The sequence below is a fragment of the Povalibacter uvarum genome (assembly GCF_014202975.1).
GTDB classification, from domain to species: Bacteria; Pseudomonadota; Gammaproteobacteria; order Steroidobacterales; family Steroidobacteraceae; genus Steroidobacter; species Steroidobacter uvarum.
On the sequence record NZ_JACHHZ010000007.1, the window covers coordinates 129,256 to 185,296 of the forward strand.

General features: G+C 62.5%; 54 protein-coding genes (2 of these 54 running past the window's edge). 28 read left to right on the forward strand and 26 right to left on the reverse strand.

Features of this window, described 5'->3' with window-relative positions; all coding sequences use genetic code 11:
• The 3 genes from HNQ60_RS25715 to HNQ60_RS25725 all read left to right on the forward strand — a co-directional run.
• Window positions 1–667: the 3' end of an ATP-binding cassette domain-containing protein gene (locus HNQ60_RS25715; RefSeq protein WP_184335667.1), read on the forward strand. Its footprint begins 833 nt before the window's first position; only the last 667 of its 1,500 coding nucleotides appear in the window; the start codon falls outside the window, past its left edge; its stop codon occupies window positions 665–667.
• A gap of 135 nt (window positions 668–802) precedes the next feature.
• A complete protein-coding gene (locus HNQ60_RS25720; protein ID WP_184335668.1) occupies window positions 803–1,402 on the forward strand; it encodes a hypothetical protein in 600 nt (199 codons plus the stop codon).
• A gap of 243 nt (window positions 1,403–1,645) precedes the next feature.
• Window positions 1,646–2,215: a hypothetical protein gene (locus HNQ60_RS25725; RefSeq protein ID WP_184335669.1), complete on the forward strand. Its 570-nt coding sequence runs from the start codon at window positions 1,646–1,648 to the stop codon at window positions 2,213–2,215.
• Window positions 2,216–2,267: 52 nt separating this feature from the next.
• Here the strand turns inward: HNQ60_RS25725 and HNQ60_RS25730 are convergent, their stop codons facing one another.
• A complete protein-coding gene (locus HNQ60_RS25730; protein ID WP_184335670.1) occupies window positions 2,268–3,494 on the reverse strand; it encodes a hypothetical protein in 1,227 nt (408 codons plus the stop codon).
• Window positions 3,495–3,705: 211 nt separating this feature from the next.
• Between HNQ60_RS25730 and HNQ60_RS25735 the strand changes: the two genes are divergently transcribed.
• Entirely contained in the window at window positions 3,706–4,278 is a 573-nt protein-coding gene (locus tag HNQ60_RS25735) for a porin family protein (protein WP_184335671.1), read from the forward strand.
• 24 nt (window positions 4,279–4,302) lie between these two features.
• On the opposite strand, the gene HNQ60_RS25740 is transcribed toward HNQ60_RS25735, so the two are convergent.
• Window positions 4,303–4,695: a GFA family protein gene (locus HNQ60_RS25740; protein WP_184335672.1), complete on the reverse strand. Its 393-nt coding sequence runs from the start codon at window positions 4,693–4,695 to the stop codon at window positions 4,303–4,305.
• A 225-nt stretch (window positions 4,696–4,920) separates the two neighbouring features.
• Here HNQ60_RS25740 and HNQ60_RS25745 point away from each other — a divergent pair, with 225 nt between their 5' ends.
• The 7 genes from HNQ60_RS25745 to HNQ60_RS25775 all read left to right on the forward strand — a co-directional run bounded on the left by HNQ60_RS25745 (window position 4,921) and on the right by HNQ60_RS25775 (window position 12,868).
• Window positions 4,921–6,285, forward strand: coding sequence for a di-heme oxidoredictase family protein (locus HNQ60_RS25745; protein ID WP_184335673.1), 1,365 nt, complete (start codon window positions 4,921–4,923; stop codon window positions 6,283–6,285).
• A gap of 158 nt (window positions 6,286–6,443) precedes the next feature.
• Window positions 6,444–7,592, forward strand: coding sequence for a hypothetical protein (locus HNQ60_RS25750; RefSeq protein WP_184335674.1), 1,149 nt, complete (start codon window positions 6,444–6,446; stop codon window positions 7,590–7,592).
• A gap of 199 nt (window positions 7,593–7,791) precedes the next feature.
• The gene (locus HNQ60_RS25755) at window positions 7,792–8,037 is read left to right on the forward strand and encodes a hypothetical protein (protein WP_184335675.1); all 246 of its coding nucleotides are present in this window, start codon (window positions 7,792–7,794) and stop codon (window positions 8,035–8,037) included.
• A 95-nt stretch (window positions 8,038–8,132) separates the two neighbouring features.
• Window positions 8,133–8,639 (forward strand): Csu type fimbrial protein, encoded by a 507-nt coding sequence (locus HNQ60_RS25760; protein WP_184335676.1) that lies wholly within the window; start codon window positions 8,133–8,135, stop codon window positions 8,637–8,639.
• A gap of 23 nt (window positions 8,640–8,662) precedes the next feature.
• Window positions 8,663–9,370, forward strand: coding sequence for a fimbrial biogenesis chaperone (locus HNQ60_RS25765; protein ID WP_184335677.1), 708 nt, complete (start codon window positions 8,663–8,665; stop codon window positions 9,368–9,370).
• 157 nt (window positions 9,371–9,527) lie between these two features.
• Complete coding sequence (locus HNQ60_RS25770) at window positions 9,528–11,915, forward strand: fimbria/pilus outer membrane usher protein (protein WP_184335678.1); 2,388 nt, start codon at window positions 9,528–9,530, stop codon at window positions 11,913–11,915.
• Window positions 11,912–12,868 (forward strand): Csu type fimbrial protein, encoded by a 957-nt coding sequence (locus tag HNQ60_RS25775; protein WP_184335679.1) that lies wholly within the window; start codon window positions 11,912–11,914, stop codon window positions 12,866–12,868. Before HNQ60_RS25770 ends, HNQ60_RS25775 begins: the two co-directional genes overlap by 4 nt.
• 24 nt (window positions 12,869–12,892) lie before the next feature.
• Here the strand turns inward: HNQ60_RS25775 and HNQ60_RS25780 are convergent, their stop codons facing one another.
• The 3 genes from HNQ60_RS25780 to HNQ60_RS25790 all read right to left on the reverse strand — a co-directional run bounded on the left by HNQ60_RS25780 (window position 12,893) and on the right by HNQ60_RS25790 (window position 16,366).
• Complete coding sequence (locus HNQ60_RS25780) at window positions 12,893–14,056, reverse strand: serine hydrolase domain-containing protein (protein WP_221304465.1); 1,164 nt, start codon at window positions 14,054–14,056, stop codon at window positions 12,893–12,895.
• 90 nt (window positions 14,057–14,146) lie between these two features.
• Window positions 14,147–15,415 carry a M20 family metallopeptidase gene (locus HNQ60_RS25785; protein WP_221304466.1) on the reverse strand — a complete coding sequence of 423 codons (1,269 nt, stop codon included), beginning with the start codon at window positions 15,413–15,415 and terminating at the stop codon, window positions 14,147–14,149.
• Between the two features lie 6 nt (window positions 15,416–15,421).
• Window positions 15,422–16,366 (reverse strand): S1C family serine protease, encoded by a 945-nt coding sequence (locus tag HNQ60_RS25790; protein WP_184335681.1) that lies wholly within the window; start codon window positions 16,364–16,366, stop codon window positions 15,422–15,424.
• 351 nt (window positions 16,367–16,717) lie between these two features.
• Here HNQ60_RS25790 and HNQ60_RS25795 point away from each other — a divergent pair, with 351 nt between their 5' ends.
• The 3 genes from HNQ60_RS25795 to HNQ60_RS25805 all read left to right on the forward strand — a co-directional run bounded on the left by HNQ60_RS25795 (window position 16,718) and on the right by HNQ60_RS25805 (window position 19,551).
• Window positions 16,718–18,022, forward strand: a complete 1,305-nt coding sequence (locus tag HNQ60_RS25795; protein WP_184335682.1) for an FG-GAP repeat protein — start codon at window positions 16,718–16,720, stop codon at window positions 18,020–18,022.
• A 90-nt stretch (window positions 18,023–18,112) separates the two neighbouring features.
• A complete protein-coding gene (locus tag HNQ60_RS25800; RefSeq protein ID WP_184335683.1) occupies window positions 18,113–18,568 on the forward strand; it encodes an RDD family protein in 456 nt (151 codons plus the stop codon).
• A 170-nt stretch (window positions 18,569–18,738) separates the two neighbouring features.
• A complete protein-coding gene (locus tag HNQ60_RS25805) occupies window positions 18,739–19,551 on the forward strand; it encodes a PEP-CTERM sorting domain-containing protein (RefSeq protein ID WP_184335684.1) in 813 nt (270 codons plus the stop codon).
• On the opposite strand, the gene HNQ60_RS25810 is transcribed toward HNQ60_RS25805, so the two are convergent.
• A complete protein-coding gene (locus HNQ60_RS25810; RefSeq protein WP_184335685.1) occupies window positions 19,538–20,770 on the reverse strand; it encodes an FG-GAP repeat protein in 1,233 nt (410 codons plus the stop codon). The two genes, HNQ60_RS25805 and HNQ60_RS25810, sit on opposite strands and share 14 nt — an antisense overlap.
• 238 nt (window positions 20,771–21,008) lie before the next feature.
• On the reverse strand, window positions 21,009–24,080 hold the full coding sequence (locus HNQ60_RS25815; protein ID WP_184335686.1) for a thrombospondin type 3 repeat-containing protein: 3,072 nt from the start codon (window positions 24,078–24,080) through the stop codon (window positions 21,009–21,011).
• A 252-nt stretch (window positions 24,081–24,332) separates the two neighbouring features.
• Here HNQ60_RS25815 and HNQ60_RS25820 point away from each other — a divergent pair, with 252 nt between their 5' ends.
• Window positions 24,333–24,788, forward strand: a complete 456-nt coding sequence (locus tag HNQ60_RS25820) for a thioesterase family protein (protein WP_184335687.1) — start codon at window positions 24,333–24,335, stop codon at window positions 24,786–24,788.
• Window positions 24,789–24,817: 29 nt separating this feature from the next.
• Here HNQ60_RS25820 and HNQ60_RS25825 read toward each other — a convergent pair whose 3' ends face one another.
• The 4 genes from HNQ60_RS25825 to HNQ60_RS25840 form a co-directional block, all read right to left on the reverse strand.
• Window positions 24,818–25,048 (reverse strand): hypothetical protein, encoded by a 231-nt coding sequence (locus HNQ60_RS25825; protein WP_184335688.1) that lies wholly within the window; start codon window positions 25,046–25,048, stop codon window positions 24,818–24,820.
• Entirely contained in the window at window positions 25,045–25,320 is a 276-nt protein-coding gene (locus HNQ60_RS25830) for a hypothetical protein (protein WP_184335689.1), read from the reverse strand. Before HNQ60_RS25830 ends, HNQ60_RS25825 begins: the two co-directional genes overlap by 4 nt.
• An 83-nt stretch (window positions 25,321–25,403) precedes the next feature.
• Entirely contained in the window at window positions 25,404–25,691 is a 288-nt protein-coding gene (locus HNQ60_RS25835; RefSeq protein WP_184335690.1) for an RNA recognition motif domain-containing protein, read from the reverse strand.
• Between the two features lie 256 nt (window positions 25,692–25,947).
• Window positions 25,948–27,843, reverse strand: a complete 1,896-nt coding sequence (locus HNQ60_RS25840; protein ID WP_184335691.1) for a winged helix-turn-helix domain-containing protein — start codon at window positions 27,841–27,843, stop codon at window positions 25,948–25,950.
• Between the two features lie 139 nt (window positions 27,844–27,982).
• Between HNQ60_RS25840 and HNQ60_RS25845 the strand changes: the two genes are divergently transcribed.
• The 4 genes from HNQ60_RS25845 (at window position 27,983) to HNQ60_RS25860 (ending at window position 31,672) form a co-directional block, all read left to right on the forward strand.
• Window positions 27,983–28,777 (forward strand): sterol desaturase family protein, encoded by a 795-nt coding sequence (locus tag HNQ60_RS25845; protein WP_184335692.1) that lies wholly within the window; start codon window positions 27,983–27,985, stop codon window positions 28,775–28,777.
• Entirely contained in the window at window positions 28,770–30,806 is a 2,037-nt protein-coding gene (locus HNQ60_RS25850) for an NAD(P)/FAD-dependent oxidoreductase (RefSeq protein WP_184335693.1), read from the forward strand. The genes HNQ60_RS25845 and HNQ60_RS25850 overlap by 8 nt, the downstream gene beginning before the upstream one ends.
• A gap of 66 nt (window positions 30,807–30,872) precedes the next feature.
• Window positions 30,873–31,277, forward strand: coding sequence for a VOC family protein (locus HNQ60_RS25855; protein ID WP_184335694.1), 405 nt, complete (start codon window positions 30,873–30,875; stop codon window positions 31,275–31,277).
• The gene (locus HNQ60_RS25860) at window positions 31,274–31,672 is read left to right on the forward strand and encodes a GFA family protein (protein WP_184335695.1); all 399 of its coding nucleotides are present in this window, start codon (window positions 31,274–31,276) and stop codon (window positions 31,670–31,672) included. Before HNQ60_RS25855 ends, HNQ60_RS25860 begins: the two co-directional genes overlap by 4 nt.
• A gap of 48 nt (window positions 31,673–31,720) precedes the next feature.
• Here HNQ60_RS25860 and lepB read toward each other — a convergent pair whose 3' ends face one another.
• The gene (gene lepB, locus HNQ60_RS25865) at window positions 31,721–32,374 is read right to left on the reverse strand and encodes a signal peptidase I (RefSeq protein ID WP_184335696.1); all 654 of its coding nucleotides are present in this window, start codon (window positions 32,372–32,374) and stop codon (window positions 31,721–31,723) included.
• A 113-nt stretch (window positions 32,375–32,487) separates the two neighbouring features.
• Here lepB and HNQ60_RS25870 point away from each other — a divergent pair, with 113 nt between their 5' ends.
• A complete protein-coding gene (locus HNQ60_RS25870; protein WP_184335697.1) occupies window positions 32,488–32,865 on the forward strand; it encodes a hypothetical protein in 378 nt (125 codons plus the stop codon).
• A 134-nt stretch (window positions 32,866–32,999) separates the two neighbouring features.
• Here HNQ60_RS25870 and HNQ60_RS25875 read toward each other — a convergent pair whose 3' ends face one another.
• Window positions 33,000–33,692 (reverse strand): energy transducer TonB family protein, encoded by a 693-nt coding sequence (locus HNQ60_RS25875; protein ID WP_184335698.1) that lies wholly within the window; start codon window positions 33,690–33,692, stop codon window positions 33,000–33,002.
• Window positions 33,693–33,798: 106 nt separating this feature from the next.
• Between HNQ60_RS25875 and HNQ60_RS25880 the strand changes: the two genes are divergently transcribed.
• Entirely contained in the window at window positions 33,799–33,963 is a 165-nt protein-coding gene (locus HNQ60_RS25880) for a hypothetical protein (RefSeq protein ID WP_184335699.1), read from the forward strand.
• Window positions 33,964–33,976: 13 nt separating this feature from the next.
• On the opposite strand, the gene HNQ60_RS25885 is transcribed toward HNQ60_RS25880, so the two are convergent.
• Together HNQ60_RS25885 and HNQ60_RS25890 are read right to left on the reverse strand one after the other, a co-directional pair.
• Window positions 33,977–34,273 carry a GlsB/YeaQ/YmgE family stress response membrane protein gene (locus tag HNQ60_RS25885; protein WP_184335700.1) on the reverse strand — a complete coding sequence of 99 codons (297 nt, stop codon included), beginning with the start codon at window positions 34,271–34,273 and terminating at the stop codon, window positions 33,977–33,979.
• Window positions 34,274–34,826: 553 nt separating this feature from the next.
• A complete protein-coding gene (locus tag HNQ60_RS25890) occupies window positions 34,827–36,458 on the reverse strand; it encodes a TPR end-of-group domain-containing protein (protein WP_184335701.1) in 1,632 nt (543 codons plus the stop codon).
• 230 nt (window positions 36,459–36,688) lie between these two features.
• Between HNQ60_RS25890 and mddA the strand changes: the two genes are divergently transcribed.
• Complete coding sequence (gene mddA, locus HNQ60_RS25895; protein WP_184335702.1) at window positions 36,689–37,453, forward strand: methanethiol S-methyltransferase; 765 nt, start codon at window positions 36,689–36,691, stop codon at window positions 37,451–37,453.
• Window positions 37,454–37,455: 2 nt separating this feature from the next.
• Window positions 37,456–38,259: a class I SAM-dependent methyltransferase gene (locus HNQ60_RS25900; RefSeq protein WP_184335703.1), complete on the forward strand. Its 804-nt coding sequence runs from the start codon at window positions 37,456–37,458 to the stop codon at window positions 38,257–38,259.
• Here the strand turns inward: HNQ60_RS25900 and HNQ60_RS25905 are convergent, their stop codons facing one another.
• The gene (locus tag HNQ60_RS25905) at window positions 38,260–38,958 is read right to left on the reverse strand and encodes a PEP-CTERM sorting domain-containing protein (protein ID WP_184335704.1); all 699 of its coding nucleotides are present in this window, start codon (window positions 38,956–38,958) and stop codon (window positions 38,260–38,262) included.
• A 309-nt stretch (window positions 38,959–39,267) separates the two neighbouring features.
• Here HNQ60_RS25905 and HNQ60_RS25910 point away from each other — a divergent pair, with 309 nt between their 5' ends.
• From HNQ60_RS25910 to HNQ60_RS25920, 3 genes are all read left to right on the forward strand, one after another.
• Window positions 39,268–40,116 carry a TauD/TfdA dioxygenase family protein gene (locus HNQ60_RS25910; protein ID WP_184335705.1) on the forward strand — a complete coding sequence of 283 codons (849 nt, stop codon included), beginning with the start codon at window positions 39,268–39,270 and terminating at the stop codon, window positions 40,114–40,116.
• 25 nt (window positions 40,117–40,141) lie between these two features.
• On the forward strand, window positions 40,142–41,245 hold the full coding sequence (locus tag HNQ60_RS25915) for a BKACE family enzyme (RefSeq protein WP_184335706.1): 1,104 nt from the start codon (window positions 40,142–40,144) through the stop codon (window positions 41,243–41,245).
• A 120-nt stretch (window positions 41,246–41,365) separates the two neighbouring features.
• Window positions 41,366–41,941 carry an RBBP9/YdeN family alpha/beta hydrolase gene (locus tag HNQ60_RS25920; RefSeq protein ID WP_184335707.1) on the forward strand — a complete coding sequence of 192 codons (576 nt, stop codon included), beginning with the start codon at window positions 41,366–41,368 and terminating at the stop codon, window positions 41,939–41,941.
• A 15-nt stretch (window positions 41,942–41,956) separates the two neighbouring features.
• Here the strand turns inward: HNQ60_RS25920 and HNQ60_RS25925 are convergent, their stop codons facing one another.
• The 5 genes from HNQ60_RS25925 to HNQ60_RS25945 all read right to left on the reverse strand — a co-directional run bounded on the left by HNQ60_RS25925 (window position 41,957) and on the right by HNQ60_RS25945 (window position 48,633).
• Complete coding sequence (locus tag HNQ60_RS25925; protein ID WP_184335708.1) at window positions 41,957–42,364, reverse strand: GFA family protein; 408 nt, start codon at window positions 42,362–42,364, stop codon at window positions 41,957–41,959.
• A 245-nt stretch (window positions 42,365–42,609) separates the two neighbouring features.
• On the reverse strand, window positions 42,610–43,638 hold the full coding sequence (locus HNQ60_RS25930; RefSeq protein ID WP_221304467.1) for a YeiH family protein: 1,029 nt from the start codon (window positions 43,636–43,638) through the stop codon (window positions 42,610–42,612).
• Between the two features lie 4 nt (window positions 43,639–43,642).
• On the reverse strand, window positions 43,643–44,926 hold the full coding sequence (locus tag HNQ60_RS25935; protein ID WP_184335709.1) for an MFS transporter: 1,284 nt from the start codon (window positions 44,924–44,926) through the stop codon (window positions 43,643–43,645).
• 24 nt (window positions 44,927–44,950) lie between these two features.
• On the reverse strand, window positions 44,951–45,931 hold the full coding sequence (locus tag HNQ60_RS25940; protein WP_184335710.1) for a quinone oxidoreductase family protein: 981 nt from the start codon (window positions 45,929–45,931) through the stop codon (window positions 44,951–44,953).
• A gap of 317 nt (window positions 45,932–46,248) precedes the next feature.
• A complete protein-coding gene (locus HNQ60_RS25945) occupies window positions 46,249–48,633 on the reverse strand; it encodes a TonB-dependent receptor (RefSeq protein WP_184335711.1) in 2,385 nt (794 codons plus the stop codon).
• 290 nt (window positions 48,634–48,923) lie between these two features.
• Between HNQ60_RS25945 and HNQ60_RS25950 the strand changes: the two genes are divergently transcribed.
• Window positions 48,924–49,916, forward strand: a complete 993-nt coding sequence (locus HNQ60_RS25950) for an AraC family transcriptional regulator (protein ID WP_221304468.1) — start codon at window positions 48,924–48,926, stop codon at window positions 49,914–49,916.
• A gap of 73 nt (window positions 49,917–49,989) precedes the next feature.
• Window positions 49,990–51,387, forward strand: coding sequence for an asparagine--tRNA ligase (asnS, locus tag HNQ60_RS25955; protein ID WP_184335712.1), 1,398 nt, complete (start codon window positions 49,990–49,992; stop codon window positions 51,385–51,387).
• Between the two features lie 2 nt (window positions 51,388–51,389).
• On the opposite strand, the gene HNQ60_RS25960 is transcribed toward asnS, so the two are convergent.
• The 5 genes from HNQ60_RS25960 to HNQ60_RS25980 form a co-directional block, all read right to left on the reverse strand.
• On the reverse strand, window positions 51,390–51,962 hold the full coding sequence (locus HNQ60_RS25960) for an LppP/LprE family lipoprotein (protein ID WP_184335713.1): 573 nt from the start codon (window positions 51,960–51,962) through the stop codon (window positions 51,390–51,392).
• Between the two features lie 86 nt (window positions 51,963–52,048).
• A complete protein-coding gene (locus tag HNQ60_RS25965) occupies window positions 52,049–52,687 on the reverse strand; it encodes an alpha-ketoglutarate-dependent dioxygenase AlkB (RefSeq protein WP_184335714.1) in 639 nt (212 codons plus the stop codon).
• Window positions 52,688–52,692: 5 nt separating this feature from the next.
• Window positions 52,693–53,523: a DUF4198 domain-containing protein gene (locus HNQ60_RS25970; protein ID WP_184335715.1), complete on the reverse strand. Its 831-nt coding sequence runs from the start codon at window positions 53,521–53,523 to the stop codon at window positions 52,693–52,695.
• Between the two features lie 18 nt (window positions 53,524–53,541).
• Window positions 53,542–54,750 (reverse strand): DUF4331 family protein, encoded by a 1,209-nt coding sequence (locus HNQ60_RS25975; protein ID WP_184335716.1) that lies wholly within the window; start codon window positions 54,748–54,750, stop codon window positions 53,542–53,544.
• Window positions 54,751–54,874: 124 nt separating this feature from the next.
• A protein-coding gene (locus HNQ60_RS25980) for an acyl-CoA dehydrogenase family protein (protein WP_184335717.1) crosses the window boundary here: on the reverse strand, window positions 54,875–56,041 show its 3' portion. 105 nt of this gene lie beyond the right edge of the window; 1,167 of the gene's 1,272 nt are visible here — the last part of the coding sequence; its start codon lies off the right edge, out of view; it ends in the stop codon at window positions 54,875–54,877.

A 56,041-nucleotide genomic window follows, 5' to 3' on the forward strand; every position in this document is an offset into this window, starting at 1 on the left:
CCACGCAGCCCTGCGGGAACGCAAGATTGATCCCGTGATGTACGCGGACGTCGAGGCCTGCAGCATTCCTGCACAGAAGCTCGTCGCGGAAGCTCGTGGATTCAACATCCGTCTGAGCGACTGGCTGTTCGGTACGAATCTCGATTTCACCTGGCGCGGCAATGTCCGCGTGGCACTTCGCGGACCCAACGGGTCGGGGAAAACCACGCTTCTGCGAGCATTGATGGGCGAAGCCTTAGAGACACGGGGTGAGTGGCGTCGCGGCGATCTGTCGGCGCTGTACATCGATCAGCGATGCGGTCTTCTCGATGATGGCCTGAGCGTTTTCGACAACGTGCGTGCCGTGTCATCCGTCGGCGATACCGAAATCCGCACCGGACTGGCTAGATTCCTGTTCGCTGGTGACGCGGCGTTCCAACCAGTCGGGCAGTTGAGCGGCGGGGAGCGATTGCGTGCTGCACTGGCGCGCGGATTCATGGGAGCCCGAAAGCCCGAGCTGATGGTGCTGGATGAACCCACCAACAATCTCGATCTCGTCAACATCGAGTTTCTCGAAGGACTCGTGCGTCGATTCCACGGCGCGCTGGTGGTCGTGTCTCACGACGAGCGCTTTCTCGAGGGGTGTGCGTTGACCGCGGAGCTGCTGTTGGGCCGCGATCCTCACTGAAGTCATATGCCGATCGACAGGTGTGGTCCGTCCTCCTGCCCAAATCCCGGCGCAATCCCGGAGTTCGCACGGGACCCGCCGGGATGAGGGTCATAGTCTGTCCGTCGTTCTTCCATCAACGCAGGGAACTGATTCATGAACGGCAAATCGACGATGCATCTCGCATGTTCCGCTCTCGGCATACTCGCCTTCGTGGCGATACCCAGCTCGCAGGCGGCGGATACGGTGGGCGCTGAAGCTGCGATCTCGCAGCATCACTCCGGCAGCAATGACCGCAAGAAGACCAACGAACTCGTGAAGATCGTGCGGCAGGTGACCGCGAAATATCGCGACGTGGAAGTCGCCGAAAGCGACAACTATCACTCGATGTTCGGCTGCGTCAGCGGCGACTCGTCCGGCGCGATGGGTCTGCACTACGTCAATCTCGGTCTCTACGCGGACGGGAAGATCGACGCGTACCAGCCGGAAATCGTGATCTACGAACCGACGCCGAGTGGTCGCCCGCGGCTCATCGGTGCCGACTACATCGTGGACGCCGCGACGTGGGATGCGACGCACAGCCAGGCGCCGGAGCTGAATGGCCAGATCTTCCACTACTACTCAGCACCCAATCGCTACGGATTGCCGGCGTTCTACACGCTCCACGTGTGGGCCTGGAAGGACAATCCGACCGGCGCGTTCGTCAACTGGCACCAGAACGTGTCATGCGAGGCGCACGACGGACCGTCGAAGTAAGGGCCCGGAGCGGGCGAAATCCGTCACTCCCGCGAAAGCGGGAGTCCATGCCTTGGGTTCAGATGGACTCCCGCCCGCGCGGGAGTGACGAAGTGCCTCGGCCGGCATCGCGTCCTTCCTGAAACCGCCGTCACAGTTTCCACGTGTGCAGCCGCATGCGTGCCGGACTGTGCGGCAGGTCCGTTCTGCTTTGAAAGGCAGGTCGGTAGTCTCGACACCTGTTCAATCTGAAAGGTGTTCGAGATGAAGTCTGTGTTCCTGGGTCTCGCGGTTGCCGCCCTTTCGTTTGCTTCGGTCGTCGAAGCCGGAACGAATGGAACCTATGTCATGGAAGGCGGTGCCTACACGATCGATGTGGAGTTCGTCGCGGGCGGCCTGCAGATCGTCGAGCCGAACAAGACCTCGCTCTACACCTCGGCGGGACAGAACGAGTTTCAGTTCACCAACCCCACCAACGGCATCACCTACGGACTGCGCGTCATCGACGACAACACGATCGAAGCTTTCAAGCCCGGCAGCGGTCAGCCCGCGACGACGCTGAAGCGCGCGGCCGCCAGCTTCGGTGGCGGAGAGTCGAATGCAGATGCCGCGAAGTACGAGGCACTTGGTTCGAAGTATGCTGAGCTCACCGCAAGCGACCCCGACAACGTGCATGTCTGGTCCGCGTGCGGCGCGGCTGCGCTCGGCTGGGCCAACATGCCTGCCGATCAGGCGAAAGACATGGCGAGGCAGAGCGCCACGCTGCTGAAGTCCATCATGGTGGACATGTCCAGCTCACCGTGCCCCGAGGTGATTCCGAACGACGTCTGGTAGCACGCATCCTCCGTCACTCCCGCGCAAGCGGGAGTCCATTCCTCTCTGCTGCTCACTTCTCCGGGAACTTGAAGCCCAGATAAGTGCCGGCGCTGATTCCCATCAGCGTCAGCAGCGTGGGGCTGAACGTCGGCATGCTCAACTCGATGAGCACTGACGAAGCGAAGATGATGCCGAGGACGACGGTCCACACGACGACCTGAAAGCGATGCAGCCCCATGTTGCCCGCTGAGTCGCTCAGGATGTCTCGCAACAAGCCACGTGTCTGAGGTGCTGCAACGACGCCGTTCAGCAGATTGTTGGCCTCGGCGAGTTTGGCGTTGACGACCCCCAGTTCCGATTGCGCGTCCGTGAGTTGCTTCTGCGCGGCCGCGTCCGTGGGTGCGGCGGTAACCGCGGCCGAAGCGCTGGCGACCTTGGCTGACGCGTTCTGTTGGGCAGCCTGCAGAGCCAGGCGATCGCTGGCGGCTTGCGTGAGTGCCGCAGTGCCACTCGTATTCGCATTGATCAGGACGGCGCTCAAGCCCGTGCCGGCGCTGATGCCCATCAACACCAGCAGGGATTCGGTGATGGCATCGCGATCACCGCTGATCAGCCAGATGAAGACGTAGCCGAAGAGGATGAGCAGGAACCACCACGCCATCTGGCAGCGGCCGAGACTGTATGGCGCGGGACGCGGAGCGTCGCGCAGCAGATCTCGCTTGATGACGAGCCACCCGAAGGTGAATACCACGGCGATCATGACGCCGGCCCAGAGCCATGCGTACCATTCCCACTTGATCACCGACAGCGTGAAGGTTGATCCCTTCGCTGGCTCCGCAACGCCTCCGGCCACGCCAACGCTCGCGATGACCTCGCGATAGTGATTCGAGAAGGGATCTCTCAGGAGTGCCGACCAGACCCGCTTGTTCTCCGCGTGATTCGAGTTGCGTTCCAGTCGAAACCGCAGTGTCCCTCCTTCCCGGTCCTTCGCTTCCGCGGCGATGCCGGTGTCGACGCCATCGAGAAACAGTGTGACCTGCTTCGGTTGCCTCTGCGCATGGTCCAGATAAGCCCCCAGGTCTCCCGAGACGCTGATCACGACCTCGTCGCCCAGGCTCGCGCAGCGCGCTGCCGGGCATTTCTTCTGTGTCGTCACCGTCTTGATTCCGGACACGCTGATCTTCGGCGCGGCCGTGCTGAGTGCTTGCGTCGGTGCGGCCGGCGGATCGTCTGCTGCGATCACGCAGTGAGCAGTGGCGAGACCAAGGAGCATGAGACTCGCTACGAACGCACGCATCAAAGATCCCCTGTGCAGGTCGGCGCCAAGTGGCCGTCCTTGCCATCTGTAGCCACCGCGGTTTCCTTCGCACCTGAAGCATCGATCGTCGCGGATCAAATCGTGACCGCCTCTCTTGACGTCGAATCGGCGGTCGGGGATCGTCGCGCCCGGACCGGAGCCGAATGTCCGGTCAACGAAACAACAACGGCATCTCAGCGGAAGACACAATATGAAGAAAACCTGCCTGGCGGGATTGCTGCTTGCCATGAGTTCGATGGCGGCTGCCGGCGAAGTCGAGCACGGCTTCTATATCGGCGGCGCGATCGGCCAATCGTCACTCGAGCTCGAAGACGCCGATTCGACGGTTGATTTCAACGGCGACGATACGGCGTACAAGCTGATCGCCGGCTATCGCATCATCGACTGGGTTGCCGTCGAAGCGAGCTACTCGAACTTCGGCAAACCAAACGACGAGATCTTTGGTATCGAGACCGAAGGCGACTTCAGCGCCCTTGCGATAGAGGCTGTCGGTTTGCTGCCGCTCGGTTCCTTCGACCTGTTTGCGAAAGGAGGAATCGCGGCCTGGGAAGGGACGTTGCGCGCCGAAGACATCGATGTCTCGGTGAGCGAGGACAACGTCGACATCAAGTTCGGCTTCGGGGCTCAGTATCGCATCGGCGGTCTCGCCCTGCGCGCCGAGTACGAAGCAGTGCTGCTGGGATTCGACGATGATGGCGACGACGAAGCCGACGGCGATGATTGGGTCGACATGGTGTCGCTGGGGCTGACTTACACGTTCTGACGACTCGCGGCACGGATGCCGCTTTCACTCCTCGGTGCGATTCGTGCTTTCGCGGTCGCGCTCGTAGTGCTTGCGCAGCGGAAACGGCGGCAACCAGGATTCACGACGAACGGTCCATAGCTCGTAAGTGGGTTGCAGCTGATCAGGTGCATCCAGCGAGCCCAGGTGCACTTCAACTTCATCCGCGCTGCGTGAAAAGACGGGCGAGCCGCAGCGCGGGCAGAAGAATCGCCCGGCGTAGTCGCGAGTTTCACCTTCGATCGTCACGGCGTCCTGAGGAAATACAGCGGACGCATGGAACAGGGCGCCGTGGTGTTTGCGACAGTCGAGGCAATGACAGATGCCGACGCGGAAGGGACGCCCCCTCGCGACGACGCGGACGTTGCCGCACACGCAGCCGCCAGTGAATGAGTCCATGCTACATCTCCTCTGATATCGACCGTCGTGTAACAAGTTCAATCGACGCTTGATTCTTCCTGTCTCGCGGCCGCGTCAGATTGCAAGTTTTCCGTGCCGGCGCATTCTGCGCGCGAACGCGTCATTCGCAGCGGACATTAGAACACGCGTTCCGGGAGTCCATTCTTACCATCAGCGTCGTAGCGGTCACAGGGCCGTTGCCGCGAGCGGCCGGAGGATATTCGTATGAAATCCCTGGTTCCGGATCCTCGTGGAATTTTTCTGTCGGGAGGCTCAGGGCGCAAGCGGTTGCTGGCCCTGACGCTCATTGCCTTGATCGGACTCGATGGCGGTCTTGCGCAGGCGGATCATCAGCGAGATCGGTTTCAGCGCGCCGGCTCCATGCAGCGCGAACTGGACGCGACAGCCGATCGCGACCAGTACAGCGAAGCACCGAGAGGTTTCGACAATCGCACCAACGGCTTCAACGTGCAGGGGCCGGCGTTCGATACGCTCAACGAAGACAACGTCGTGCCCTTGCGATCGTTCAACGACAATCGCTTCATCTTCGAGGAAGTGGAGAAAGCTGCGGATGGTCTGGGCCCGACCTACAACGCGCAGAGCTGTAGCGAGTGCCATCAGAACGTAGTAACCGGCGGCGCCAGCCAGATCGCGGAACATCGCACCGGCCGCTTGAACGGCGATGTGTTCTTCGAGTCGCTCGGCGGATCGTTGATTCACTCGCGCGGCACGCATCCCGACATCGTCGAGCGCGTCGCCTTCGAAGACGACGTCCGCACGTTCCGCATCTCCACCAATACCCTGGGCGCGGGGTTCGTCGAATGCGTAGCGAACGAGACGCTGCTCGCCATTCGCGATGCCCAGCCGGCGGCGATGCGGGGCACGGCGTTGACGGTTCCGGTCCTCGAAGCGCCGGGCACGACTCGCATCGGTCGCTTCGGCTGGAAGAGCCAGCACGCCAGTCTCGAATCGTTCTCGGCCGACGCCTATCTCAACGAGATGGGGATCACGAGCCCTCTGTTCCCTGAAGAGAACACGTCCAGCGGTCGATTCGTCGGCGTCGGTTCGGGTTTCGACGCTGTGGCGGACCCGGAGGATGACGGTGTCGATATCGTGGCCTTCGCGAACTTCATGCGCTCGACCAAGGCGCCGTCGCGCGGTGCGATCACAGCGAACGTGGTCAGCGGCGAACGATTGTTCAACCAGGTAGGGTGCAACACGTGCCACGTCGCAACGCTTCGCACGTCGAGGCCCGGTACGCGCATCAACGGCGGAAAGTTCACGGTGCCGACGGCGCTTGGCAACAAGCTGATCCATCCGTACAGCGACTTCCTGCTGCACGACATCGGCACGGGGGACGGGATTCCGTTCCTGCCGACGCCGGAGTTTGCAGGGACGGCTCCGCAGATTCGCACCGCACCGCTCTGGGCACTGCGAACGCGCAATCGACTGATGCACGACGGGCTGTCGTTCACGAAGCAGGAAGCGATTCGGCGCCATGCTGGACAGGCATCCGCCGTGACGGAACGCTACAACGCGCTGTCATCGGCGGAGCAGGCGCTCGTACTGACGTTCCTCGATTCTCTGTAGGCGCTCGAGGGCAGGAGCGGGGCAGATCCATTCCCGATGAAGAGGTGGATCTGTCCCGGGCGGTGCAGCAGACCTTAGTGAAATTCCCGGCGCGGCATTCCACGATCCCAGGATTGGCGGTACCAGCGCAATGTCGCGCGGCCAACACGGAGAGTCGCATGAACATCCGAAGCTGCACGTACGCGTCGCTGCTCGCCATTGCGCTCGCCGGTATCGCTCACTCGCAGGAGGCGCCTCGCTACTTCCTCGTCGAACTGCCGACGCTGGACGAGTTCTCATTCACCTATCCGCTCGATATCAATGACAACGCCCGCATCGTAGGGACGGTGGAAACGTACAGCGAGAACGCACTGCAACCGAAGCTCAGCGCTGTGCAATGGGATCCATGGTTCGGCCTGCGCAAGCTGCGCGGCCTGCCTGATGCGCAGTTCAGCCAGAGCGTGGCCGTCAATCGCTGGGGCCAGATCACCGGCTACGTCTCGTTCGATCCCGGCCTGCATCCGTTCTTCTACGATCAGCATCGCGGATTCGTCGACATGAACGTGGATGACGTGACGCAGGTCATCCGCCCCAACGCGATCAACGATCGTGGTGCCATTGCTGGCCAGCTCGTGGTCGACGGAATCCAGGCGGGATTCACCTGGGATCGCCGCAACGGGCTGCGCAACCTGCGGGATGTCTTTGGTTTGACCGGCCACTTCGACGTGGTTGCCATGAACAATGCAGGCCAGCTCACGGGTGAGATCTATCAGCCCGCGACAGCAACCTGGGAAGCTTACTTCTACGATCCGTTGACCGGCTTCGAGCAAACAGGCGATCTGCCAGATGCAGCGGGTGGCGGTAATTATCCTGCAGACATCGATTCACGGGGCGTGGTTGTCGGAAACAGTCTGGATCGCAATTTTCGCTCGCGCATGTTCCTGTGGACGCATGCGGGCGGCATTCGTCCGATCGGGAATCCGGATCAGAGCCTGACGGCCTGGGCTATGAATGATCGCGGTACGGTCGTTGGTTTCCGCGATGAGTTCTCCGACTTTCACGGCATCGCATGGAATGAGCGTGACGGTGTGATCGATCTCGAAACCGCCATCGTCAATCCGCCGGTCTATCCTGCGCCCATACCCCAGTTCACGTTCTTTCCCGAAGGCATCAACAACGCCGGTTGCATCGTAGGCTCACCGGCTTCGCTGCTGATCCCGGTTCGCAACCTGCGGCGTCTCGTACCGCGCAATCGACCGATCGATGCCACGCTGGAGCTCGCGCCTTGGCAGATGCAGCTTGCATGCACGGCGCTGATTGTCCGTTGAGCGACGGTTGAGGGGAATAGACGAATGCCGGATCAGCGTTCCCGGTGGTGACTGGGACGGACCTGCCCCGGCTTCAAGAATGCAAGCGGCTGCCGCTATAGACCTCAGACGTACCCATGGGAATCCGTGGCCTGTGAAACGCTGCAGTTTGCTCCTGGCAGTCCTCGGCGCTGCCCTCCCTTCAGCCGCCCATCCGGCTGTGCGCTCCACGACGTTCGTCGTCGGCGTGACGGTCACCAGCGAATGCACGTCTACGGCCGGTTCACGCACGCTCACGATGCGTTGTTCTGCCGGTACTCCCTATAAGGTCATCCTCACCTCCGGTCACACGCTGGCGGAAAGCAGCGTTGAATTTTCCGGTCGCGGCGATGGCATCCCCCAAACACTAACTATCGGCATCGACGATCCCGCCGTCGCGACGATCAGCGCCCTCATCTATTACTGAGGCGACCGAAGCCATCGGGCGATTCCCTTCATACGGATGTCGGAGCCCCGGTTCGCCTGCCAGACTCAGGGCACTGCGTGCGCCAGGAGACCGCCATGCTTCCTTTGCGTCTGCTTCACTGCTCTTTCGGAGTCGCGCTGCTCGTTGCATCGTCCGCGGCCCAGCCCGCCACGCAAACGGCAAATTTCAACGTCACTGTTTCAATCCAGAGCCAATGTCTGATCTCAGCGACCAATCTCAGCTTCGGCAGCCAGGCAGTCACGCTCGGCGGTGAGGTCACGCAAACCGACAACAACTCGACGATCACCGTGACGTGCACGCTCGGTGCCTCCTATGCTGTCGCTCTCGATGCGGGCACCGGTACAGGCTCCACGATAACCGACCGCAAGATGTCCAGTGGCACCAACACGCTGAGTTACCAGCTGTACGCCAATGCTGCACGAACGTCGATCTGGGCCGACGGCAGCGGCGGGTCACAGACCGTTGGTGGAACGGGCACCGGCGTGCCCGTCGCATTGACTGTCTATGGGCGGCTGGCGGGGCAATCGGCCACCGCACCCGGGGACTACGCAAGCGTGGTCACGGCCACGATCACCTATTGATCGAGGGAACCGAGATGTTGCGGATGAATATTCTGCGGTCGGTGCTCATTGTAATGGCGCTCGCGGTCGAGTCCGCTTCGGCGGCTTCCCTGTTCGTGCGTCCAACGACGGTCATTCTCGCCCAGGGAAATTCTGCAGCCATCGTGACGCTGACCAACAGCGGGACGGCGCCCGTGACGGCGCAGTTACGTACCTTCGCATGGGATCAGTCGGGCAACGAGGACCAGCTCACGGCGACTACGGCTATCGTGGCCAGCCCGCCGATGATGACGATCGCCGCAGGCCAGAGTCAGACGGTGCGGCTGGTGCGCGTAGCGAAGTCGCGGGCTTCGCGGGAGGAAAGCTACCGGTTACTGGTCGATGAGATTCCCGACCGGGCGGCGGGCGATGCGGGGTCAAACGTGCAGATCCAGCTGCGATATTCGGTGCCGGTGTTCGTCATTCCCAACCCGAAGAGCCTGGCGAAGCTCTCGGTCACTGCCGAAGTAAGCGACACCGTTCTCGTGTTCGACGCGGTCAACAGCGGCAAATCGCATGCGCAGATCAGCAACGTGGTCCTGGGATACGCTGATGGTTCATCGCATGTCGTAGGGCAGGGGCTGGTCGGTTACGTACTGCCCGACAAGAATCGCCAATGGAAACTGGCACTGCCTGAAGATCTCGCGGCGAGGGGCAAACCGCAGCAGGTGCGAGCCACCGTGAACGGCAAGGAGATGGCTGTGACGCTGTAGAGCGTCGTCGAGCAGAACGTTGGTGCCCGTAACGCGAGGATGGCATCGACTCCGGGCCCCGGAGGCTCGTCTCGGATGCAGAGTGCATGTCGTGCACGCGCGATACCCCGAGGCTCGTTCGATTGGGCGTTGCTGCTTCTGGGCAGGGCTAGTTGCGATGGCCATCGCATCGGTACCGGCAAGCACACTCGCGCAATCCGGTGCAGCCGCGCTGGCCACCGAAACACTCTACTTGCAGGTCTTCGTCAACGGTTTCGACAAGCAACTCATCGTGCGCGTCGATCGCGAGGGAGACACGCTCTACATCAGCGGCGACGATCTCGACGCCATTGGCATTCCACCGGACGCCCTGTCTGCTGGAGTCGGCGGGATCGCATTGCGCAATGTGCCCGGCCTGACGTATCGATATCGCGCTCTGGAGCAAAGGCTGGACCTCACCATCGACCCGGGCAAGTTGCGGGCGCAGCTGTTGGGATCGAGCGCGCATGAGACCGTCGAGCCGAGTTCCGACTACGGACTGGCGCTCGACTATGCGATCCAGGTCCAGGACGAGACGATCACCTTGACCGAACGGCTTCAGCGTCAGCGCGCACCCCTGGTCGAGAGTCGATATGGACGCCTGCCCGTGCAGTCGCAGAGCGACGTGGCGGAGGCCTACGAGGTGAACAACGAGAATGCGACGCTCGGAGTCGAGCTCCGCTTCTTCGGTCCGTTCGGTTTGATCTCCACCGACGGTCACGCGGTGATGGACTCGGACGAGTACAGGCACATACGGGACGAGAGTTTCTGGACCTATTCGGAAGTCGGTTCGCTGCGCACCTACACCGTCGGCGACTACATCAGCTCATCGCTGGACTGGTCACGCGCCATCAGGCTCGGCGGTGCCCGCGTCTCGCGCAACTTTGAGCTTCGTCCCGATCTGGTGACCTTTCCGCTGCCGGCACTCGGCGGCACGGCAGTAGTGCCCACGACGGTGGACATGTACGTCAACGGGATTCGCCAGTTCAGCGGCCAAAGCAATCCAGGTCCCTTCCAGTTCTCCGATCCGCCGTCGCTGACCGGAGCGGGCCTGGTTTCTATCGTCTATCAGGATGCGTTCGGGCGCGAGCTCACGTTCACGCGGCCGTTGTACGTCGATAGCCGGATGCTCGAGACTGGCCTGAGCGACTATGCGGCGGAGGTCGGGTATCCGCGGAGGAATTTCGGTTCAAGTTCATCCGACTACGCGCAAGATCCGGTGGGCGTCGGTTCGCTGCGATACGGTGTCAACGACGGCCTGACACTGGAGGGTCATACGGAGCTGGCGCGCGGCCTGAGCAACGGCGGCGCAGGACTGTTGGTAGCCCTCGGCCAGTACGGTGTGCTGAGCGCGGCGGCAGCATTCAGCGACGGTGGCGGGACGCTCACGAGCCTCGGCTATCAATTCATCGCGCCGCAATGGAGCTTCGACATATATGACAGGCGCGCACGCGAAGGTTACCGCGATCTGGGCACCCTGGAGGGTGTGCCAGTGCCCGATCGCCTTACGCGCGCGGGCCTCACACTTTCCTTTGCGCAGACGCAGTCGCTTACATTCACCTATGCGCGACAGCAGGCTTCGGCAACGGGCGGCTCACGCATCGCATCCGTGGGCTACAGTGCGAGCTGGTTCAGTTCCCGCTTGAGCCTCTTCGTCAACGCTTTCGAGGATCTCGACCTCGATGATTCCGGCGGTGTCTATCTCGGCGCGAACTACAGCTTCGACAACCGCGTCAGCATCGACACCAGTTTCAGCCGCTATGGCGATGAGCGTACCGCGACCGTCGGCGCAAGCCGGCCGGTGGACTACGACCTGGGCGGCTTTGGCTGGAAGGTGGCCGCTGAAGCTGGCAACGAGAGCTACCGGCGTGGCGCAGGCCGGCTCGACTATCGCGGCCGGTACGGCGACTGGACGGCATTTGCGCAGCGGGTGCAAAGCGAGGGTTCGGAGTACACGCAGAGCGGGCTGTTCGGCACCGGCTCGTTCGTGTACATGGGCGGCGAGTTGTTCGCATCGCGTGCCATCTACGATGGCTTTGCCCTGGTGTCGACCGACGGACAACCCGATGTGCCGGTGTTGCGCGAGAACCGGTTGCTCGGGCGGACGAATCGGCGCGGCTATCTGCTCGTCAACGATTTGCCGGCGTATCGCACCAGTCGCCTGGCCATTGATCCGCTGACGCTGCCTGTCGACATGAGTGTTGCGAAGGAAAGTATCTATGCCAATCCGGAATCGCGCGCTGGCGTGCTCGTGGAGTTCACGCTCGACCGCTACCGGGGTGCCACAGCGATCATCGTCGACGAAGATGGCAGTCCCTTGCCCGCAGGCACGCGTGCGACGCTCGACACCGGAGAGTCCGCGCTGATCGGCTTCGATGGCCAGGTGTTCTTTCCTGTCCTGCAGCCGATGAATCGCCTGCGCGTGGATACGGACGATGGCAACTGCATCGCCGAAGTCCCTTTCGACGAGCGGCAGGCGATGCAAACGATCGGCCCGTTCGTTTGCACTCCAGTGTCTGCGCCATGAGGCACCTGTGCTTCAAAGCCCTTGCGGTCCTTGCGCTATGCGCAAGCAGTTCCGGAGTTGTTGCGGAGCCCTACTGCTCTCTCGGGACGTCGAATATCGACTTCGGCTCCGTGGGGGCTAACGGCAGCAGCGTCATTGGCGTCATGAACATCACGTGCAGCAACGTGGTGCTGCCGAGTATCCGGGTATGCGTCTCGCTCGGCTCGTCCCTGTACTTCAGCGGACAGCAGCGCTACATGATCGGACCGTCCGGAACCGCCGGCCCCGTGCTCAACTACAACGTCTACGCGGACAGCAATCACACGCAGATATGGGGAGAGGCGCAGTATCAGGTTGCAATCGACGTGCCGCTGCTGTGGCCCGGCGGCGGGCAGGTCCAACGCTCCTATTACTCGAAGGTGCCGCCAGGACAGTCGGTGCCACCGGGCTACTACTGGAGCAAGTTTCCATACGATGCCAGCGGCGGATCGTATCGCGCTATCGAGCACAACGGCGCGGCTCCCGACTGCATGACTGTGACTACGGCGCCCAACTATTTCGAGTTCGGCGTTACTGCGACCGCGACTGCGCAGTGCGTGGTCTCCGCCACCTCACTCAGCTTTGGTACGACCGGCAATCTGGCATCCGCACTGAACGCCAGCAGCGGCATCTCAATCACTTGTCCCCAGAGCGTGCCGTACAACGTTTCTCTCAATGCCGGGCAGGGTAGCGGTGCCAGTGTCGCTGAGCGCAGGCTCACTCGTGTGAGCGGCACCGAAACGCTCGCTTACCGGCTCTACAGCGACAGTTCTCGCAGCACGCTATGGGGAGATGGCAGCGCCGGCACGAGCAAGGTGAACGGCACTGGGACGAACGGCGTTCAGACACACACTGTCTACGGAACACTTCTCGCGCAGCCGGTTGCTGCCGCAGGCGACTATCGCGACATGGTGACGGTTACCGTGACGTACTGATTCATCGGCGAAGTGGAAGCGGGACTAAGGCTTGATCGCCGCCACCACGCGCTTCACGAACTCCGCCTCGTTGCCTGAGTGCCAGCGCCACACTACCACCAGGTCCTGCTCGGGCAGGATCGTGATTGTGTTGCTGCCCGCGCCGCGCGCGCCGTATGCCGTCGTCGGCAGATCCGGATAGTTCTTGCCCTGCGTGTTCAGCCACCAGAGATAGCCGTAGTCAGGCCCGTGGTCGCTCGGGGTGAGGGCGGCTTTCACGAATGCCGAAGGCACGATCTGTTTCTCGTCCCATTTGCCGCCGCGAAGCCAGAGATAGCCGAAGCGGGCCATGTCCTGGGCGTTGATCCACACACCTCCGCCCCAGCGCGTGCCGCCGGAGACTGATGCGAGCTGGCGGCCGTCGATCTCGACGAAACTGTTGTGATATGGAATCCAGCGCCAGGTGTTCGATGCGCCGATAGGGTCCATCACTTCGCGACGGAACACAGTCGGGACGCTTTGTTTGAACGTGCGCAGGAGCGACAGGCCGAAGCGGTTGATGCGCACGTCGTTGTATTCGTAGAACGTGCCCGGTGGCCGGATCTCGCGCGGCTTGCGCTCACCTTCGCCAAACGCCGCCTTGCCGATGAAGTCGTCCTTCTTGCCGAACATCGTTCCCTGCCATTCGCTTTCCTGCTGCAGGTGCATCTTCCACGTCACGAGTGCGTTGTGCGCGGAATCGTAGCCGCCATCCTTCACGGTCTTGCCGACCGGTTCATCGAGGCTGGAAATCCTGCCGTCGCGGACGCCGATCGCAGCCACTGTCGACATCATGCTCTTGGCGGCGGAGTAGGTCGGGTCGACCCATGTCGTGTCGCCGAACTCCGCGACTACGTAACCCTTGTAGATGACGATGCCGTTGGTCCTGGCGCGGATGTCCGGCACTGAACCGAGCATCGAGCCGAAGATGCGTTCCTGGTCGCTGAAATCCATTTCCCGTGTCGACTCGCGCGTCTTCGCGAACGCCACCGCGGAATCGAGTGCGGCCTGATCCATGCCGAGCTCGCTGGCCGATTTCTTTGCCCAACTCCCTGCCGGGGGGTAATAGACGGCCGACGCCGGTTGCGCGGCACGCGCGTCGTCATGGAAGGTGGTGAGCAAAGCGCTGAGCATCAGCGCGCAAGCTGCCAGCGGCAGGCTGAATTTCATGAGATGTTCTCCCGCCGCGGTGATCAGCGGCGTGCGGCACTTTACACCGACGGTCTGTCCACGGCGCAATGGCCGTGCGCCGGCTCAGGGTCAGTGCGTCGTCAGCGCGACCGCTAGTACGATCAGCTGCCGGACACCCGGGACGATGCTGTTCGCTTCGGCGTTCTCTTCCATCTGGTGCGGATTGCTGAACAGCACACCGCCGGCGGCGATCGCGGGAATGCCGAGGCTGATGGCGATGTTGGCGTCGGTCGAGCCGAGATCCATCGGAATGACAGGCGGCGATCCCGGTTTACGGAAATGGTTGAATGTCCCGATGGCTGTCTGCACGAGGGGATGATTCAGTCGTTGTTCTTTGGTCAGCGCTTTCGAGTAGTCCTCCGCGGCCACCGTCTGTTCGATCCGGAACCCCACGCGCTGTTCGTCGGCAACGCGACGTCCAGCTTCGACGATCGCCGCGCGCAGGCGTTCCTGCGTCGACGAATCCGCAGAGCGCAGATCGACGGTGAACCACGCTTCGGCGGGAATCGCGTTGAGCACGGTTCCTCCGCCGAGCATGCCGACATTGATTGTCGGCAACCGGATGCCGCCGATTCCTTCGATGCGTTCGGGAAGCGCAATGTCGTAGACCGCTTCGATCGCCTTGGCCATCGCTTTGGCCGCGGTCGGTTCATCGCGGCTGAAGAGAGTGTGAACCGAAGGCGAGGTGAATATCAGCTTCACCATCTCGATCCGCAGCGCGCCGTACCAGATCTCGTTCGAAGGGGCATCGAGCGCGACGAACATGTCGGGCTTGTACCCGCTGTGATGCAGCCAGTGCTTGGCGCCTTTGAGTCCGATCTCTTCCTGGGTGGAGGCGACGAGGATCAGATCACCCTTCGTCTTGATGCCGCCCCGATTCAGCGCCCGGAACAGTTCGAGCATTGCGACGACGTTGCCCGTGTCGTCACCGACTCCGGGTGCCCGCAACAGGTTGCCGTCGCGCTTCACCTTCAGGTCTGTCGTCGCGGGGAAAACCGTATCCGTGTGGGCGACGAACGCGACCGACGCCCCGCCGCCGGTCCCCTTGCGCACTCCGCTGACGTTCAGCATCTCATCGACACGAACGTCCGTGAGGCCGAGCTTCTCGACTTCGGCGCGTACGTATTCAGCGCGCGCGCGTTCCTGGCCGGAGGGCGCAGGCATTTCCGTGAGCCGGACCCATTCGTCGACGATCGTTCTCTCATCCAGCGAAGACAGCGCCTTGCGTACGTCCGGACGATTCAGCAGCGCTTCGGTGAACCAGTTGGATTCTGCTTGCAGAGGGGACGCAGCCAGCAGCAGGAGCGAGGTGATCAGAGTGCGCATGTGGGTCAGCATAGCATCTCACTCCCCGGTCTCACCGAGCGTCACCGTCGCTGACTTCCGCGAGCCGCTGCGTTCATAGGCGAGGTCGAGCGAGCTGCCGGGCGCCAGGCGCCTGATCAATCGGACCAGGTCTGATGAAGAGTGAATGGGTTCGCCTGCTGCCTGCACGATGACATCCTCCGCCCGGAGTCCCGCGCGATCCGCCGCTGATCCTTTCGTCACAGCAGCAATCATGACTCCGCGCAGCCCGGGCTCTGCTTCAGATTCCTCTTGCAGCATGACGCCAAGGCTCGCACGCTTCACGCGGCCGAACGCTGCCAGATCGCTGACCACTTGCTGCGCTTCGGATTGGGTGACCGCGATACTGATCGCCGAGTTGGACGGATTCGCATAGATGGACATCGCCACCGCGATGACTCGACCCTTGCTGTCGAGCAGCGGCCCTCCCGCGAATCCGAAAGGAAATGCCACATCGGTCATTAGCATGTCGCGTGAGTCGAACTGCTCGACGCCTCGCGCGAACCCGGAAATGATCCCTGAGGTCACGACCCTGCCGAGATCGCCGACCTGGCCCAGACCGAACGCGACGTCGCCGACCTTCAGCGCATTCGAGTCCCCCCACTGAAGGGCCTTCAGTCCCCGAACGTCCTTGACCCGCAGCAGGGCGATGTCGGTGACCTCGTCGCGACCCGCGATCTCTGCTTCGGTCTGGCGGCCGTCATCGAATCGGACAGTCACGCTGACTGCATCGTTGAGCAGGAAGCTGGCGGTGACGATCAGGCCCCGCTCGGCATCGATGATGAAACCCGCGCCGGCTTGCCGGGACTCTCTGGCGGACGGTGACCTCGATCCAAAGAGTTTCCTGAACTCATCCGGGACTTCCGGCTCCGTGCGAGAGCTCTTCACAGACACGCCGACTATCGAAGCCAGGGCGGGCTCGACGTATCCGGCATAACTCAGCACGCCCCGGCTCGTATCCTGCGGGGCACTGCCGGCTACTGATTGAGCAGCGGCGGAATGGATGAATACGATCAGGAGCGCGCACGCGCCACCAACGAAGCGTAACGGAGTGTGCTTGCGCAAGAGGATTCTCCCGGCCGAGGTTTCTTGTCGTTCTGATTGCCATCTAAGGTGACATGCCGCCCGGCCCGACGCCAGCGCCGCGGCTGGCGCCGATAGAAATCACCGACGGTACAGCTACGCATTGAGGCATTCGCGGCCCGAGGCGAAGAATCCGCGCGAAGCGACCGGCATTCCGAGCCGGCGATTCCTGGCCAATCTCTTCCAAGGCGTTCACTGCAAGGAGCACGTGTCATGCGCCACTCCCATCGTTCTGCGTCGCTGCAGCATGGAGGCGCACGCAAGCGCCAATGGCTGTTGCTGGTCTGCGCGCTGCTGCTGGCACCGTTGCAGTTGCCGGCGCAGGACAATCCGCTTCCCATCGTCCCTGAGGGCACCATTACCAACAGGTTGCCCACGTGCTGGGGATGGTATTGCGGCAGCACCATGGTGGCGATGCACGGAAGTGCTGCGGTCTACGACGGAGGTATGGGCATCCTCGAGTTGTTCACGCGTGTTGCGCCGGATACCTGGAGCGTAACCAAAGCCCTCGTGAATCCGGATTACCCGGCTCCGCCGGAGCTGCGGCCCGGCGCGCCGGTTCAGGACTTCGGTGCGCCAGTGGCATTGGATCAACGGGTCATGCTGATCAGCGGCGGTAGTCCATCGCACCCCAATGCAATCTATGTGTTCACACGACCGGGGCGCACCTGGACGCATACACAAACCATCGATCTGCCCAAGCCCGATGGCTACTACCGCGTCACGGTGGTCGACATTGCGCTTCATGAGAACACCGCGATTGTTCTCGTGCGCTATCACAACTCCGTGAGGGCTTTCAAAGAGGTTCATTGGTACACGCGCACAACGGGTCAGCCCTTCGTCTACCAGGGAATGATCACGCCAGCGCTTGGCAATCGGCTGGCGCTGCAGAAGAGCACTGCGTTGATGGTCGATCCGCGTGCGGACGGCGATCGCGGCGCGGCGTATGTTTTCCAGCGCACCGGTTCGCAGTGGACGCAAACGCAGAAGCTCACGGGATCCGGGACCGCGCCGTTCGATGGTTTCGGCCTTGCCGCGGCTTTCGATCAGGACACGATCGTCATCTCGGCGCCGGATCAGCCGAATGCTTCCGACGAGCGGCTGCCGGGCGCCGTGTACACCTTCGTTCGCAACAGTGGGGTGTGGGTCGAGGACAGCGTGCTGCGTCATGAGCCGGTGAGCGATCCCGAGTTCTCGAAGTTCGTTCGCTACGGGCAGGACGTAGCGTTGTCCGGCGCCCGGTTGCTGGTGGACTCCGGCAGGTCGGCAGGTTTCCCGAGCGACATGCAGGCCGTCGTACTCTACGAGCGCAGCAACCTCCAATGGCAGGCGCGGGCGCAGCTCGGATGCCAGAACATCATTGACGTCATGATTGCCGGCGACGCTGCTTTCATCACCCACTACGACCCGATCCGGCCGACGCCGAACGTTACGGCGTATCTGCTGCCTCCGCTGGGCACTGCGCCGCCGCCGGCGATATCGACTTGCCAATCGATTGCGGGGTTCGCGCCGCCTTAGTCCGTCCATGGCGCAAGGCTCTCGCCGGCTCTGTACGATGAGCCGGCGAGAAGCGCACAATCGACGCCGGGCACAGGCAGGAGAACAAGAATGAACGATGCCAATCCCTATCAGCCGCCGCAGAGTGAAGTCCGGGACACCGAGGAGCTGCGTGAGCTCGTCGAGGCCAGTCGTGGACGAAGATTCGGAACCTTCATCGTCGACTACATCGGTGCATTGATCGTGGTCTTCGTCGTGAGTTTCGGGATGGTCCTGGTCATGGGGGACCGCTGGATCGTAATGATCAACAGCACCCTGGTGAGCTACCTGCTCGGCATGGGCGTGATGATCCTCTACTACGTCGGCTTCGAGGCCATGTGGGGGCGGACACCGGGAAAATTCGTGTTCGGCACGGTCGTAGTGAATGAGGAGGGCGGCCCTCCATCGTTTGGGCAAGTCATCGGCAGGACGCTGTGTCGTTTCATTCCGTTCGAGGGCTTCTCGATGCTCGCCGGTCGCGGCTGGCACGACAGCATCCCCAGGACCTACGTCATCATGGCTCGCTGATCGTTCTGCGATCGACACATATGTATGTGGCGTCGCTGATCGCGGCAGCCGTTCTTGTTACATAAGCAGTGCTCCGCCGACAATCAACGCTCGACGCGCCTACGCTGGTTGCCTAAGCTACGCGCACGCACTGAAGAGGCCGATCGAGCCTCACCGAAGGAAGAATTCCAATGAAGAAGGCCATCCAGAGTCTGGCGTTCCTGTTGCTCGCCGGTATGGCAGTGAGCGCGAATGCCGTGCAGATCAGGATCGATTTCACCGGAACGGTGTATTCGTCCTACAGATTCGGCGATGACGGAGTCGCAGTTCTCGAGCCGCTCTACATGGGCCAGTCTGTCGTTGGCTGGATGCTGATTGAGACAGAGGGATTGGATCGGACCGAGTGGGGTAGTGCAACAGCCGACTACCTGGGGTTTTCTGATGGCCCGGACGCTCCCGATCTGATCACGAGCTCGCTGATGATCGGTGGAACGAATGTGGATATTGGTGCCTACAGCGAGAATGGGGGTGGCATTCAGTACACGGACTCCAAAGGCCCCATCTCCCTGGAGGGTGGGGGCACACTCATGACGCACGATCAGTTCAGCTTCGACGATGCGTCGGGCGAAGAGATTGTCGATTCCGCGACGGGCGCGAGTACCTATTATGGGCGTTCCCTGTACCTTGGTTCGGCTGCGATTCCGGAGGACCCGTTCGATCTGTCCGATAGTCAGGCGTACATCGATCTCTCTCAGAACCTCGATGCCCTCAGTTCTGTCTACCTGCCGTTGCAAACCGAGAGCTATCGGGGCCTGTACGGCGGGTACGCCGACGCCTGCTACGGCAGTGGCTGCGCGACTGGAGATCTGTCGCTTGCCTTCGAGATCAGCTCGATGGTTCGCCAGGTCATCGGCGTTCCCGAACCCAGCACACTTCCGTTGATGGGTATTGCCGCCTTCGCGCTCCTGGCAGTGCGTCGTCGCCGCAGTCTCACGGATCGCTGACTCGCGGCGGCAGCGTCCAGAGCTCTGGCAGTTCATGATCGAAGCTGACCATGACGTTCATGGTCTGAATCGCGATGGGCCCGGACAGCAGCACATCGACGGACACCAGGCCCTCATAGGTGAACAACTGCGCCACGGGCGCCCAGACGCCTCGACGCTCATACAGATAAGCACGCGACAAACTGCTGTCGCTCAGATTCCAGCTCGCGACCAGCCGATCCTCCGACACCGCGATGCTTTCGCCGAAACTGGATTCGCTCTCGTCCGGTGCGGGTTCATCCATCTCTTCCGGCTTCACCAGGAGTTGCACCTGCGCCCAGGTAGAGGCGGTGCGTCTCAGCACGTAAGCCGCGCCGGGATGCAACGGTCGATCGAAGTTCGGTCGCTGCGGTGCGCCTGCCACGATCGTGTTTCCAGAGATGTCGATGGATGTCCCGAAACGCGCGCCCGGACTGCTGTCGGCCGCAGTCAATTGACGGCGTAGTGTCCAACCGCTCGAGCCGCGCTCGTACAGCAGCACGCGCCCACTCTCCTGGTTTGCGAGTGGGTCCGCCACCAGCAGCGTGCTTCCTTCGAGAGCGAGAGTGCAGCGGTTCCTCGCTTGCGGAGCAACGGGCGGAATGATCTGAGCTTGCCGCTGGAAGCGGCCGCTGGCCTGGAGCGCATAGAGATCGATCTGTGTTTGTATACGAGCGGTTGCCGTGTCGCGCTGGATGCTGCAGATCGCCGCAGTCCGCTGGTGCACTTGAACGCTCGCGATGATGGTCTCGTTGAATCCGGCAGCGCGGGGCAGCGCGAGAACCTGCGTATGTGTCCACGTCGTGCCGGAGCGCTGCCACACGTAGATCACCGGCACGAAGTTGTAGACGCGGCTGGTTCCGGTCAGCAGCAGGACATCGCCGGAGACCGCGGCAGGCACATTCATGCGCGTCGGATACTGAGTGGGAGGCGAGTCAGGATTCCGCAGTTCCTGTTGCAGGTCCCAGCCGCCCGCGGCATTTCGCACCAGCACGCCCGCACCATCGCCGGTCATGATGGCGGTGTTCCCGTCGAGCGCGGTGACGGTCGCGGAACAGAACCGGGAGAAGCAGCCGATCCCTCGATCGAACTCGGTATCGGCAGGGATTTCAGTGACACGCTGCGCTTGCGTCGAACCGGCAGCCAGCAGCGCAAAGGCCGCGACGAATCGCAGCCCGCATAGGCGAGGGGGACGGCGCATGACAACACTCCTTGCAGTGAGACGCCGCGATGGATGGCCAGGTGTCGACGTGAGACGTTCCGCCGGACGTCGCGATCCTTCGCCCCGACCCGTGGCTTGGCAATGCGTAGCACTACTCAAGGGAAAAATCCGACGCGGGAGAATCCGCGTCGGTTCGTGCGGATCATCGAAGCGATGAGTCTGCCCTCGTACCCGATCTGGCCGCGGATCGCGCGAAGCGAATCCGCGGCCGCAGGCCTCAGTACGTTCTCACAAACCGCAACGTGCTGGCGGAGTTGCTATCGGGCGCAACGAGAAGAACCGCGCTCGCGCCATCGGCTGAAACGTCGAGCTGCGTTTCCCGCAGCACAGTGTTCAGCGGCACGCTGAGCCGCATCGAGTTGTCGGCGTTGTAGATCCACAGCGTGTCGGTATCGGTCGGAGTGGCGTTGGTGCGCACGACAGCGTAGAGATCGCCATTCGTTCCCGCTTCGACGGCGCGACCGGCGCCAGGTGTGCCGCCCGTGTTCATCGCCTGAATCATCTCAGCGGTCTGGCGACCGTCAAACAGCATCAACGGCATCTGCAGGTTCGAGGGGCCGAAGTACGGAGAGTTGGCGATCAGGATGCGCTCGCCATCGTTTCGCATCGCGAGGTCTCGCGAGAAGCTGGCGGTACCAGATGGGGTATTGTGGCCACTCGCCGCGACGCTGGCCACCCATCGGATGTCTCCGTCGCCATAGGTGCTCAGAGACCACGTCGCGCAATCGCCCGTGAACGGTGTGAAGTCGCCGTTGATGACACAGAGCTGATCGGGTCGACGGGTCGGCGACAGCGTGTGCTTATCGGCGAACTGCGCCATCGGCGTGGTTGTGATCTGGCTGCCATCGTCCGTGTCGATCACGTGCCCGTTATTGAGAGCGATGACGCCGTGACCGTTCGGCCTCATGTATCCGAGTCTCGTCGCGCTCGACGACAACGACCAGGTGACAATCGGTGCCGCACCGTCAACGAGGCTGACGCGCCGTACGGCGCCGCCATCGAGAACGTACAACCATTCGCCGTCGCTGCTTGCCGCCATCGCGCCGAGCGCAGTGCCGACGGTGCGCGATGTTACGAGACTGCGATCGTGAACGTTGTAGACATCGATGCTTGTACCGCCGTTGTGCGCATAGACGTACGGCCGGACTGGATCCGCGAGAATCTCGACATACGTTGCGGCCGTAGCGGACGACGCGGTGGGCGTCGTTGAACTGACCCAGATAGCTACGCGCAGGGCACCTGTGCGCTCGACGCCGGCATTCGTGGAATCGAGTGACACCGTCGCTTCGTGCAACCCATCCGGCAAGCCTGTGACGTTTGCTGTGACAGTAAGTGGGTCACCGCTCGAGCCGCTCGATGTCACCGATAGCCACGGAGCGTCGTCGCTTGCCGTCCACTCCGCACCTGGCACGTTGTAGCTGTCGAGGATCTCGACCGTGTGTGTCAGCGCCTGCCGACCCGGAAGGCTCAGCAGGGCGACACCGTCCTCGGAGGGGTAGAGGACATGCTCGGATGCGCGTACTGCGATCGGCACTGTGCGCGTGATCGTCTCACCTCGCACCGTAGCCGTGAGGCGCACTGTGCCGGTGTGTTCGCCTCCGCCCAACTGCTCTGGCGCTATAGCCAGCGTGAGTTGCGCCGCGGTTTGTCCCAGCGTGCCGCCGCTGATCGACGCGATGGCGGTATCCGAAGGCGTGAAGTCGACTTCAGCAGTCACTGGATAGCGCAGAGTGCCGGTGTTGAGCGTGACGTTGGTCGTCGTGGTCGGTTGCGACCAACCGAGCGAGCCGTCGATCGTCAGCGACGTTGCGACAATGCTGATCGTCGGCAGCGCGATCTCCAGTTGCACTGTGACAACGACTTCGCGTTCGACTTCCGGATCGGCGAACACCAGCGATGCTGCATGAGTGCCGGCGCCGAGCTGCGACGTGTCGGCCGTGATCGTGATGTTGGCGGGACCAACGCCGCTGGTGCGGCTGACTTGGGCCCAGCTTGCGCTGCTGCTCACCTGCCATGGCGCGTCGAAACCGTTCACGGAAACGACGCCGGTGGGCATCACGGAGCTGCCAAGGACACCGTTGAGAGCCACGGAGTCCTGACCGACCGTCAGCAGTTGCCAGCGCTGCGCATCGCGCGGATAGGCATCGTTCGCATCCGGAACGGAATCGTTGTCATCGTCCTGGTCGCTGTTGTCGCCAACGCCGTCGCTGTCGAAGTCCGTCGTTTCGTAACGGTCCAGCGGAAAACGATCGTCCGCGTCAGCGACGCCGTCGTTGTCGTCATCTGGGTCGTAGAAGTCCGCGACGCCGTCGCGATCGGTGTCGGTGTTGTGAACGTCGAACGGGAACGGATCGCTGTTGTCGGGCAGCCCGTCGTTGTCGTCGTCGTTGTCGGCGTTGTCGCCCATGCCGTCGTTGTCGAAGTCCTTCGTCTCGGTCGGATCGAGAGGGAACCGGTCGTTGGCGTCGGCAACGCCGTCATTGTCATCGTCCGTGTCGGCGTTGTTGCCTTGTCCGTCGCGATCCGTGTCGGCGGACTCGTTCGGGTTGTTGGGGAACGCATCGAGACCGTTGAACACGCCGTCGCCATCGCTGTCCTGTCCCGTGGCGTTGGTGAGCCGCAGCGTCTGTCCCGCTTCCAGTCGTTGCACGATGCCAAGATCCCGCACGAACCAGAACGTGACGTTGAAAGGCAGTGAAATGCTCTGCCCCTGGACGGTGGTCGAGAAGTTCAGATTGACCGCCACACGGCGCGCATCGAACTGACCAAGTGCGGTCGTTATCTTTTCCGTGCCCGCATAGTTCACCGTGCCCGAGACATTCAGGTTCTGGGTGCCATACGTCGGCGTGATCGTCACCTTGCCGCTGCCGCTGACGGATTCGGTGCGCGGTCCTGTTTCGTCTGTTCGAAGGAACGTCACCGGCGCATCGAGCACAGCGTCGACAGTGAACTGCCCAGCTCCGCTGACGAAGACCTGCGGGGAATAGAAACCAAGGAAGCCGACCGACGTCGGCGTGCTCACGAAATATTCCTTGCCGCCTGTCGGATAGCGCAACGGTGCAACGAACACGGAGTTGCGTTGTGCAGTCGCTTCGAACGCCGTGGCCGACGGATTGCTGTTGTAGTAGAGCTGGACACTGGAGCCCGTGGGCAGCCAGGGATTGGGATCGGGCGCAACCGGATCAGGTCGGCCGCCGTCGTCGTTGTCGCCACCACTACCGCCGCCGCACGCAGCCAGCGCAAGACACGCCAGCACCAGCCAGCTGTGCCGGATAATCGACGTCTTCATCTGAACTCCCCGCGTGTCCCTCGAGGACAACGCGCCCATGTCCACTCTTCAGAATTCTGGTGTATTTACGCGTCGAAGCGCGTTTCGCCGCCGTTGATAGCAAACGCGATCGTGCAATTCAACCGCTTAACAAAGTCGGACATAACATCAGGCCGCCGGCGCCCGCTCACTGACGCTCGCCAGGAGCCCTGGGACCTGATCCGGAAGGCGGGTGGGATCTGGAATCGCGAACATCGACCCGAGGTATTGCCGATGAGTGAGATCTTCAGCTGCGCGCTTCAGGTGGGATGGGAGCACCTCGATTCGAACGCCCACATGGCCAACACGGCGTATCTCGATCTTGCCGTCAACGTCCGCATGCGGTTCTTTCAGGCAAGCGACTTCTCTCTGCAGGAATTCGAACGCCTGCGGATCGGCCCGGTCGTACGTCGGGACGAGATCGACTACTACCGTGAGTTCCGTCTTCTGGATGCCATCAACGCGACGCTCGCGCTCGACGGGCTCAGCGATGACGCGTCACACTTTCGTTTGCGCAACGAGTTCTTTCGGGCGGATGGACGGCTGGCGGCACGCGTCACCATCAGCGGGGGATGGCTCGATCTCAATCTGCGCAAGCTGACGACACCGCCCGAAGGAATCGTTCGGGCATACGCGTCACTCGCCCGCACCGAGGGTTTCGAGGTGCTGAAGTCGAGCCTCAAACAATGAGGTAAGTCGGCAGGGTCGCGATGCCGGATCTACTTGGGCTTCTTGCCCATGCGTCGCAGGTTCAGGCGTTCGACCATCTCTTCGAGTTGCAATGCCACTTCGGCGTGCGCGCCCGGGCGCAAACCTGTGATCTTGTTCACCCCTTGCGAAATCACGTACTGCTGCCAGGCAGCGCTGCTGCCGTCGGGCGCGGCCGCTTCGCAGATCAACTCGACCCGAAAAGGCAGTTCGACGAAAGCCTGAGCGCCGAACCGGCTCATAGCTGCTCCATTGCGCCGCGTGCCCGGCGTTGTTGTTCATCCCTGATCTGGTCGAGCGTCAACGAGGTCTGTTGCGCAATCAAAGCCAGCAACGGGTGGGATGCGCTGCGCGGCAACACAAGCATGTGCAATCTCTCCCAGAGCGCGATCCGGTCTTCCGGGGGGCTGCTGGGCGAGGACTGGCGCTGGAGTAGTTGTGCACGCTCTTCGGCGCGCCTTTCCGCTGCGCGTATTGCCTGCGCGCGGGGATCTCCGTTCAAGGTATCGGTCATAGGTGAGGACCGTTCTGGTAGTGTCGACATGTCAGGACGTTGCGACTGCGCACGCGGAATGCGGTGCGCAGTCGCTCTCGGCCTTACCAGCGACGCGGGCCGCCGCCGCCACCACCGCCGCCGCCACGTGGCTTGTCCTGCGCTTCGTTGATCTTCAGCGGACGACCATCCATGTCTTGCCCGTTGAGGCTCTGAATGGCGCGTGCAGCATCCGCGCGTGGCATTTCGACAAAGCCGAAGCCGCGTGGCCGACCGGTTTCACGATCGTTGATCAGTGCGACCGAATCGACGGTGCCATGTTGTGCGAACAGCGCGCGAACGCTGTCTTCCGTTGCGCTGAACGGGAGATTCCCTACGTAGATCTTGCTCATTGGATACTCACAAAGTAGAAGCGCGATCCTTCAAGCCAAAGGAACACGCACGGACATGACAGCGGACAACCCGCGGTCTCCAGGTTCGAGAACGATTCGGTTTAGGTTGAGTGGCCGGAGAGACGCCGGATTGGCGCGGGCCAGGCGAGATAAAGAGAAAGGTTACGAGCCGGGAGGCACTATACATGCCGGGAGCCGGCCCTGCCCGCCTTTTATCCCCCGGCCGCGAATGAGCCGATTCCGGCTGCGCGGTCCGCTATCGCTTGTACCCCGCCAGAGCAGCATCATCGAGTCCGACGCGCGTGAGCAGAACGTCATAGCGGGGATCCTGCCGGATCGCTTCCAGGCGAGGATCGTTGCGCAGGAAAATGAGACAGTTCGATCGTTTCTCGACAGCTTCGCCCAACAGGGAAAGTGCGCGATTCCGGTCGTCGATGCTGAGATATGCCGCGGCGGATTCATAAGGGCAGGTGTACGTGCCCGCGTTCGCGGCCTTTTCGAGCAGCGGCAGTACTTTCTCTTTCTGCCCGGCATATCCGTACGCTTGCGCCAGCATGATCAGCCCAACAGGCGACCCGTCGAGCTCGGCGCCCCGTTCTGCGAGCTTCACTGCGCGCTCATAGTCGCCGGCGATGTAGGCGCCCACGCCCGCGCCCGAATACATCACGCCGACATCCGGATGCTGCCTGATCTTTTCATCGATCCAGGCCCGGGCGGCCTCGCTTTCTCCGACAGTGAACAGGGCCCAGTTGCCCCAGTCCGCCAGTTCAGTGCTGAGCGGATCGAGCCGGTTGGCGGCGGCCAACGCCTGCTTCACTTTCTCTGCTTCGCCCAGCCCGGAGTAGTAGAGCGCGAAACCCAGTTCTGTCTGTGCCAGCGTCGGGTCGGCGCGCTTCGCCTTGTTCAAAGCGATCCACGCATCCTTCCAGCGCCACGCCATCACATAGGTCAGGCCGAGAGAAGACCACGCTTCGGCCGAGTCGGGACGCAGTTGCTGCGCTTCCGCGAGCGACTTGACCACTGCTGGCAGCATGCTCACCGGCGGCTCGAAATATGCGAACAGTTGCCGGTAGGCATCACTCCGCGCGATGTATGCGTCGAAGAACGACGGATCGAGCGCGATTGCCTGATTGAAAAGCTCTATTGCACGCGGCAACGATTCGCGACTCAGCAGCTCGAGCTCGTGTCGCCCTGAGACGTACAGTTCATAGGCATTGAGATTCGCGGTGGGAAATTCGTCGAGTGCCCGGCGCTCCTCTTCGCGGATTGCGACTTGCAGCGAGTGCGACACCGCCGCGGCGATTTCGGACTGCATCGCGAAGAGGTTCGTGTCGTCGGTGCGGCCTTCGTAGTCCTTGTCCCAGACCAGCCGGCCTTCCTTGAGATCTTCGAGCTCCGCGGTGATACGCAACGTGTTGCTGCCGGAAATGCTCACCACGCCGTCCAGCACGTATCGCACATCGGGCAGCTGGCTGCGGATGTGCTCGTGCGTCTTGTTGTCCTTGAAGGCGAAGGCTGAAGTCGTCGGGACCACTTTGAGCCCGGAGATCTTGCGCAGATTGCGGATCACTTCGCGCGTCACCTGGTCGGCGAAAGGGCGCCATGCTTCGGGCGCGTCCGCGGATACATCGAAGGGCACGACGACCAGATAAGGAACTCCGGCATCAGGCGGCGGCGCGTGTGAAGGAGCGATGCGAGTCCAACCGAACACGGCGACAGCGAGGAGCAGCAGGGCACCCATTGCCACGGGCAGACGCCAGGCTTGCACGGGCTTGCTCGTTTGAGTCGTCGGAGGCGATGGCACCGGCACCGCGACCGGATCGGGGCTCGCCGCGGCGTCCGGGATCTCCTGGACGGGTGCCACGAACTGATAGCCGCGACCGCGGACCGTCAGGATGGTCTTCTGCAGCTCGCCGCTGTCGCCCAGAAGTTTGCGGGCGCTCATGACGTGATTGCTCAGGGTCGCATCCGAGACCTCGCGGCCATCCCAGACCTCCTTGAACAGCTCCTCCCGGGAAAGTACCCGGTCCCGGTGCCGGATCAGGTAGACGAGGAGGTCGAAGACCTTGGGCTCCACGGGAACGGCGGCGCTCCCCGTACTGATCCGATACCGGGCGGTATCGATCACGTAGTCAGCCACCTGGTACTTCATTTCTTGTTGTCACCCCTGCGTCCGCGGCCCTCCCGACGAATCATTATCGAGAGATTGCGGAAAGATTATCCACCGACTATGCAAGGACCGAGCAGTCCCCGGCAACGTCGCTCCCACGAACCACAAGAGGGAGAGTCCCATGCCGACGCCGCTGCAGATCCTGATGGATCCCATTTCGCTGACCCTGCTGGCTCTTTATGGTGCATTGATCCTGCTGGAAGCCTTGTTTCCGGCGCGTCCCTTGCCCAGGGTCAGGGGCTGGATACCTCGTGCCCTGGCAGTCTTCTTCTTCTACTTCCTTCTCTCGTCTTACCTGCCGCTGCTTTGGGGCGACTCGCTTGCCCCGTATCAGCTCTTCAACCTGGAAGCCCTGCATCCCCTCGTCGGGGCGGCGATCGGCGTGCTGATCTACGAGCTGCTGGTTTATGTCTGGCACCGGGCCATGCATCGGAATCACTGGCTCTGGCGTGCCTTCCACCAGATGCATCACAGCGCGGAACGGGTGGACAGCTTCGGTGCCTTCTACTTCAGCCCGCTGGACACCGTCGGCTTCACTTTCATGAGCAGCATCAGCCTGACCATCGTGGGATTGAGCCCGCAGGCGGTGACCTATTTCCTCTATGCCGGGATGTTCCTGGCCGCATTCCAGCACACCAATATCCGCACACCGCAATGGCTGGGCTACATCGTGCAGCGGCCCGAGAGTCACAGCGTTCATCACGCTCGCGGCATTCATCATTACAACTATTCAGACCTGCCGCTGTTCGACATCCTGTTCGGTACCTTCCGCAACCCGAAGGATTTCTCCGCGGAGAGCGGATTCTACGAAGGAGCCTCGGCCAAGCTGCCGCAGATGCTCGTGTTCAAGGACATCGCGAGCAGCGACTACGACCCGTCGATGAAGCTCGACCAGCAGGGAGCGACACATGGATAAGCGCGATCGCGCCCTTGGCATGGACGCCAGCATCACACGCAGGGATTTCATCGATGGCGTGGCGCAGATCGTCGGCAGCGCCGCAGCGTTGTCTGTCGCAGGGTTCGCACCGGCGACAGCCAGCGCTGCGACAACCGAGGCTGCTTCTCTTCCGGGTTCCGACTATCCGCCGATGCGTCAGGGCATGCGCGGATTCGAAGATGCGGCGATGAATGTGGGTCATGCGCTTCGCGATGGGGGGCTCTTCGAAACCAGCACTGACACCGGCGAGGTCTACGACCTCGTCGTGGTCGGCTCCGGTATGGCGGGACTGTCGGCCGCGTATTTCTATCGCAAGCAGATTCCCGGCGCGAAGATTCTCGTGCTGGATGGATGCGACGATTTCGGCGGCCACGCGCGTCGCGTCGAGTTCAACGTCGACGGCAAGCAGCTGCTCATCTGCGGCGGGACGGAGGAGATCTGGAATCCAAATACGTTCTCACCCGAATCATTGCAGATGCTGAAGGACATCGGCATCGATCGCGAGCGCTATGCCCGGCACATGCAGGCCAACGAAGACCCGATCGAGAAGCTCGGTCTGGGCGGATCCGGCCTGTTCTTCGACAAAGAAACTTTCGGTGCCGATCGGCTCGTTACCAAGCGGCCGCCGACGCGAGGAACTTCGGCGGCACAATGGCGCGAGTATTTCGACAGGACGCCGATGTCGGAGAATCTCAAGGTCGGCTTCATCAAGCTCTACACCGACAAGACCGACTACATGGCGGGCCTGTCGGTCGCGGAGAAGATCCAGCGGCTGAAGAAGATGAGCTATGCGGATTACCTGAGCAACGTCGCGCGGATCCATCCCGAAACAGTTGCGTTCCAGGTGCGCAACGGCAGTGGCGACAGCGACAACCAGGCGGCGGGACCGGAGACCTACAGCGCCTGGTACGCATGGCGCAAGAACCAGCGCGGCTTCGACGGACTGGGGCTTCCGCAAGCGAACCAGCTTTCGAACCTGACCAACGATCCCGGCCAGAACATCGTGTTCCCCGACGGGAACGCTGGCGTCGCGCGCTTGCTGATCCGCTCGATGATTCCAGCGTCGCTGCCGGGCAGCACTGCGGAAGACTCCATTCCCGCACGCTTCCGCTACGACAAACTCGACCTGCCTGAGAACGATGTCCGCGTTCGTCTTTCGAGCATGGTCGCTCGCGTCAGGCACCTGGGCGATCCCTTGACGGCGAAGGAAGTCGAGGTCACATACATCCGCGACGGACAATCGTATCGAGTACGCGCGAACGCCACAGTGATGGCGTGCTTCAATACGATGATCCCGCATCTCGTGCCGGAGCTGCCGGAAATCCAGAAAGCTGCGCTGCGCATGGCGGTGCGCAAGCCGCTGGTGCGAACGTTCGTCGCGATCCGCGACTGGTCGGCTTTCCAGAAAGTGGGTGTCAGTGAAATTTCGTGTCCGGGCATGTTCCATCAATACATCAAGCCGTGGACCCGGCCCGAGTGGGGCGGTGCTTACAGGAACGCCAGGAATCCGAACGATCCCGTCATCGTCTATATGAGACTAGCCACCAGCATGCTCGAGATGCACGGCTCAGGACTGCCGCCGCGAGAGCAGTGGAGGGCTGCACGGGCAAAGCTGCAGGCGATCAGTTTCGAAACGATGGAACGCAACGTCCGCTCGCAACTCGATCGCGTGCTGGGGCCCGGCGGCTTCAATGCGCGGCGGGACATCGCCGGCATCACGGTGTGTCGATGGAGCCACGGCTACGCCGGCGGTTCGAACGAGCTCTACGACCCGGACTGGTCGCACCGCACCGATGCTCCGTGGGTCGTCGGCCGCCAGCGCTTCGGCCGCATCGCCATCTCGAACTCGGATGCGGCTGCCACTTCGCTCACCAGTGCGGCGTTCGCGCAGAGCCATCGCGCGGTCATGGAAATCGTCAATGACGTCGTGCGGCCCGTTTACGATTTTCGGTGGTCGGAGCGGGATACGGCGGGCGAGCCGGGAGTCACGGGTCGACTCGCTACGTGAACGCAAAGCGGAGGCATCCGCGATAGCATGGGGCCCGGCGTGTCTTCAGTCGCTGGGTTCACTTCAATGTATTCGCACATCATGCTCGGCGTTCAGGATTTCGATCGCGCGGTGGCGTTCTATCGCGCGCTGATGCCGGTGCTGGAAATCCAGGAACGTTTCTGCGATCGGGCTCGTCCATGGGCGGGCTGGCAATCTCGTCCGGATCCGCGTCCGCTGTTCCTGATCGGTAAGCCCTACGATCGTCAGCCGCATGAGGCAGGCAACGGTCAGATGATCGCGTTCCTTGCGAAGGATCGGGCGACAGTGGATCGCGCGCATTCGACTGCAATCGCGAATGGCGGTACGTCGGAAGGAGCGCCAGGGCTCAGGCCGGAGTATCACGCCAACTACTACGGCGCCTATTTCCGGGACACTGAAGGCAACAAGCTGTGCGTCGCGTGTCATTCACCGCAGGAGAGTGAGAAGTGATCGTCGGCGGATGTCTCTGCGGCGCAGTGCGCTACGAGTACGAGGGAGAGATCGGCGAGATCTCGATGTGCCACTGTTCCATGTGCCGCAAGGCTCAGGGCTCGGCGTACGTCGCTGTGAGTCCGATCGATGCGACGAAGTTCAGGGTCACCGAAGGACAGGAAGCGCTGAAGGAATTCCGGGCTGTCCCGTACAAAGCTCGGGTTTTTTGCTCGAACTGCGGCAGCCCCATCTACAGCGCGAGGGATGATCTTCCGGATGTGAAGCGGCTTCGCATCGGTACCGTCGAAACTGCCTTCGCGTGCAAAAACGCGTACCACATCTACGTGGATTCGAAGGCGTCGTGGGAGGTGATCACGGATGATCTCCCGAAGTATCCGGGCTTGCGCGCGTAATCGACGAAGCGGCAAGCCGATCGGCGTTGGATCGCTTTGCTGCTACGGTCATTCCAAGGGGTCGCGCGATCTTCCGGCCAGCACCACTTTGACGACGCGCCCGATGATGTCTTCCTCGGGGACGTAACCAACCTCGGGGAAGCGGCTGTCGCGCGAATTGTCGCGGTTGTCCCCCATCGTGAAGTAGTGTCCCGGCGGCACCGTACCAACGAAGTCCAGCGATGGACGCTCGGGTAGCCACGCGATCGACACTTCTTCGCCATCGAGGATTTCGACCGCGTGCCGGTATCTTCCGACCCGATTGCCCGGTGTCACCGGCACCTTGACACTATTGATGAGCAGCTCCGTTCCGTTTGCGACGATCCGATCGCCCGGCAGGCCGATGATGCGCTTCAGGTACGCCGTCTCGCCATCGCGCAGATAGAACACGATGATGTCGCCCCGTTTGGGTGTTGCCGTGACGGAGAGTTTCCCGAGGCGGAATGGAATGGCATGCGCAAAGCCACGCTTGTCGACGAGCACTATGGAGCCCGCCGGAAGGGTCGGATACATCGCTGCCGACGGTGTTCGGAAAGGTTCGTAGATGAACAGGCGTGCGATCACCAATGCGGTGAAAACGATGCTGCCGATCCAGGCGATCGAAAGACCGATGATCCGTCTCGTGCGTCGTGCCTGTGGCTTGCTGTCCGATGCTGTTGTCATTCGTGGTCCCCCCGTCGATCAACTCTCAGGATCTGCCTGTGGTTTGTGCCTGGCTTCAGCATCCTGCAACAGGATAAGTCCCCGGGGCTCATGGTGCCGTGCTAAAAGGGACCATGCCCGACAGATCAGAATCGATAGCCAAGCACGCGGCGCTGCGATTCGTAGTGGTCAGCGACATCCCGGCGGATCACAAGCGTGTGCTGATCAGCGTGCTGACACAGGCGCTTCGGGATGATGATGCCGCCGAGCTCCGCGTGAAGAGTGACGCACAGGCCCGACCACCGTGGGCCCCCGAAGACGTCGTTCAACTGCAGTCTCTGCTGGAGCAAAAAGTCGCACGCAGCTGGCAGCACGCAGATGAGATTCTGATGGGCGTTGCAGCGCAGCTGCATCGGGAGCCTCGCGACGTACGCTCGAAGGCAACGCAGCTTGGCCTCGGCCGCGCTGTGGACTATGCCGTGGCGAAAGCCGAGATCGTGGCGAGCGACTAGCAAGGAGCCATTTCATCAGCGGCCATTTGTGCGGGCGCGTACAGATCGCACTCCGGCAAGTGTCGTAGTCCCAGGAGCGAGGACACGGGTCGGGATATCCGTGTCGCTGAAGTGGATGCGACACAGGAGGGCGGCTAGCCGCCTGATTCCGCCGTCACCCCGTTGCGCGTGAAGGCGAATCGCAGCACCACAGTCCGCTGCTCCTTCGTCGGCGCTGCCGCGAACGTCCATTTTCTCGATGCGTCCACGGCGAGCCGCTCGAAGTACCGGCTGGGGCCGGAGTCCACGGGGGTGACGGTGACGACCGTGCCCAGTGGATCGACGGCCGCCCGAACCGACACCCTTACTGTGCCCCGTATCGTCTCCAGAGCGCTTCGCGGAACATCCGGCATCACTTCGTCAATCGGTGACGGCGATGCGTTCTCTACATCTCTCGCCGGTAACTGCGTCTGGTGAGCCTGTATTGATCGCGGCTCGATCGATGTCGCGACGGTGGGCGACGCTTTCTCGGCCGAGGCCGCGGGCGCCTGCACGGCACGAACAACGGGTGAGACATCGCTCGGATCGGATCTCGACGCCGATAGTGGGGACTTCAAATCCCGCGCTTCTTCACTCCTGAACACTCTGATTCCGGCCCAACCCAGCGCCAGCAGCGCCACAGCGCTGATCGCGAGCGCAGCGGTGCGTTTCCTCGCCAGCGACCGTCGGTCGCGAGTCGGCGAGGGCGGTTCGGGAATGATTTCGGCGCGTATCACCAGCCGGTAGGTAGGCGGCGCGTCTGGTCGCGACCCGGTCTGCGCGTCCGGTACCGCATCTGACTCTTTCATCGTTCCCACCCATCGTCAGCAGGATCCCGAGACAACTCGCCCATCCTCAGCATGTGTGCGCCAGCGTCGATTGTCCTGATTCAAATGCACAAGCTGGAGCAACTCAATGAGCCGCGTAATGAACATCGATCCCGAGATCCAGGTCAGCGATCTCCTGACGACTCGGGCTTTCCTGCCGCAGGGTCAGCAGTCGCAGGATGTCGTTGCGGAGCTCGCGGCATTCAATGAACTGTCCGCGGTGCTTGCGAGTGATCCGACGCGCGCGATCTGATGACCCTCAGAATTCATCGTCCGGCACCGCCGCTTGCGTGAATGCGGCGCGTAGCGTAGCGCAGCACATTGGCCAGAGCGACGGCAATCACTGCGCCGAAGAACGAAACCAGCACACCACCCGTGCTCAAACTGCCCTGATTCATGGTTGCAACTCCCAGCAGGGGCGTCAGAAACCAGCCACTGAAGACGGCACCCACGATACCGATGGCAACGTCGAGAAAGATTCGCTCCTGGCTGTCGATCCGCAGGGCGATACTCGCCAGCCATCCGACCAGTCCGCCGATTAGCAGCCATGTGATCACGTTCATGATGCAGCCCTCGAGTTCGTTGCGAGATCGCGACATTTGAGCGTACGCGCGGACAGAGTAGCGTCGGTGCGCAGGCGCACATATGTCCGAGTGGCGCTGTAAGCGCGGCAACGCACTGATGCCGCGCCACTTGGCAGCTATCTTGCAGTCCACCAGATGCGTTGAAGTGGTTGTTCGGAATGTGACTGCGTCTGCCTGGAAACGCGTCAGAGAGGCATGTATGAGCCGTTCAGGAGCAGGTCCCAAAGGACCTCGACGTCAACGATTCCATGGGCCATGGAGCGCCAATCCGTGGTTCAACCCTCGGAACATCGGACCCAGACAGTATGAGCAGGTGGACAGGCCGCGCGGCCCGGCTCCCCTGGCGTCGCTCCCGCAAACCGCAGGTGCTGCGGAAGCGATCGAATCGGACCGCGACCACGTGCGGAGGCGAAGGGACAGGCGGGAGCAATGTCGTGCATTGAGCGCATGGGATGAGGAGGGTGGGAGATGACGCCTCCGGTCAAAGCCAATGCTGTGTTGTCGTGTTGGACAGCTCACGTGCAGGCGCGGACTAGCTGAGCTTCGCCAGCAGCGCCTGAAAACGCGGATCGTCGCGCAGGCTGTTGTAGTCGGGGTCGTGTTCGATCCAGTCACGCTTGCCCCAGCCCCGCCCGAACGCGTGCTCCAGGTGAGTGAGCGCTTCTTCTTTGCGGCCGATCTTCAGCATCAGACAGGCTGCATTGATGAGTGAGCTCATGTCATCCGGGTACAGCTCGAGTGCGCGCTGCGCCCACTCGATTGCCCGCGCGATCTGGCCGTCGAAATGCAGAGCGCCGGAACCCAGCGAAAGGACCCGACCGTCCACCGGATTGAGCGCGAGCAAGCGCTCTGCGCGGACGATGCCTGCGCGATTCGCCTCATTCGCTTCGCTGGTTCGCCTCAGGATGAACAGCGATTGCGCGTATAGCATCTGGCTCTGGAAATCCTCAGGCCGTACGCGCGCCGCCGAACCAAACAGGTCGGCCGATTGCTCTACAGCGCCGCGGGCGAAGGCCGTCCGGCCATAGTAGTAGTAAGCATCGTAGAGATAGGGATTGATGCGAATCGCAGCCTCGAAGTGCACAGCCGACTCGTCATAGCGGCGATGCTGCGAAAGAGCGATGCCGCGTGCGACATGCGCGTCCGCCAGTTCCGGTGCGAGCTGCATCGCCGTCTCGCTGGCGCGGTCAGCACGGTCCAGATCTTCTGTGCGCGAACCCCACCACTCATAGAGCAACGCATGAACCGTGGCCAGCCCGGCCCACGCGGGTGCGTAGGTGCGGTCGAGTTCGATGGCACGTTCGAACATTTCGCGACTGTGTTCGAGATCGGGCTGACGCATGCGATGCAGGCTTTGTCGCCCGCGCAGGAAGTATTCGTAGGGCTGGGCACTCGTTGCCGGTCGGCGCAGGGCCTGGCGTTCGCGACTGGAGAGATCGCCGCCGCGCAAGGTCGTCGCGACGCTGGCTGCGATCTCGTCCTGGATCGCAAAGACATCGACGACTTCGCGCTCGAATCGCTGCGACCACTGCTGATAGCCGGTCACGACATCGACGAGCTGTACAGTGATGCGCACCCGATCGCCCGCCTTGCGAACGCTGCCTTCCACGATCGCGTCGACTCCCAGCCGGCGGCCCGCTTCGCGCAGATCGACGCCAGCCGTGCGAAATTGAAACGACAAGCTGCGTGCAGCGACTCGCAGGCCTTCGACCTGTGTCAGTGCGTCGATCAGTTCCTCGGCAAGGCCCTCGCAGAAGTAATCCTGGTCGCGACCCGGGCTCATGTCGGTGAATGGCAGAACGGCAATGGCGGTCATTGCCCGCTTTTCAGGAGCGGCATTGTGTTCGGCCGGCATCGCGACGGTTGCGACGAATCGATAGCCGGATCGATGGCGCGTCTCGATGAAGTCGGGCTCGCGTGCGTCGTCCTTCAGCGCCTTGCGCAGTTCCTGAATACAGGTGACCAATGCGTCGTCGCTGACGATCGTGCTGCCCCACACGGACGAGAACAGCTCCTGCTTGGTTACGGGCTGACCAGCACGCTGCACCAGCACGCCGAGCACGGCCGCCGACTTGGGGGTCAGCCGAATCTCGCTTTCACCCGACCACAGTCGCGCGGACTGCGGATCGAAACGATAGGGGCCGAATGTGACTGCGTCGTTCATGACTCTCGATTCCCGGGGAAATCCCGGCGTTCTCCCGGGATTCCCCGGCACGCCCGCGCGTACCCTTTTGTCACAACGTTCCCGGGGGCACAAGCAGCCCGGAAGGACGTATGTCTTTGAATTCGGCCGGGCCACCCACTGCGGACAGGGGCGACTCTTCACGTCGGTGGGCGTTGGACGGCACGGTAGGGTGGTCCCCTTGTCGTCCCGTGTATTTTCAGGAGTCTGTCATGAAACGCTTGTTGATCTTTCTGTACGGCATCGCGAGCTACGCGGTGTTCTTTGCCACTTTCCTTTACGCCATCGGCTTCATCGGCAACTTCGGCGTGCCGAAGACGATGGATTCGCTGCGGGATACGCCGCTCGTCACCGCGCTGCTGATCGATGCGGGGCTTCTTGCCCTGTTCGCGCTCCAGCACAGCATCATGGCGCGTCCTGCCTTCAAGCGCTGGTGGACGCGGATGGTGCCGGAGTCGGCTGAGCGCAGCACCTATGTGCTCTTCTCCAGCCTCGCACTGATCGCGCTGTTCGCGTTCTGGCAGCCGCTGGGTGGCGTGGTCTGGGAAGTGACTTCGCCGGTCGCGCGCGCAGTGCTGTACGGCGCCTACGCGTTCGGCTGGGGATTGGTGCTGGTCTCGACGTTCCTGATCAATCACTTCGATCTGTTCGGCCTGCGCCAGGTGTGGCTGCAACTGCTCGGTCGTCCCTATCATTCGGTGCCCTTCGTCGTGCCGGCCCCGTATCAGGTCGTTCGTCATCCGCTGTACGTCGGCTGGCTGTTCGCGTTCTGGGCAACGCCGGTCATGACGGCGACGCATCTGTTCTTTGCGATCGCCACGACGGCCTACATCCTGATTGCGATCCAGTTCGAGGAGCGCGATCTGGTCGCGGCACATCCCGAGTACGAGCAGTATCGTCGACGCGTGCCGATGCTGATTCCGTCGTTCAAGCGTCGCGCTTCGACGCAGGGGCGTGTGGCTCTCGGCGGACGCTGATCATGTCGGCCACGCGCGTCGATCTGTTCGACAGCACGTATCGCCACTTCGCGTCGGAAGTCCTGACGGACATCCGGCGCGAAGCGTTCGGCGACGACATCGGCCAGAACAGCTGGCTGACGCTGGACGAATACGATCGGTTCATCGCCTGGCTGAATCTGCGCCCCGATGAACATGTGCTGGAGGTGGCGTGCGGTTCCGGCGGACCCGCGCGCTATCTTGCGCAGCAGACGGACTGCCGTGTGTGTGGCCTGGACTCCAACGAGTACGCGGTCGGCACTGCTACCCGGATGGGAACGCAGGACGCCGTCACCTTCATTCATGCGGATGCCAACGATCCGTTGCCTTTCGCCAACGGTGAGTTCGATGCGGTCGTCTGTGTCGATTCGATGAATCATTTTCCGAATCGCCTGAGCGTGTTGTGGGAATGGCATCGCGTGATGCGGTCGGGTGCCCGAGCCGTGTTCACCGATCCGGTGGTCGTCACAGGCCCGGTGACGAACGAGCAGTTCGCCATCCGCAGCTCGATCGGGACGTTCGTTTTCGTTCCTCAGGACGTCAACGAACAGCTCATCGAGCTCGCCGGATTTCGGCTGATCCTGCAGCAGGACGTTACGAGCAACGCCGCTCTGGTAGCGGGGCGGTGGTATCGCGCCCGGGAACGCCACAGGAACGAACTGCTATCGAGCGAAGGGCGGCATCGGTTCGAGGGATTGCAGGAGTTCTTTGCGACGGTCCATCGGCTGGCGAGCGAACGGCGGCTGTCGCGGATCGCCTATCTCGTGGAGAAGCCGGCGACGACATGATCACTCGATACGCAGAGTGCGACGCCACCTCATCATCAGCAGTCCCAGCGACAGCAGCACGAGTGTTCCAGGCTCGGGAACCGAGACATAGGCGGCCGAGAATCGATCCACGGATCCGATTGCGAAGACACTCGTCGTCGTTTCTCCCGGTTGCATCTCGTAGAACACGAAGTCGGTGAACTGCCAGAACGGACTCTGCCTGTCCGTGAACAAAGAGGTCAGTTGCAGCGGATCGGCGATGAGAGCATCGCTTCCCAGCACCCCGCCACCGGGCGCCGCATCCCCAAACGATGCAAGAAGACTGAAACCGTACAACGTCGAGGCAACGGACCCGCCGAATCCGACCACATCGCGGAAAGTCTCCCCGTCGCCGTCGTTCGATGGTCGGTCGTCGAAGACCCGCACATTCGCTCTTTCCGGCACGAGATCAGCAAGCGTGTAGATCTGATCGCCGACAGTGAGCTGCAACCACTGATAGGCGTTGTAGAGGCCTTCAGCGGGATCGCCAGGAAGCGTATCCGGCGTCGACGTCTCGTAAACCAGATCGAGACTCCATTGCGTGCCCACGGCGATCGACGATTGGGAGTCGACGAAGACTCCGCCGGTGGAGACCTCGATTGGAACGGCCTGCACCGGAGTGGAGAGGCTGAGCAATACCGCGGTGCCGATCACAGCCGCCGCACGCAGTCCTGAGTTCATTCTTGTTTCTTCCTTTCGCTGAGCCGAACGCCGCAGAGCAGCAAGTCTCATGCCCAAAGAATCATCACCGTGATGCCACGCGCAGTTGCGTAGTAATCGCGACGGAACGCCAGGCGAGTCTGTCAAAGCTTCCGACGCCGCATCCGGGCTACTTGGCCCTGTCGCCAAATGCGAAGCCCCTGTCGCTATTTGCCAGACGCATGCCCGACCGCATCCACTAACGTCAGGACCGCTGGAAAGGCGGCCGCTGCAAGGTGGTGATTCGCCCTCCGGCGCCCCGGTTCTTCCAACCCCGGAAGAGAGCGTTGCATGCGAATCGAGCCCCTTACCTGCGCCATCGGTGCCGAACTGGTCGGCGTCAGCCTCGCCGAGGCGGCTTACAACGCCGACCTGTTCGGCGAGGTCAAAGCTGCCCTGCTGCGCTATCGCGTGCTCTTCCTCCGCGACCAGGATATCTCGCGTGCAGCTCATGTCGCGTTTGCGTCCCGGTTCGGGAAGCTCGAAGACCATCCGGTCGCGCCGAGTCATCCTGACTTTCCCGGTCTCGTTCAGATCTACAAGAGTCCCGAGCACCCGGCCGATCGCTACGAAAACGCCTGGCATACGGATGCGACCTGGCGCGACGAGCCGCCGATGGGATGCGTGCTGCGTTGCGTCGAATGCCCGCCGGTCGGAGGCGACACGATGTGGGCGAACATGGCGCTTGCTTACGAGCGGCTTCCGGACGAGATCAAGGCGCGAATCGCCAATCTGCGCGCCCGTCACAGCATCGAAGCTTCATTCGGTGCCGCGATGCCCATCGAGAAGCGCCTCGCTCTCAAAGCACAGTATCCCGACGCCGAGCATCCGGTCGTGCGCACGCACCCCGAAACCGGCGAGAAGATCCTGTTCGTGAACGCGTTCACGACGCACTTCACCAACTATCACACGACCGCCAACGTCCGTTACGGACAGGATGCGAATCCCGGCGCGTCCGACCTCCTGCGTTACCTGATCAGCCAGGCGTTCATTCCCGAGTACCAAGTGCGCTGGCGATGGAAGCCGAACAGCATCGCGATCTGGGACAACCGCAGCACGCAGCACTACGCCGTGATGGATTACCCGCCGTGCCATCGCAAGATGGAACGGGCCGGCATCATGGGCGACAAGCCTTTTTGAGTTCTGTAGCAGAAGGAAACACCGCATGAATTTCCTCGACGGCTCCCTCTTTCCCGAGAACCAGCAGAAGCTCGTCATCACGGTCGCGCCATATGGGCCGGAGTGGATGCCCGCTGACTTCCCGGAAGACATTCCGGTGACGATGGAAGCGCAGATCCAGAAAGCGGTGGATTGCTACAACGCCGGCGCGACGGTGCTGCACCTGCACGTGCGCGAGCTCGACGGCAAGGGCTCGAAGCGCCTGTCGAAGTTCAACGAACTGCTCGCCGGCATTCGCGCCCGTGTTCCGCAGCTGATCCTGCAGGTCGGCGGCTCGATCTCTTTCGCGCCGGAAGGCGAGGGCGAAGCAGCGAAGTGGCTGTCGGACGATACGCGCCACATGCTCGCTGAGCTGCAGCCGACACCGGACCAGGTGACGATTGCGATCAACACGAACCAGATGAACATCGTCGAGCAGATGGTCCCCGCCGACCTCGCCGGCACATCGATTGCAGAGCCGGCGCTGTATCGCGCCTACCGCGAAATGACGATTCCCGCCGGACCGGAGTGGGTCGAAGAACACATCCGTCGCCTGTCGGCCGCGGGCATCCAGACGCATTTCCAGCTCGCGAACAACTCGCAGCTCGAAACAGTCGAACGCATGATGCGTCGTGGCGCGGCGAACGTGCCGTTGATCCTCACGTGGGTCGCGATCGGCGGCGGCTTCGATGCGCCGAACATCTACAACCTAGCGAACTTCGTGCGGGCCTGCCCGGACGGCTCCGTGCTGACGCTCGAGACGTCGATGCTCAACGTGCTGCCGCTCAACATGATGGCGATCGCCATGGGCCTGCACGTGCGTTGCGGCATCGAGGACAACATCTGGACGCAGCGCCGGGACAGCAAGATGTCCTCGGTCGAGCAGATCGAACAGCTCGTTCGCATCTCCCGCGAGTGCGGGCGCGACATTGCGAACACGCAGGAAGCCCGCGAGATCTACCGCATCGGCACCTTCTACAAGGATGCTGACGAAACTCTGGCAGCGAATGGCTTCGCGCCGAATCGCAAGCCGGGCCAGCTGGGGTTCACCCAGCATGCACCCAGTGCACCGGTTCGTCCGGTGATGACGCCGCGCAAAGTCGCAGTCTGATCTTCATCGAGCCGAAAGCTCGCGGCTGATAGTCCACGCCACGGACGGACCTCACCGGCCAGGACGGCCGGTTGAGTCGTGGGCTGTCAGCGCGCGAGCTTTCGGCTATCGGAAACCCTCATGTCCTTTCCGCCGACACTGCTGATCATTCCTGGCCTGCGCGATCATGTCCCCGACCACTGGCAGACGCTGCTGGCGAAGAAGCTGTCGTCGAACCGCCTCGTCTGCTCTGTGCCGCCGCTCGGTCGCGTGGATCTGAGCTGCGCGAAACGGGTTGCGGCGATCCAGCAGTCGCTCAAAGCAATTCATGGCCCTGTCATCGTCGTGGCTCACAGCGGTGGCGTCATCTCGCTCGCTCATTGGGCGCAAAGGCACGGCCGTGCCAACGTCGTCGGTGCCGTGCTGGCTGCACCCGTGGATCTGGATACCCCGCTCCCAGAGGGCTACCCCACGTTCGCCGATCTACAGCACAGCGGCTGGTTCCCTGTGCCGCGTGCGCAGCTGCCGTTCCCCAGCCTGGTCGCGGTGAGCAGCAACGATCCTCTGGCGGAGCAGTCGCGTGTCGAGCAATTCGCCCGTGACTGGGGAAGCGATTGCGTGCACGTGGGTGCCGTCGGTCACCTGAGTCCTGCGTTCGGATTCGGCGAGTGGCCGCAGGCGGAGGATCTCATCGCGCGATTCGATCGGTCGATCTGAGACGGCGATCGTCCTTCACGACGGAAACCGGTCGAAGCCGGGAATCGCCTCCAGCGCGTGATCCCATCCGGCGCGACTGGCCGTGAACAGGTGCGCGTCCGGCCTCGCGACGAGGTCGCTGTCCAGCGAGCCCGCCGGCACTACGAGCAGCTTGCCTTCCATCTGCAGCATCGGCAGCGCTGAGCCGCAATTCCCGCAGAAGCAGCGGGCGTGCCGTGTTCCCGGCAGATTGAACTGACGCCTATGGTCTTCGCCGGAGATCCAGCGAAGCGTGGCAGTCGACGAGAACAGATTGGCGGCGTGCGCCGAGCCGGTGTCCTTCCGGCAATGCTGGCAATGGCAGAGGAAGAATCGCTCGAACGATCCTGTGATTTCGAAGCGGATCTCGCCGCACAGGCAAGAGCCAGAATAGGTGCTGCTCATTGTTCTTCTCCCGAGTCTCGATTGAACCGGAAGCGTTGCATTCCCGAGAGTTGGCGGCAAGCAAAAGCACAGACGGCACGAAGCGCTTTCCGTCGTCCCCGCGAAAGCGGGGATCCGTGCCTTGTTCCGGATGGATCCCCGCTTTCGCGGGGACGACGGAAAGCGCTGCGCGCTGACGTGCGGCTGAAGCCGGACCCTGCGTTCTGGCTAGCCGGCTACCAGCTCATCTTGCTGGCCAGCTTCTTTCAGCCCAGCCAGTGTGACAGCCCGAGCACCAGACACGCGAGCAACACGGTCTCGATGACCATCAGGATGACCGGCTTCAATCCCACGGCGGCCAGTTCCTTCAGCTGAGTCTTCATGCCTATCGCGCTCATCGCGATCGCCAGGCACCAGCGTGAGACATCATTGGCGACGTCGCGGGTAGCGGAACCGATCCAACCGAGGCTGTTGAATGCCGCCAGAGCCACGAAGGCGACGGCGAACCAGGGTAATAGCGGCGGCCGTGTGCCGCGACCATCGCCTTGTGCGCGAGTGATCATGGCAGCGCATACGATCACGGGCAGCAGCATTGCGACCCGCATCAGCTTGACCACCGTGGCAACGTCGCCAGTTTCCTGCGACATGCTGTAGCCGGCACCGACGACCTGCGCAACGTCGTGGATCGTGCCGCCAATGAACAGGCCCGCTGCTGCCGGCGACAGGTCGAGCAGATGCGCGATGAGCGGGTAGACGATCATAGCGATCGTGGACAGCGCGGAAACGCCGATCACGGTGAACGTCGTGGCTTTCTCCTTGCCCGGATGAGCGGGCAGCGCGGCGGAGAGCGCAAGGGCAGCAGACGCGCCGCAGATCGCGGTGGCTCCGCCCGTCAGGAAGCCGAACAACGTGTGGAAGCGCATCCACCGCGCCAGCAGCGTCGACACGCCGATCGTGACGACGAGCGATACGATGACGATGACGGGCGGCTGCCAGCCCAGCTGCGCAATCTGATCGAACGTCACCCGAACCCCGAGCAGCGCGACACCAGTACGCAGAACGGCACGCGCAGAGAAGTCGATGCCTGCGGCGCAACGCGTTTCGCCCGAGAGGAAATTCATCGCGATGCCGAGCAGCAGCGCGAAGAGCATCAGCGGCGCCTGATAGTGATCCGCCAGGAAAGTGGCAGCTGCGGCAACGATGGCTGTGACCGTCAGCCCAGGCAGCAGTTCGCGACTGCGTTCCGGGAACGTCACCATCGCGTCGCGAACGATCGAAAGTGTCGTGGAGACCATGGGCCTACGCCAGGTCGGCACGCATTTCGCTATGCCGGAGGTCCGTGCGACAGCACCGCGCGGCGCGAGCAAACAGTAGAGCTGAGGCAAGGCACACGAGTGGCACGAGCTGCAGCGCCGTCGTCAGACCATAGACGTCGGCGAGGGCGCCGACGACGATCGGCCCCGGCGCCAATCCGAGCAGATTGTTGGCCAGCGAGAGCGTGGCGAACGCGGTGCCATGGATAGGCGCCGGTGTGAGATTGGCGACCATTGCGCCCGAGGGCCCTACGGTTCCCGCGCCTACGAACATGCCCAGTCCGATCAGAACCAGTTGCGGCAGACCAGGCGGCAACTGGAATGCGATTGTCAGTACCAGGAAGCACGTCAGGCAATACGCAATCGCGAGCCCGAATTTCGTGGTGGGCGAGTCGCGACCGATACGATCGCTGAGGTTCCCGCAGAGCGCCATGCCTGTGGCACTCGCCAGCACGAACACCGCGGCGACGAGGGCTCCCTGTGCGACGGGCATGTGATATGCGCGGTTCAGATGGCTCGGAAGCCAGGCGAGCAGCGCTCCACTGACGAAGACCTGGACGCCGCTGCCGAGATAGGTGTAGATGACCGAGCAGCTGCCGACGACGTCGCTCAGCTTCGGTCGCGGAGCCGTGGTCGATTGCTGCGGCGACGACGCTATCCGTCGCTCGCGAACGATGAGTGGATAGCAGATCGTCAACAACCCGCCGAACACGGCCATTCCGGTGAAGGCGCTGCGCCAGCCGAATTGTTGCGCGAGCAGCCCGCCGATCGAGATGCCCAGCACTGAGCCGATCATGCTGCCGGCGAGAAACATCCCTGTGATGGTGGCTCGCAATCGGGCAGGAAAGACGGTCAGTACGACGGCGAGACCGACGCTGCCATAAGCCGCTTCACCGACGCCAACGAGCAGGCGCGCGATGAGCATGTGCTGAAAGTCCTGTGCAATCGCGCAGCCGAGCGTGGCCACGCTCCACAGAGCCGCCATCAGCACGAGGCTGCGGATGCGGCCCCATCGATCGGCGAGCAGCGAGAGCGGCAACGCCAGCAAGCCCACCGCGAGCGACACGATGCCACTGAGCGTTCCGAGCTGGGCATCGGACAACGCCCATTCTGCTTTGAGGTGCGGAAAGACTGCGTTGAGCACCTGCCGCGACATGTAGTCCGACAGCAGCAGGCCGAACGTCACGGCGAAGACGATCCACGCGTACCTGCGCGATACCGACACCTCGGCGTCGTTTTCCAGAGCAGCGTTCCGAACAGGAAGCGCCATGAGTTTCGCTCCCGGATGAAGAGGTCAGATGACGAAGATGGAGGAGCCCGTGGTCCTGCGCGACTGCAGGTCCTGGTGCGCCGCCACGACATCTTCCAGCGCGTAGTGCTGGTTGATCTCGATCTTGATGCGTCCGCTGCCGACGTTGTCGAACAGCTCCTGCGCCAGCGCGGCCTTCTCTGCGGGATCCGCGATGTAGTCCGCGAGAGCCGGCCGCGTCAGGAACAGCGAGCCTTTCATCGCGAGCAACTGCGGATCGAAGGGCGGAATCGTTCCCGACGCCGTGCCGACGTTGACGAGCAGGCCGCGGCGTTTGAGCGAGTCGAGCGACGCCATGAAGGTGTCCTTGCCGACGCTGTCGAAGACGACATCGACACCGACTCCGCCAGTCAGTTCACGGACGCGCTTCGCGACGTCTTCACGTGCGTAGTTCACCGTGTGGTCGCAGCCGTACGCACGCGCGAGGTCTGCTTTCGCGTCCGTCGACACCGTCCCGATGACCGTCATGCCGAGCAACTTCGCCCACTGCGCCACGATCAGGCCGACACCGCCTGCGGCAGCATGAAGCAGCACGACGTCACCCGGCTTGTGATCGCGAACACGACGCAGCAGGTAGGCAGCGGTGAGGCCGCGCATGGTCATTGCCGCCGCGGTTTCGAAGGCAATGGTCTCGGGCAGCCGGATCAGCGGCGCTGCCGGAATCAGCCGCTCGGTGCTGTACGCACCGAGTGTGTTGACGAAGCCGGTGTACGTGACGCGATCACCAACAGCGACATTGCTGACGTCCGTGCCGATGGCCGTGACGATGCCCGATGCTTCGACGCCGATGCCGCTCGGACGAGGGACCGGATAGAGACCGCTGCGGAAGTAGGTGTCGGCGAAGTTGAGGCCGACGGCGACATGGCGGATGCGGGCCTGTCCCGGCCCGGGATCGCCGACTTCGACGTCCTCGAGGCGCAGCACTTCAGGACCGCCGACATGATGGAAACGAACTGCTTTCGCCACGAGATTCTCCGCGATCGCTGCTGCTGTGGATGAAGGTAGAAAAGTGCCGCCCGGGCAGCTACCTCATGGGGCGACAGGGGTTGTTCATTTCGCGACAGTCGGGCTCACCAGGAGGAAGAGCCGGATTTTCCACGGGGAACACAGGGAGCCACGGGGACAGAAAACGATCGAGTGTCGCGCTGCGATCGTCCTTATCGGCATTTCTGGGGGGAGATTGCTCTTACCCCGTGGCTCCCCGTGTTCCCCGTGGAGATTCTTTCTCCCGTTCCTTACTCTTCCTTCGGGCCCGGCATTGCACCGGGCCCGAAGGTGTTCGATCAGTATTTCGCCTGGACGGAGATGCCGTACGAGCGTTGCGCACCGAGATAGTTCTGATACGTGCCGTCCGCCAGCGACGCGAAGAGATTCGACTGCGCCGTCTGGGTGATGTAGGTCTCGTCCGTGAGGTTGCGCACCCACGTCGAAATTTCCCACGAGCCCTGGCGCCAGCCGAGACGCAGATTCGCGATCGCGTAGCCATCCTGCATGCCGTGATTCGGATCGAGCTCCGACGTCACGTTCTGTTCGCCGATCCAGTTGCCGTCGAGGCGCGAGAAGATGGTGCCCGGACCCACGTCCTGTTCCCACGTCAGGCCGGCTGTCGCAGTCAGCTCCGGTGCGAACGGCAACGTCTGGCCCGAGAGATCGCAGCCGCCCGTCGCGGGATCGTCAGGAGCGCGACCCGAGTAGCACGAGCCTTGCGTGTACTTCTCGTAGGTCGCTTCGGCATACGTCGCCGACATGTCGAGCGTCAGGCCGTCGGTGAGGCGGGCGGTCATGTCCGCTTCGAGGCCCTGCACGCGGACCTTCTCTGCGTTGTTGACCAGGAACTGCAGGCCGATGAACGACGCCGACTGGAAGTCGTCGTAGTCAGCGAGGAACGCTGCGGCGTTCAGGCGGACGCGGCCACCCCATTCGGTCTTCGCACCGACTTCGTAGCTGATGACGTCCTCGGAATCGAACGGACGTCGCGCCAGCGGGGTGTTGCCGAAGCCGCCGTTGTAGCCGCCACCCTTGAAGCCGGTTGCGACAGTCGCGTATGCCATTGCATCCGGAGTGAAGCGATACACCGTGTTGAACGTGCCGGTGACCGCATCCCATTCGTCGTTCAGGGCGAACGATGCCGCAGCCGGCGTCAGCAGGCGCACGGGCAGGGAGAGGCCTGCGAGCGGGCCCGGGGCGGAAGTGAACGGCGTGTTCGTGAGCGACACGTCCTTCTCTTCGAGCGAGTAGCGCAGGCCGAGCGTGACCGCGAGGCTGTCTGTCACGTCCATCGAGCTCTGCGCGAACGCGCCGTAGCTCTGGCTGTCGGAGATTTCGTAGAAATCGCCGGTGTCGCCGGGCAATCCGAATACGGGCACGTTCGGCAGCGTCGGCGATGCGATGCCCGCGGCGACGCCCAGTTCGTCGATGGCCTGACCCAGCGTGAATTCGTGCTTGTCTTCGTCGCCACGCTGGAAGTGGTTGTCGTAGAAGTACACGCCCGCCAGCCAGTTGAAGCGATCGCCACCGCGCGAGTTGATCCTCAGTTCCTGGCTGAAGGTCTCGCCGGTCTGGAAATCACGGTAGTTCACGAGCTCGAGGCCGGTCTGGCCGGCGTCGTTCCAGCTCTGCGTGACGTCGTAGACGTCGTAGCTCGAGAGCGAAGTGAACGTGAACGAATCAGCGGAGTATTCGATCGAAGCGATGGCTTCGTCGGACTTCTGCTCGAACTGGAGCGGAGCAAGCGCCTGCACGCGGCGGTTCAGCGGATCGTTGTCGAGGATCGGCTGCGCGCTGGAGTTGATGACGCCGTCTGCGAGGCCAGGGCCGTCGGCGGCACCGAGCGCGGCAGGATTCGCCGCAGTTGCGTTGACCAGGGCGCTGACAGCAGGACCGTAGTACATGTCGGCCAGTGCGGGCTTCATGTCGCGCTCGACATGCGAGCCGATGAGGCGGATCTGCCAGGAATCGCTGGGTTCGAACAGCAGCTGGCCGCGCACGGCGAACTGGTTCAGATCGTCGCTGTCGTCACCGATCAGGTTATCGGCGATCGCGTCACGACGCGAGCCCGTCACGCTGAGTCGCGCGGAGACTGAATCTGTCAGGCCGCCGGTGACATAGCTGCGGACGCCCCAGAAGTTGTCGTTGCCGGAGGTCAGTTCGCCCATGGCGCCGAAGGTCTGGCTCGGCATCGCGGTGCGGACGCTGATTGCACCGGCAGTCACGTTGCGGCCGTAGAGAGTGGACTGCGGTCCGCGCAGCACTTCGACCTGTTCGATGTCGGCGAGGTCGCCCAGTCCGAGACCGGAACGCGAGCGATATGCACCATCGATGAAGAGGCCCGTATCCGGTTCGAAATCCGGAATGTTGCCTTCGTTGCCGATGCGGCGGATGCGGTAACTCGTGTTGAAGGGATTCGAGTTCGTCGTCACGACGAGCGAGGGCACCACAACGGTGAGGTCGGCGACGTCGCGGATGCCCGCGGCCTGAACCTGCTCCGCGGTGACGGCCGAGATCGCCATCGGGACATCCTGGATCGGTTCGGATGTCTTGCGCGCGATGACCTGAATTTCCTCGAGTGCGGTCACGCTGGTGTCGGCTGGTTCGGCCTGAGCCCGCGCCTGCTGCGAACCGAGAACGGTCGCGATGGCGAGCGTGAGCAACGAGTACGATGTCTTCATCGAAAAAACCCCCGGACATGTTGGTACGGCATGACCAGCCAACGAGCTTCTGGCGATGCAACAGTGGTGAACCTGGCGCCGTGCGCGAGACAGTGGTACTGCCGACGAGTCACCGGTCGCACCCCTCCCGTTCGTTGTTTCGTCCACGGCGTCAGGTCCGGAGACCGAGCCTAGAGGTCGCGCGCAGCCCCGTGCTGTGCACGGGATGACAGGGCCTTTTCATTTCGCGACACGGGGGCTAGAGTCGTTCAGGATTTACGCCCTTTGCCGAACCTGCGATACGACATCCAATGACCCGCATGGTCCGCGCCGCGGCGCTCACGAACTATTTCGACGTGGCCGAGCAGGTCGGTTTGAACCCGGTCACACTCCTCAGTGACGCTGGTCTCAATCGCACGATCCTCGCCAATCCCGACAACAAGATTCCCGCCAGCGCCGCGGTCACGTTGCTCGAGGAGTCGGCGCGCATCGCCAGTTGTCCGACATTCGGATTGCGGATGGCGGAGACGCGGCAGATTTCGGATTTCGGCGCGGTCGGATTGCTGGTCACGCACCAGCCGACGCTGCGAGAGATGCTGCTCGCGCTGATGAACTATCGGCACCTGCTCAACGAGGCGCTCACCCTGCAGATGAGCGACGTCGGCAAGCACGTCGTCATCCGCCAGGAAATAGTGACGGACCCGCCCATGTATTCGCGGCAGGCAACGGAGCTCGCGCTCGGCGTATTGGCAAGAGCGGGCAGTGCGCTGCTCGGAAGTCACTGGAAGCCGGAGCGAGTGCTGTTCCTGCACGAAGCACCGGAGGATCTGCAACTGCATCGACGGCTGTTCCGCTGCAAGCTCGAGTTCGGCAGCGAGTTCAACGGCTTCGTCTGCAACTCCGCGGACCTCGACTATCCCTGCTCAGCGGCGAACCCTGCGTTGGCGCGCTATGCCGAGCAGCTACTGCAGACGTTGCCCAAGGCGACAGACAAGACGATCGAGGAGGAGGTGCACGAGGCGATCTACCTTCTTCTGCCGATGGGACGGGCAACAGTCGAACAGGTGGCGCAGAGTCTCGCGGTGAACGTTCGTACTCTGCAGCGACAGCTCGAGGAGCGGGGCGTCACGTTCTCGGATCTGATCAACACCGTGCGCAGGGAGCTCGCGGTTCGCTACATCGAAAGCGGCCAGCATTCGCTCGGTCACGTGGCGGAGCTGCTGGGATACTCGACGCAGACATCGTTCACGCGCTGGTTCAAGAATGAGTTCGGCGTCGCGCCGACGCAGTGGGAGCGATCCTAGGCCAGTTAGATTTTTTGGCCGCATCGATGTGTAATACGCAGTCACAAGCTCGATCAGGCTCGGGAGCGTATACATGTCAGCATTGTCAGTCGCCAGCGTTCTGGCGGGGCGCATACCCCTCGATGAAGTCGTCACCCTCAAGGGATGGGTTCGCACCCGGCGCGACTCGAAGGCGGGATTCTCGTTCCTGGCCGTTTCCGACGGGTCGTGCTTCGACAATGTCCAGATCGTTGCGCCGAACACGCTCGCGAACTACACCACCGAAGTTCTGCAGCTCACCACCGGTTGCGCCGTGGCGTGCACCGGGAAACTCGTCCGTTCGCAAGGCAAGGGACAGGCGATCGAGATGCAGGCCGACGCGGTCGAGGTGATCGGCTGGGTCGAGCATCCGGATACCTATCCGGTTTCGCCGAAGCAGCACACGTTCGAGTATCTGCGGGAAGTCGCGCATCTGCGGCCGCGTACCAACACCTTCGGCGCCGTGACGCGAGTGCGCCATGCGCTCGCGATGGCCGCGCATCAGTTCTTCCACGACAACGGCTTCTTCTGGATTCACACGCCGATCGTGACAGCCAGCGACGCAGAGGGCGCGGGCGCGATGTTTCGTGTCTCGACGCTCGACATCGCCAACCTGCCGAAGACGGGCGACGGTCGGATCGATTTCTCGAAGGATTTCTTCGGTAAGCCCACGTTCCTCACGGTCTCGGGCCAGCTGAACGTCGAGACGTACTGCCTCGCGCTTTCGAAGGTCTATACGTTCGGTCCGACATTCCGCGCCGAGCAGTCCTTCACGCCGCGCCATCTGGCCGAGTTCTGGATGATCGAACCGGAGATCGCCTTCGCCGACCTGAGCGCCGATGCCGATCTGGCGGAAGCCTTCCTCAAGCACCTGTTCCGGTCGTTGCTCGATTCACGTCAGGACGACATGAAGTTCTTCGCGGAACGCATCGACAAGGATTGCATCACGCGCCTCGAGAAGTTCGTCGAATCGAGCTTCGAGCGCATCACGTACACGGATGCGGTCAAACTGCTCGAGCAGTCCGGCCGCAAGTTCGAGTTCCCGGTGAAGTGGGGCCTCGACCTGCAGGCCGAGCACGAACGCTATATCACCGAGCATATCGGCCGCCCGGTCGTCGTCATGAACTATCCGAAAGACATCAAGGCGTTCTACATGCGCCTCAACGACGATGAGAAGACGGTTGCCGCGATGGACGTCCTCGCGCCGGGCATCGGCGAGATCATCGGCGGCTCGCAGCGCGAGGACCGGCTCGATGTGCTCGACCAGCGCCTCGATGCGCAGCATCTCGATAAGAACGCGTATTCGTGGTATCGCGACCTGCGTCGTTACGGCAGCGTTCCGCACGCAGGCTTCGGCCTCGGCTTCGAGCGCACGATTCAGTACGCGACCGGCATGGCGAATATCCGCGACGTGATTCCGTTCCCGCGCTCACCGGGCAATGCGGACTTCTGAGCTCAAGGACGATTCGGTGAGGTAGTGGCCACTTTGGGTCGGACCAGGCGGTTCACCCGATCGATCTCAAAGACGACACTCACCGTTCGTGACGGACAGCACAACGCGTCGCTCTGGGTGTAGCGCAGGTACTGCGCATCCAGATTCTCGCCGCTGCTGTGGAATGACACTTTGTTGAGCGCGCCGTCGGTGCGGCTGTCCATGAGCCCGGGCGAGAGCGTTCCCGCAAACGCTCCGCGGACGAAGACGAAGTACTGATACTGGAGCGGCCGGCACATCCCGTCATAGCCGGCCGCGGCGGCGATCACGAGAACGTTCCATCCGCCCTGGTACGGGCCCATCAGATTCCATCCCCGTTCGCGCACGTTCCTGTCTTCGAGGAATTGTGGCGGCCGGGTATAGCCCTCGCATGCGAGAACGGTGTCCCTCTGGTTCACGGGTGCCGCCGGAATCGTCATGCCGGGTTTGTTCCAGTTGGCGGGATTCAGGTCATCCAGCCAGTTTGCTTCCCCAGCGCAGACGCAGGACCAGAGCAGTATCGAAGGCGCAACCAGGATTGGCAGCGTGCGAATCATGCAAGGCAGGATACCCGTGAATTTTCCGCCATGCACTGCCGTGCTGCGGTGCCCGCCCGGGTAGCGTAAATCGCTCGAAAATCGTCTCAGCTCGGCCGGTGTGCCTGCTCCGCGCTCTGGAAATTCACACTGATGCGGGCGCCGCACGCGGCGTCGCTCTTTGGTACGCCGTGAACCCAGTCTTCCTGGCTGCGCCCGCCCATGACCACCAGGTCACCGGATCGGGGATTCACGTTCACGGAGGTGCCGCCTGAGCGCGGTTTGATCTGAAAGCGCCGGGTGGCACCGAGAGAAAGCACCGGAACGATGCACAATGGTCGCCGGCAGGAAAACCGATCGCGATGCCAGCCCGTGCTGTCTTCCTCCGTGCGATAGAGGTTCATCCAGAGGCTGTCGTACTTCACGCCATAGTGATCCGACAGCGCCTGCGCAGCCTCGATGATTGCGGGATGCGGCGCGTCGTGAATACTCCGATAGCTCGCAGTGAGTCGCGGCTCGAGGAATATCTGTTCGAACATGCGGCGATGGTGCTGCTTCCACGGCACTTCCCTGCGCAGGGCTTCGAACAGATCCGTCGATCCGGTCAGCCAGCCGGGCACGACTTCGAGCCAAGAGGTGCCGTCGAGGTTGCGACGGTTCGCGGTGGCGAATGAGGTATCGATCGCCAGCGCCTCGGGCACCGAGAACAGGTCCGCCTGATTGTCGCGCCCGGAAGAGCTGGCCATGGTCCTCATCTCCGCGGCGTCATTGTTCCTGGGGAAAATCCGAAGCTCAGTGTCGAGAACACGGTTTCAAAATCCACTTCCTCGGCTTCGGGCAGGACCCTGGTCCACGTCACGCTCACGATCCACTCCCCGTCCGACGGCATTGCGAAACTTCCCCGACCGGCAGCATCGCTCGTAAACCTGTCAACGACTGTCAGGTTGCCGCGCAGGTCGATCATCTTTACCAGCGCACCCGCCAGCGGCTGTCCTTCATGGATCACCCGCAGCGGCAGGCGGGCAGCAGGGGGCGTCGCGTAAGGATTGGCTTCCGGCACGAGTTCGAGTGACAGCCCTGTGGGCATCGAGAATGAATTGCTGTCGGCTGCGCCGCCGACCTGCACGAGCATCTTCGCCCGGCGGCTGTATCGCTCGGAGCCCTCCGCGACAGTTCGTCCAGTGAGCTGGCGATGCCTCAGCGCTGGTGTCAGTCCTTCCTCGGCGAGATAGGCATTGAACTTTTCCGCCGGCAAGTAGCTCTCGGCGCGATTGTCGGTTTCGAGAATCAGCACGTGAGTGCCGGGGGCCTTCCAGCGCAGTTCACCATCGTGCTGCGGCTCGTGCAGCGTCAGCACGCCGCGCCTATCGGTTCTCTCGCCGCTCGGCCCGATCGAATCGAAACGGGTAATGCGTTTCGACTTGATCTGCGAGCGCTGCCGCGACGACGGGTCTCCCACCAGCAACGTGATCGACACTGCTTCATCGATCCGCGGGCTGAATGTTGCCGGCTGAATCCAGAAATCGTGCGCATTCGAGCCGAAGCTCGCGGTCACCGCGATCGCAGCCAGCGATCGGATCATCGTGTCGCGCATCATCGGTCAGTAGCCTGAGGCAGTTCCGGGCGCCGCCAGAAATGGAAAGGCCGTCAATGAATGGGTGTGATCGTCGGTGTCGACGCCATCCTCCACCCCGCTCGTCGTTCCGTTCACCAGCAATGCCCGATACACGTCGATGGAGTCGTCGGTGACAGTTCGCCCGCCGCAGTCCGTGGCGAGTGACTTGCGGCCGGCAGCGTGCGTCAGCTCGACTGCCAAGAACTGGCGACAGACCGAGGAAGCGCTGTCGACCCACAGTCGATCGTCGGCCAGCACGCGTGCAAGCTGTGCGTATCGGGCGTCCGCCGCTGCAGATCGATCCGCCAGCAACTGATTGCCGCAGTGCGCATCGAAAGCATCGTAGAGCGCGAGGCCCTTCTCAATCTCGGTCACGAACTCGGTGAACGTTGCAGGTGTCGTCTCGTTGAAGCGCTCCTTCAGTTCATCGGCGCGTTCCGCCGGGCCGAGCGTGGCGAGCAACGCATTCTGCGTCAGCGGTCGACCCATGCGATCGAGCTGGCGCTTCGCGTTGCTCGTCGTGGCCCAGATGGCGAGCAGGTCACCGCCGATCGCCACGATGTCGCGATCCACCGAGATCACGAGCGACGACGGCGTCCAGCCCCGCAGGAAATCCGTCGCCGGTTTGCCGTCGACCTCACGGAATTTCGTGAGTATCTGCCTGGATGTATCTGCATCGAAGCGCGGGCAACCCGCGTCGTCCGCGGGTACGCCTGCGCGCACTTTCGCCGCGGCAATTTCATAGCCCGCCCGAAAGCCTTTCACGTTGTTGATGAATGGATCGTCGCGCAGTCCGGCGAAGACTCTGAATCGTCCCCTGCTGCTGGCGAGACCCGCGACGGCACTTGGATCGCCCTGTGCGAAATCCGCGCTGCCCGCGAGACATTTCACCGAGCTCATCGATGCGAACTTGCATGTGATCGCTGTCGACGCTGTCGTCTTGCTGAACTGTCTGCCGCTGTCGATGTGGAATGTGTAGGTGAGTTCTTCCGAGAAGGAATGTCCCACGATGGTCATCACCAGGTTGAGCCGTTTGCCATCGGCCGACATCCAAGAGAACACGTCGCCTATGTCGGCGCGCGGGTTCATCACAGTCGTGGGGGTGTCGAGATGGTTGGCGGCGGATGCCGTCAACGGGCACCATGAACTCACGCACAGAAGCGCGACCACCAATCCGTTCCCGATACTGTTCATCACGATCCCTACCGCTGCATGGAGCGTGTAGCAGACCATTGCGTTGCGCGTGGCGCTGTCAGAATCTTTAGCTGACAGCAGTGCGGCCACTCCCGCGAACGCGGGAGGCCATGACGGGGAGCTCCTACCCGCGCTTGATGTAACCGAACAGGTATGCCGCCACCTTCCGCATCTGGATTTCCTCCGACCCTTCGGTGATCCGGTAGCGGCGGTGGTGACGGTAGATGTGCTCGAACGGTTTGTGGCGCGAGTAGCCGATACCGCCGTGCACCTGCATTGCCCGATCGGCGGCTTCGCACACCAGGCGATTCGCCCAGTAATTGCACATCGACACGCGATCGGACAGCCGCCTCTCCACTTCGGGGTGCGGCATGCGATCCATCTCCCACGCAGTCTTGCGGATCAGCAATCGCAGCATCTCGATCTGCGTCGCGAGTTCGACCAGCGGCCACTGGATCGCCTGGTTCTCGGCAAGCGCCTTGCCGAACGGTTGGCGCTCGCGTGCGTACCTCGCACTCTCCTGGACGCAGAACACAGCGGCGCCGAGTGAGGAGGCGGCCTGCCGGATGCGATTCTCGTGTACGAATGCCTGCGCGAGCGCGAGACCGCCTTCGGGCGGGCCGAACAGTGCGTCCTCGGGCACCCACACGTTCGTGAAGCTCACGCGCGGGTGATCGGTCGGCATGTTGAACGTCCACAGATATTCTTCGATCACCACGCCTTCGCTGTCGGCCGGGACCAGGAATGCGGTGATTCCCTTTGCTGCGCCCGCTTCGCCGGACGTCCTCGCGAACACGATGCAATGCGTGGCCACGTGCATACCCGTGGTCCACATCTTCTCGCCGTCGATGCGCCAGCCCGCTCGGCCGCCGCGACTCTCACGCACCGCGCGTGTCTCCATGTGGGTCGCATCCGAGCCGTGATTCGGTTCGGTGAGCCCAAAGGCGAATCGATGAGTACCGTCGAGCGAGCCCCGGATGAACTCCTCCTTCTGTGCGGGGCTGCCGAAATCACGCAGCATGATCACGACTGGGAAGTTGCCGACGATCGAGTGCTCGTTCTGCAGGTCGTTGTGCAGTCCCAGGCCCCTCGCGGCCAGATGCTCGCGGATCACTGCCATCCAGAGATTCGATCCGCCCGCGCCGCCGTACTCTTCGGGCAAGGCATATCGAAAGAATCCCGCACGGTCCGCGCGGGCACGCGCTTCGTGGAGCAGCGCTTCCCACTCGGTGCGCGGCAGCCCGCCGCGATCCCAGTCGGTGCGAGCCCATTCGCGGCGATGATCGAAGAA

Bases quoted from the DNA above. Each gene is read 5' to 3' on its own strand.
- HNQ60_RS25720 (WP_184335668.1), top strand. From the start codon at position 803: ATGAACGGCAAATCGACGATGCATCTCGCATGTTCCGCTCTCGGCATA.
- HNQ60_RS25725 (WP_184335669.1), top strand. From the start codon at position 1,646: ATGAAGTCTGTGTTCCTGGGTCTCGCGGTTGCCGCCCTTTCGTTTGCT.
- HNQ60_RS25730 (WP_184335670.1), bottom strand. From the start codon at position 3,494: ATGCGTGCGTTCGTAGCGAGTCTCATGCTCCTTGGTCTCGCCACTGCT.
- HNQ60_RS25735 (WP_184335671.1), top strand. From the start codon at position 3,706: ATGAAGAAAACCTGCCTGGCGGGATTGCTGCTTGCCATGAGTTCGATG.
- HNQ60_RS25740 (WP_184335672.1), bottom strand. From the start codon at position 4,695: ATGGACTCATTCACTGGCGGCTGCGTGTGCGGCAACGTCCGCGTCGTC.
- HNQ60_RS25745 (WP_184335673.1), top strand. From the start codon at position 4,921: ATGAAATCCCTGGTTCCGGATCCTCGTGGAATTTTTCTGTCGGGAGGC.
- HNQ60_RS25750 (WP_184335674.1), top strand. From the start codon at position 6,444: ATGAACATCCGAAGCTGCACGTACGCGTCGCTGCTCGCCATTGCGCTC.
- HNQ60_RS25760 (WP_184335676.1), top strand. From the start codon at position 8,133: ATGCTTCCTTTGCGTCTGCTTCACTGCTCTTTCGGAGTCGCGCTGCTC.
- HNQ60_RS25765 (WP_184335677.1), top strand. From the start codon at position 8,663: ATGAATATTCTGCGGTCGGTGCTCATTGTAATGGCGCTCGCGGTCGAG.
- HNQ60_RS25770 (WP_184335678.1), top strand. From the start codon at position 9,528: ATGGCCATCGCATCGGTACCGGCAAGCACACTCGCGCAATCCGGTGCA.
- HNQ60_RS25775 (WP_184335679.1), top strand. From the start codon at position 11,912: ATGAGGCACCTGTGCTTCAAAGCCCTTGCGGTCCTTGCGCTATGCGCA.
- HNQ60_RS25780 (WP_221304465.1), bottom strand. From the start codon at position 14,056: ATGAAATTCAGCCTGCCGCTGGCAGCTTGCGCGCTGATGCTCAGCGCT.
- HNQ60_RS25785 (WP_221304466.1), bottom strand. From the start codon at position 15,415: ATGCTGACCCACATGCGCACTCTGATCACCTCGCTCCTGCTGCTGGCT.
- HNQ60_RS25795 (WP_184335682.1), top strand. From the start codon at position 16,718: ATGCGCCACTCCCATCGTTCTGCGTCGCTGCAGCATGGAGGCGCACGC.
- HNQ60_RS25800 (WP_184335683.1), top strand. From the start codon at position 18,113: ATGAACGATGCCAATCCCTATCAGCCGCCGCAGAGTGAAGTCCGGGAC.
- HNQ60_RS25805 (WP_184335684.1), top strand. From the start codon at position 18,739: ATGAAGAAGGCCATCCAGAGTCTGGCGTTCCTGTTGCTCGCCGGTATG.
- HNQ60_RS25810 (WP_184335685.1), bottom strand. From the start codon at position 20,770: ATGCGCCGTCCCCCTCGCCTATGCGGGCTGCGATTCGTCGCGGCCTTT.
- HNQ60_RS25815 (WP_184335686.1), bottom strand. From the start codon at position 24,080: ATGAAGACGTCGATTATCCGGCACAGCTGGCTGGTGCTGGCGTGTCTT.
- HNQ60_RS25820 (WP_184335687.1), top strand. From the start codon at position 24,333: ATGAGTGAGATCTTCAGCTGCGCGCTTCAGGTGGGATGGGAGCACCTC.
- HNQ60_RS25825 (WP_184335688.1), bottom strand. From the start codon at position 25,048: ATGAGCCGGTTCGGCGCTCAGGCTTTCGTCGAACTGCCTTTTCGGGTC.
- HNQ60_RS25830 (WP_184335689.1), bottom strand. From the start codon at position 25,320: ATGACCGATACCTTGAACGGAGATCCCCGCGCGCAGGCAATACGCGCA.
- HNQ60_RS25835 (WP_184335690.1), bottom strand. From the start codon at position 25,691: ATGAGCAAGATCTACGTAGGGAATCTCCCGTTCAGCGCAACGGAAGAC.
- HNQ60_RS25840 (WP_184335691.1), bottom strand. From the start codon at position 27,843: ATGAAGTACCAGGTGGCTGACTACGTGATCGATACCGCCCGGTATCGG.
- HNQ60_RS25845 (WP_184335692.1), top strand. From the start codon at position 27,983: ATGCCGACGCCGCTGCAGATCCTGATGGATCCCATTTCGCTGACCCTG.
- HNQ60_RS25850 (WP_184335693.1), top strand. From the start codon at position 28,770: ATGGATAAGCGCGATCGCGCCCTTGGCATGGACGCCAGCATCACACGC.
- HNQ60_RS25855 (WP_184335694.1), top strand. From the start codon at position 30,873: ATGTATTCGCACATCATGCTCGGCGTTCAGGATTTCGATCGCGCGGTG.
- lepB (WP_184335696.1), bottom strand. From the start codon at position 32,374: ATGACAACAGCATCGGACAGCAAGCCACAGGCACGACGCACGAGACGG.
- HNQ60_RS25870 (WP_184335697.1), top strand. From the start codon at position 32,488: ATGCCCGACAGATCAGAATCGATAGCCAAGCACGCGGCGCTGCGATTC.
- HNQ60_RS25875 (WP_184335698.1), bottom strand. From the start codon at position 33,692: ATGAAAGAGTCAGATGCGGTACCGGACGCGCAGACCGGGTCGCGACCA.
- HNQ60_RS25880 (WP_184335699.1), top strand. From the start codon at position 33,799: ATGAGCCGCGTAATGAACATCGATCCCGAGATCCAGGTCAGCGATCTC.
- HNQ60_RS25885 (WP_184335700.1), bottom strand. From the start codon at position 34,273: ATGAACGTGATCACATGGCTGCTAATCGGCGGACTGGTCGGATGGCTG.
- HNQ60_RS25890 (WP_184335701.1), bottom strand. From the start codon at position 36,458: ATGAACGACGCAGTCACATTCGGCCCCTATCGTTTCGATCCGCAGTCC.
- mddA (WP_184335702.1), top strand. From the start codon at position 36,689: ATGAAACGCTTGTTGATCTTTCTGTACGGCATCGCGAGCTACGCGGTG.
- HNQ60_RS25900 (WP_184335703.1), top strand. From the start codon at position 37,456: ATGTCGGCCACGCGCGTCGATCTGTTCGACAGCACGTATCGCCACTTC.
- HNQ60_RS25905 (WP_184335704.1), bottom strand. From the start codon at position 38,958: ATGAACTCAGGACTGCGTGCGGCGGCTGTGATCGGCACCGCGGTATTG.
- HNQ60_RS25910 (WP_184335705.1), top strand. From the start codon at position 39,268: ATGCGAATCGAGCCCCTTACCTGCGCCATCGGTGCCGAACTGGTCGGC.
- HNQ60_RS25915 (WP_184335706.1), top strand. From the start codon at position 40,142: ATGAATTTCCTCGACGGCTCCCTCTTTCCCGAGAACCAGCAGAAGCTC.
- HNQ60_RS25920 (WP_184335707.1), top strand. From the start codon at position 41,366: ATGTCCTTTCCGCCGACACTGCTGATCATTCCTGGCCTGCGCGATCAT.
- HNQ60_RS25925 (WP_184335708.1), bottom strand. From the start codon at position 42,364: ATGAGCAGCACCTATTCTGGCTCTTGCCTGTGCGGCGAGATCCGCTTC.
- HNQ60_RS25930 (WP_221304467.1), bottom strand. From the start codon at position 43,638: ATGGTCTCCACGACACTTTCGATCGTTCGCGACGCGATGGTGACGTTC.
- HNQ60_RS25935 (WP_184335709.1), bottom strand. From the start codon at position 44,926: ATGGCGCTTCCTGTTCGGAACGCTGCTCTGGAAAACGACGCCGAGGTG.
- HNQ60_RS25945 (WP_184335711.1), bottom strand. From the start codon at position 48,633: ATGAAGACATCGTACTCGTTGCTCACGCTCGCCATCGCGACCGTTCTC.
- HNQ60_RS25950 (WP_221304468.1), top strand. From the start codon at position 48,924: ATGACCCGCATGGTCCGCGCCGCGGCGCTCACGAACTATTTCGACGTG.
- asnS (WP_184335712.1), top strand. From the start codon at position 49,990: ATGTCAGCATTGTCAGTCGCCAGCGTTCTGGCGGGGCGCATACCCCTC.
- HNQ60_RS25960 (WP_184335713.1), bottom strand. From the start codon at position 51,962: ATGATTCGCACGCTGCCAATCCTGGTTGCGCCTTCGATACTGCTCTGG.
- HNQ60_RS25965 (WP_184335714.1), bottom strand. From the start codon at position 52,687: ATGGCCAGCTCTTCCGGGCGCGACAATCAGGCGGACCTGTTCTCGGTG.
- HNQ60_RS25970 (WP_184335715.1), bottom strand. From the start codon at position 53,523: ATGATCCGATCGCTGGCTGCGATCGCGGTGACCGCGAGCTTCGGCTCG.
- HNQ60_RS25975 (WP_184335716.1), bottom strand. From the start codon at position 54,750: ATGAACAGTATCGGGAACGGATTGGTGGTCGCGCTTCTGTGCGTGAGT.